The organism is Actinobacillus arthritidis (genome assembly GCF_029774155.1).
Lineage (GTDB): Bacteria > Pseudomonadota > Gammaproteobacteria > Enterobacterales > Pasteurellaceae > Actinobacillus > Actinobacillus arthritidis.
In genome coordinates, this window is record NZ_CP103833.1 from 2,018,501 (window position 1) to 2,076,171 (window position 57,671).

Here is a 57,671-nt window from a genome sequence, read left to right on the forward strand (position 1 = left end):
TTTGGATTTCTCTCGGTGCAGTGTTAGGCGCTATTTCTCGCTGGCAATTAGGCGTATGGTTTAACAGTTTTTTAAGTCAATTCGCTTTTGGTACATTGTTAGCCAATTTGCTTGGTTGCTTCTTAATTGGAATTGCTATCGGATTACATTTGAATGACGGGCAGAAGCTGTTGTTTATCACCGGTTTTCTAGGTAGTTTTACCACCTTTTCAAGTTTTTCATTAGAAGTGAGTGAAAAGCTACTGGCGGAGAAATATTATCAAGCCTTCTGTATTGTTGGTTTGCATTTAGTCGGGGGAATTTTGTGTACAGTAATAGGAATCTTGCTGGTACGCCTTTTTACAAGCGATCAAATTTACTAAATTTTTTGCAAAAAAATGCCCTCACGACTTAAAGTTGGAGGGCATTTTCGTTAGCTAATTAAAGTAAGATATTTGCAAATAGTAAACCGAATGCAATACTAAATGCCATACTTAATAAACCCGGTAACATAAAGCTATGGTTAAAAATGTATTTACCAATTCTTGTTGTACCTGTCGTATCGAAGTCAATAGAAGCAATAATTGGACCATAGTTTGGAATAAAGAAGTAACCGTTTACTGCAACGAATACCGCAATAAGTACCGCAGGATCAATTTGTAATGCAACCGCTAATGGGAAAAGTGTTGCTACGGTAGCACCTTGGCTATTTACTAGCACAGATAATACGAATAATGCGAATGCAAAAGCCCATGGAGCGGTTTCTACTAAGCCTGAAACCATACTTTTTACTTCAGTCATGTGACCTTGCATTAAGGTGTCACCTAACCATGCGATACCAAAGATAGCGATTACTGCACGCATACCAGCATGGAATACAGAACCTTTAGTAATTTCATTGCCATCCGGTTTGCAGAAGAAAATGATTAATGCACCGATAGTCAACATAACGATTTCAATTGTATGTGCCATACCCATTGGTTTGCCGTCAAATACCGGACGTAATGCTGGTACTGCACCCATTAATACCACTAATAATGCACCAAATAAGAAGAGGCTTACTGAAAGTTTTGCTGTCGGTTTGATTGCAACATCCGCAGGATTAGTATTAGCATTATTTGCTTTTACATACTCAGGATCTTGTAATAGTTTTTGGTAATGTGGGTCATCTTTTAGTTCTTTACCCATTTTATTCACGAATACACAAGCAAGCATTAAACCGAAAAGTGTAGCCGGAATAGTTACAGAAAGTACGTTACCTAATGTGATACCTTGAGGCTCTAAGAATGCAACAACTGCAACTACTGCTGCGCGATCGGGCTTGCGACAATTGCAAATTGAGATGCGATTACTGCCATTGAAAGCGGACGTTCAGGGCGGATACCGTTATGGCGACTTACTTCAGCGATAACCGGTAATACAGAATAAGCTACGTGACCTGTACCTGCTAACACGGTGAATGTCCAAGTAACAAGCGGAGCGATAAATGTAATATATTTAGGGTTACGACGTAAGATGTTCGTTGCGATTTTAATCATATAATCTAAACCGCCAGTCGCTTGCATTGCTGCTGCCGCCGAAACAACCGCCATGATCATAAACATAACGTCAATCGGTAAACCTGCCGGTTTTAAACCGAAGCCAAAAGAAAGAATTGCTAGACCTAAACCGCCAAAGACACCTAAACCGATACCACCCACACGGGCACCAATTAAAATACATAGTAGAACTATGGCAAACTGCAAAAAGAACATTGCGGACATAATTTAATTACTCCATTGTAATTCAGTAAAAAAGCCCTCATACTTGGGCAATAATGCTTAGAGATCAAAATCTTTTCAAATGAAGTGAACTCCCCTGAAAAGGGTATGTAATATAGCAATAAATAAAACTAATCTCTATAAGATTTACTAATTAAATTTTTTTATGATAGGAAATAATATGCAATTTTCAAAAATGCACGGGCTTGGCAATGACTTTATGGTGATTGATGGTGTAACGCAAAATGTCTATCTTACCGAGGATGTGATCCGAAAATTAGCTGATCGTCATACTGGCGTTGGCTTCGACCAATTATTGCTTGTAGAGCCGCCATACGACCCGGATTTAGATTTCCATTACCGTATTTTTAATGCGGACGGTAGTGAAGTGGCACAATGCGGTAATGGTGCACGCCGCTTTGCCCGTTTTGTCACGCTCAAAGGTTTAACCAATAAACAAGATATTCACGTGAGTACTGCCAAAGGCAAAATGGTATTAACTTTAAAAGGTGAAGAAAAAGTTCGTGTGAATATGGGTGAACCGATTTGGGAACCGGCACAGGTTCCGTTTACGGCAAATAAATTTGAAAAAAATTATATTCTAAGAACGGATTTGCAAACGGTGTTATGCGGTGTGGTTTCAATGGGCAATCCGCATTGTGTGTTACAAGTTGAAGATATTAAGACAGCACCGGTAAATGAATTAGGACCTTTGTTGGAGAATCATGAACGCTTTCCTGAACGCGCGAATATCGGCTTTATGCAAGTAGTGAATCGTAATCATATTAAATTACGAGTATTTGAACGTGGTGCCGGCGAAACGCAGGCTTGCGGTAGCGGTGCTTGCGGTGCGGTTGCAGTAGGGATTATGCAGGGCTTGTTGGATAGTAATGTACAAGTCGACTTACCCGGTGGCTCACTCCAAATCGAGTGGGAAGGTGTTGGACATCCGTTATATATGACCGGTGACGCAACCCATATTTATGACGGTTTTATTAAACTTTAAAAAAACTTAACCACGGAATTCACGGATTACTCGGAAATGTTATTCTATGTAATCTGTGAATTCCGTGGTTTTTAATTATCTAAGCACTTTCCACACCAAATGCCATCACTTCATCAATTTTTTCGGCATTCATCGCAATCATCATCAAACGATCCACGCCTAACGCGACACCGGAACAATTTGGAATCCCTGCTTTTAATGCGGCAAGAAAACGAGTGTCTAACTGCTGAGCCGGTAAGCCCATTTGTGCACGTTGTACGTTATCTTGTTCGAAGCGGCGCATTTGTTCTTTCGCATCACTTAGCTCATGGAAGCCGTTTGCCAATTCTAAGCCTTTGTAATAAACCTCAAAGCGTTCTGCAACACGGTGATCTTCCGAACTGATTTGAGCCAATGCCGCTTGTGATGATGGGAAATGATAGACCGCAGTCGGGCGCTCTTTACCGATATTCGCTTCCACAATTTCACTGAATAGGAATTGCGGCAAAGTATCTCGATTTTCGTCATCTTCACAAGGGAAGCCGTGTTTACGGGCTTTTTCCACTAATTGCGCGCGAGTTGCCGACAGCGGATCTAAACCGACGTAGGTTTGGAATACGAACTGATAGCTATAAGATTCCGCCGGTTCACAATCTAAAATTTGCTGGAGTAAATCGTCCACTTCATTGATTAAACGATACATATCAAAATGCGGACGATACCATTCCAACATGGTAAATTCCGGATTATGACGTTTACCCGCTTCTTCGTTACGAAACACGCGACACAATTGGAAAATTGAACCACTACCTGTCGCCAACAACCGTTTCATATGGTATTCAGGACTTGTCATCAGATGTAACGTTTTTGCTTCACTAGAAAAAGGCGAAAGGAATTGTGTATGGAACGTAGAAAGATGCACATCGGTAACGGAAAACTCACTTAGCGCGGGTGTTTCCACTTCTAATACACCACGATCTTTAAAAAACTGGCGAATTTCCGCCATAATTTTGTTACGTTTAATCAGATTTGGAATAGAAGCGGTCGGTTTCCATTCAATTTTTTCTAAATTTAATTCACTCATAAAAAGTATTTGAAGATATAAAAAGCAGATTTTAGCGAGATTTGCTTTATTTTGCGAAAGCTAATTTTAAAAGTATTTGTATTTTGTCATTATTCCCTTAAATTTCTTGTTACATAGTTTGTAAAATTTTCAGCAAAATTAACCGCTAAATGAGATATATTCCTATCTATAATTACGAGTAATTATCAATACACTTTTGAGTTGATTTACCTTTTTTGAGGTAGATCACAAAACAGATTTTTATCTGACTAAAAAAGTAAAATACGCTTATCTTGCACAAAAAATAGTGGCACAATAAAAACGAGTTATATTGATTAATTAATCTATTATTTTGGAGTGCATTATGCAAAGTGTTAATTTTGATGTCGCAATTATCGGTGCTGGCGGTGGCGGTTTACGTGCGGCGATCGCGCTAGCGGAGGCAAATCCAAATCTTAAAATTGCTTTAATTTCAAAAGTTTACCCAATGCGTAGCCATACGGTGGCAAGAGAAGGCGGTTCAGCGGCAGTAATCAAAGATACAGACTCTTTCGATAACCACTTTAATGATACAGTGGGCGGTGGTGACTGGTTATGCGAACAAGATATCGTAGAATATTTTGTTGAACATTCACCGATTGAAATGACGCAATTAGAACGCTGGGGTTGTCCTTGGTCACGTCGTGAAGATGGTGAAGTGAACGTACGTCGTTTCGGTGGTATGAAAATCGAACGTACTTGGTTTGCGGCGGACAAAACCGGTTTCCACTTATTACACACCCTTTTCCAAACTTCAATCAAATATCCTAACATTGTCCGTTTTGACGAACATTTCGTCTTAGATATTCTGACCGACAACGGTGAAGCTCGCGGTTGTGTAGCGATGAATATGATGGAAGGCACTCTCGTTCAAATCAACGCAAATGCGGTAGTTATCGCAACAGGTGGTGGTTGCCGTACTTATCGTTTCAATACTAACGGTGGTATCGTAACGGGTGACGGTTTATCAATGGCATATCGTCACGGTGTGGCATTACGTGATATGGAATTTGTTCAGTATCACCCGACCGGTTTACCGAATACCGGTATCTTAATGACTGAAGGTTGTCGTGGTGAAGGCGGTATCTTAGTCAATAAAGATGGTTACCGTTACTTACAAGATTATGGTCTAGGACCAGAAACACCAATCGGTAAACCTGAAAATAAATATATGGAATTAGGTCCGCGTGACAAAGTTTCACAAGCATTCTGGCAAGAATGGAAAAAAGGTAACACCTTAAAAACGGCAAAAGGTGTGGATGTAGTACATCTAGACTTACGTCATTTAGGTGAAAAACACTTAACCGAACGTTTACCGTTTATCTGTGAATTAGCGCGTGCTTATGAAGGTGTAGATCCAGTTACTTCGCCTATCCCAGTTCGTCCGGTTGTACACTATACAATGGGTGGTATTGAAGTGGATATGCACGCAGAAACTTCAATTAAAGGCTTATTTGCAGTGGGTGAATGTGCGTCTTCAGGCTTACACGGTGCAAACCGTTTAGGTTCTAACTCATTAGCAGAGTTAGTGGTATTCGGTAAAGTGGCTGGTGAAAATGTCGCCGTCAAGCGCACAAGAAGCCGGTCCTCGCAACCAAGCACAAATTGATGCACAAGCACAAGATGTAGTTGCACGTTTACACGCTTTAGCTCGTCAAGAAGGTAATGAATCTTGGTCTGATATTCGTAACCAAATGGGTGACGCAATGGAAGAAGGTTGTGGTATCTACCGTACACAAGAAAGTATGGAAGGTGCGGTAAACAAAATCCATGAGTTAAGAGAGCGTTACAAAAATATCAGCGTAAAAGATAAATCAAGCGTGTTTAACACCGATTTACTCTACAAAATCGAATTAGGCTTCATTTTAGATGTAGCGCAATCAATCGCTTGCTCGGCTGTTGAACGTAAAGAATCTCGTGGTGCACACCAACGTTTAGACTATACCGAACGTGACGATGTGAATTACTTAAAACACACCCAAGCATTCTATAACGCAGACGGCACACCGACCATTAAATATTCAGATGTGAAAATTACTAAATCACAACCTGCAAAACGTGTATATGGTGCGGAAGCAGAAGCGCAAGAAAAAGCGAAAAAAGCGACAGAACAGGCACAAAAATAGGAGAGCGATAATATGGCAAATTTAAACAAAATGACCATCGAAGTGCTTCGCTACAATCCGGAAACAGATAGCGAACCACATTTAGACAAATATGAAGTGCCGTTCGATAGCCAAACTTCATTATTAGATGCACTCGGTTATATTAAAGACGAACTTGAGCCTGAGCTTTCTTATCGTTGGTCTTGCCGTATGGCAATCTGCGGCTCGTGCGGTATGATGGTAAACGGTAAACCGAAATTAGCATGTAAAACATTCTTACGTGATTACAGCGGCTTTATGCGAATTGAACCGCTTGCAAACTTCCCGATTGAGCGTGACTTAGTAGTGGATTTAAGCCACTTTATCGACAGCATCGAAGCAATCAAACCTTATGTTATCGATAATAAAGCTCCGGAAGGTCAACGTACTAAACAAACCCCGGCACAATTAGAGAAATATCGTCAATTCTCAATGTGTATTAACTGTGGTCTATGCTATGCGACTTGTCCGCAATTTGGTTTAAACCCTGAGTTTATCGGTCCGGCGACGATTACCCTTGCTCACCGTTATAACTTGGATAACCGTGATAACGGTCGTGAACAACGTATGAAACTCTTAAGCTCTAAAAACGGGGTGTGGAGTTGTACTTTCGTCGGTTATTGTTCAGAAGTATGTCCGAAACATGTCGGCCCAGCTTCTGCGATTAACCAAGGTAAATTGGAAAGTGCGAAAGATTACGTAATTTCAATGCTTAAACCAAAAGGCTAGGGGGCAATATGACAACTAAACGTAAAGCGTATGTACGCGAAATGAACGCAAATTGGTGGACAAAATCCAGCTTCTATAAAATGTACATGGTACGTGAAGCAACTTGTCTTGCTATCGTATGGTTTTGCTTAGTATTACTGCATGGGGTCATTAGTTTAAGCGGAGAAAGTTTAGACGGCTTTATCAGTTTCTTACAAAACCCTATTGTATTTATTTTAAACGTTATCAGTATTGCCGCATTGTTATACCATGCCGCAACATTGTATGTGATGACTCCGCAAGTTTTAACTTTTATCGTTAAAAATGAGCGTGTAAATCCAAACATTTTAAAAAATGCACTTTGGGCAGTAACAGGTTTAGTGAGCCTAGTTGCATTAGTATGTACTTATATGTAGGGGAGAATAGCAATGAATAAACAAGATCCAAAACGTTCTAATGAACCACCTGTATGGTTAATGTTTAGTGCGGGCGGTACAATCAGTGCAATTTGTTTCCCGGTATTACTTCTTATTTTAGGTGTGTTATTACCGCTCGGTTTAGTACCGGTGGATAATATCGTGGCATTTGCACACACTTGGTTAGGTAAATTAGTGATTTTAGCGGTGACAATTTTCCCTATGTGGGCTGGTATGCACCGTGTACACCATGGTTTACACGACCTCAAAATTCACTTTCCTGCAGGCGGTTGGGTATTCTACGGATTATCTGCCCTCTACTCAGTGATTGTGTTCTTTGCAGTAATCGCACTGTAATCAATATAACGTGAATCAAGCCATCCGCAAGGGTGGCTTTTTTATACTATAAGCGGTCGAATTTGTGGAAAATTTTACAAAAGCTATTTCTCTAAAAATTTGAGAAACGGCTTTTTTACTTTTTCATTACTGCAATTTGTTTTAGAATCAACAAACAATTCACTCTCAAGGATTTACGATGAAAAAATTACTTTTAGTGGCTTTGGTTGCCTCATTTGGGATGGTTGCTTGCGGTGTAAAAGGCCCACTTTATTTTCCTGAGCAACAACCGGCTCAACAACAAACAAAATAACCTTTTACCACGGCAATACAAAAGCTCGGTATAACAAGCGGTCAAATTTATTCGATTGTTTGTAACTACGAGTATAGGATTTTGCCGTGGTTTTATTTTTCAAACACAACGGACAAATCAATGAATCATTTTGAATATAAAAACCAACAACTTTTTGCGGAAGAGGTTTCTGTTTCCGACATCATTAAGCAATATGGTACACCTGCGTATATCTATTCTCGTGCTACGCTTGAGCGTCATTGGCATGCATTTGATAAAGCATTCGGTACGCATCCGCATTTAGTTTGTTTTGCAGTGAAATCCAATTCCAATATCGCTTTATTAAATGTGATGGCACGCCTTGGTTCGGGTTTTGACATAGTATCGCAAGGAGAACTTGAACGTGTACTTGCCGCAGGTGGGGAACCGAGTAAGGTGGTATTTTCCGGTGTGGCGAAATCGCATAGTGAAATTCAGCGTGCGTTAGAAGTCGGTATTCGTTGCTTTAATATCGAATCAATCGCCGAGCTACACCGCATTAATGAAGTTGCCGGTCAATTAGGTAAAATCGCACCGATTTCATTGCGTGTAAATCCGGATGTGGATGCGCACACTCACCCTTATATTTCCACCGGTTTAAAAGAAAATAAATTTGGGGTAAGCGTGACGCAAGCACGTGAGGTGTACCGTTTAGCGAAAAGTTTACCAAACGTGAAAATTACCGGTATGGATTGCCATATCGGGTCACAATTAACCGAATTACAACCGTTTTTAGATGCCACTGATCGCCTGATTGTGTTAATGGAACAATTAAAAGAAGACGGTATTGAGTTACATCACTTAGATTTAGGCGGTGGTTTAGGTGTGCCGTATAACGGTGAAGAGCCGCGCATCCGACCGAATATGCCAAAGCATTACTCGAAAAATTAAAAGGTTATGCAGATCTTGAGATCATCTTAGAGCCGGGTCGTGCGATTACAGCCAATGCGGGGATTTTAGTCACTAAAGTAGAATACCTTAAAGCGAATGAAGATCGTAATTTTGCGATTGTCGATACCGGTATGAACGATATGATTCGCCCAGCGCTTTATGAAGCTTATATGCAGATTACCGAGGTAGATCAATCACTTGTGCGTGAAAAAGCGGTCTATGATGTGGTCGGCCCGATTTGTGAAACCTCAGACTTTTTAGGTAAAGGTAGAGAATTGGCGATTGAACAAGGTGATCTGATTGCAATGCGTTCGGCAGGTGCTTACGGAGCGACGATGTCTTCAACCTACAATTCACGTCCGCAAGCGGTCGAAATTATGGTTGACGGTGACCAAGCACACTTAATTAAAGCTCGTGCAAGTTTTGCGGATTTATGGCGTTTAGAGAAATTATTACCATAAGAGTTCTACTTCCTCGGCGAGTAATGGCCGAGGATATTTGATTTGGAGAAAGATATGAAACTTTATTGTTTAAAAGGTGCTTGCTCATTTGTGCCACACGTTGCGTTAGAATGGACAGGTGCGGAATATCAAGCGGAACTAGTGAGCCGTGATTTTATTAAATCAGCGGAATTTTTAGCCTTGAATCCACGTGGCGCAGTACCGTTATTAGTGGACGGCGATTTAGCCCTTTCACAAAACCAAGCGATTTTGCACTATTTAGATGAGAAATATCCGGAAGCAAAATTATTCGGTAGCAAAACCTTACGTGATAAAGCGAAAGCAAGACGTTGGTTAGCCTTTTTTAATAGTGATGTACATAAATCATTTGTGCCGTTATTCCGTTTACCGAGCTATGCGGAGGGTAATGAAGAATTAACTCGCATTATTCGTCAGCAAGCAACAGAACAGATTTTAAATCAGTTAGCGACTGCCAATGAACATTTAGAAAGCCATATTTTCTTTGGCGAAAATATCTCAGTCGCAGATGTGTATCTTTACATTATGTTAAATTGGTGTCGTCTACTAGGCTTAGATTTTTCACACCTTGAGCGACTCTCTCCGTTTATGCAACGTGTAGAAGCAAATGCTGGCGTAGATGCGGTACGTATTGCTGAAGGTCTAAAAGGTTAATCCGTTTCAACAATGTAGCAACTGCTACGTAATATCGTTATTTTAAGGCATTAAGTGAAAAGGCAGAGCGAAAGCTCTGCTTTTTTTGTAAGTGTTATAATTAACTTGACAGATCTTGATAAAAATCAATATCATTTACAATTAGATTCTGTATAACTCCTTTCTCGTTTTACAGACGGAGGAAGCGATTATGATTACAACAAAAAATTGGCAAGCAACCCTAGCCGTTCCACAAGCATTTCCTGAACGCCAAGCGTTAATGCCGATCTGGGGTGGTGAGGCTGTGCCACAACAAGAATGGCAGAATTTATGGAGGCAAGTCGCTATTCACGCCCTCAAACAAGACGGTTTGGCGTATTTCCATATTCCTTTTTGTGCCGGTCATTGTATTTTCTGTGGTTTTTATCGCAATGCGTGGAAACAAGACTATAGCAAAATCTATACTGATAAACTGATTGAAGAATTGGCGTATGAAGCCGGTATCCGCCAAGGGAACGGTAAAATCAAAGCGGTTTATTTCGGTGGCGGAACGCCAACTGCACTGGATACCGAAGATCTAGTGCGTTTAATCAAAGCCTGTTACCAATATTTGCCGCTGGCGGAAGATTGCGAATTTACGATTGAAGGCCGTATGAGTCATTTTGATATTGAAAAGGCTCGTGCTTGCGTAGCCGCCGGCGTGAATCGTATTTCAATCGGTATTCAAACCTTTAACTCAAAAATTCGTAAACGTTTAGGACGTAAACATAGCGGCGAGGAAGCTTACGAATACCTCAAAGCCTTGTGTGAATTGGATGCGGTTGTTGTTGCTGATTTGATTTTTGGTTTACCAAATCAAACGGACGAAGTTTGGGCAAATGATATTCAAGTGGCAAGTAGCCTACCGTTATCGGGTTTGGATATTTATGCGTTTAATAATTATCCGTTTTTACCGATTAATAAAATGATTGAACACGGTTCTCTGCCTGCCGCAAGTTTTGAGGTACAAGCGCAACATTACGCCTATGCGGTAGAGAATTTACAAAAAGCCGGTTGGCAACAAGTAAGTAATAACCACTTTGCTTTCCCGAATCGAGGGGAACGAAACCGTTATAACACGTTAGTTAAATCCAATATGCCGTGTCTGGCTTTCGGCTCCGGTGCAGGCGGTAATTTCGGCGGTTATAGCTTCCAAGTGCATTCCACATTACAAACTTATTTAGACACACCGGCAGATAAAAAAGCGCTGTCGTTTTTAAGTAAACACGGTGCAAATAAGCCGTTACTTGGTGTCGTGCAACACGATTTAGAACTGGGTTATCTGGATATTAAGTTATTTAAACATAATCCGAAAGCAATGAAATTGCTGATGCAATGGCGACAATTATCTTTATTAAACATTGATCAAGAAGGCATCGCTCGCTTGAATATTAGCGGCCGATACTGGTCACCTACCTTGATCCGCAAATTAATGCTCACGCTACCCACAGAAGATAAAAAGGAGAACAGCATGGTTAAATTAAGTGAACAACAATTAGGTGAATTACGTCAATCACTTGCTGAAAACCCGGGGCAAATTTTAGAAATGGTTGCCGGTATGAAACAATGCGACTTAGAAGAAGTGATTAGTCGCTTACCGGCGGAAATGGTCACCAAAACGGACGGCGCACGTTTTGTGGAAATCATGCAAGCGCTAGCAACGCTAGAAGAGGCAGTGACCTTTATTGCACACACGCCGGATACGGTCGTTGAAGTCACCGGCAAGCTACCAAGCGGTCAAATCGGCAGAGGATTTTACAATTTTGATCACGCTCAGGAAGGTGGCGTACACGGTCACTTACGTTATGAAAACTGTGCGGCTGATTTATTTACTTGAACGTCCGTTTATGGGCAAACATACCGTATCGCTTAACTTTATTAACCATCAAGGCGGTGCAATGTTTAAAATCTTTGTCGGACGTGATGAAGCTCGCAATTTACGTCAAAACCAAATCGACTTTATGCGTCAATTAATCAAGGGTGAATAATGATTTTATTATTTGGAGCCAACGGCTTAGCCGGACGCGCATTACTGACGGCGGCTGATCAGCCAATCGTCTCGGTGTTTGCGCCAACCTTCGGCAGATCCGTTTTTTGCGGATCGCCAAACAGCGGTTGCCGATGTAATGTCACCAGAAGCCTGTGAAGCGGTGATGCGACAATATTCGCCAAAAGTGGTGATTAGCTATATCGGTGGCAAAAAAGACGGTGTGCGTAGCGATGCTGTCGGCAATATCAATATTATTCGTGCCATGCTGAAATATGCACCTGCCGCTCGTTTTATTTTTATTACCAGTATGGGTTGCGGTGAACAGTGGTTATTCTTGCCTGAGCCGGTAAAACAAGTGCTGGGTGAAGCGCTACAAGAAAAAACACAGGCGGAAAACTTACTGCGTGAAAGCTCGCTAAATTGGATAATTTTACGTCCGTGTGGATTGAATCTTGACGAAGACGAAACCTTCCGGTTGATTGAAAATGCAACGGCAATGCCCGGCAGTTATATGAGTCGTAAAGCGTTGGCAAAAGCGGTTTTATTTGTACTTGAACAGCAAAACTTAAATCACAAACTCTTATCTGTTTGCCAGTAAGAACAACGTAACAAGCGGTCGTTTTTAGCAAATTTTTACCAAAAATGACCGCTTGCAGTAGGGATTAACGCTCGATTTTAGAACGGATTAATTCGATTAAATCGGTCATTTCTTGCGTTGGGGCAGGGGCTTGGTGCATAAACCAACGGAATAATTCCGGATCGGTATATTTGAGCATTGCTACAAAAGTTTGTCTTCTTGCGCTTCGCTTAACTCATCAAAATATTCCTTATAAAAAGGCATAATCATTTTGTCTAGCTCTCGCATTCCACGGCGACATTCCCACTCAATTCTAAAACGATTTAATTCAGCCATTATTTCACCTCATGAATACGTAGTTCTTTCGGTACTTCAAACACCATATTTTCTTCACAACCTTCTAAGTTGCTCACACCGGTTACACCTAAGGTTTTTAAGTGTTCCACTACCGATTGTACTAAAACTTCCGGTGCTGATGCACCGGCGGTAATACCGATGGTTTCCACACCATTTAACCAGCTTGGATCAATATCTTGTGGACCGTCAATCAATTTAGATGGCACACCCATACGTGAAGCCAGTTCGGCTAAACGATTTGAGTTTGAAGAATTTTTAGAGCCGACCACTAATACCAGTTGTGATTGTTTTGCCAACTCTCTAACTGCTTGTTGGCGATTGGTGGTTGCATAACAAATATCGTTTTTACGCGGACCTTGAATTGCCGGGTATTTCGCTTTTAACGCTTCAATCACATCGCTGGTATCGTCAATCGAAAGCGTGGTTTGCGTCATAAAAGTCAAATCGTCTTGGTTGCTAACCGGCAGTCTAGCAATATCTTCGACCGATTCCACTAAGAAAATACCGGCGTCTTGGTTGTCATATTGTCCCATTGTGCCGATCACTTCCGGATGACCTTCATGTCCGATTAAAATCGCTTTAGTGCCTTTTTTGCTAGCACGTGCCACTTGCATATGTACTTTGGTGACTAATGGGCAAGTGGCATCAAATACTTTTAAACCGCGTTGCTTTGCTTCTTGGCGAACCGCTTGCGATACGCCGTGTGCCGAGAAAATCACAATCGTATCGTCCGGCACTTCGTCCAACTCTTCGACAAACACCGCACCTTTGGCTTTTAAGCCGTCCACCACAAAACGGTTATGTACTACTTCGTGACGTACATAAATCGGTGCGCCGTGAATTTCGAGAGCGAGTTCTACAATAGAAATTGCTCGATCTACACCGGCACAGAAACCTCTTGGGTTTGCTAATAAAATATTCATTTAATTACTCTTTTTCTTTTTGTCGAGGAATGCTTCCAAGATGAGCAATCCCGCACCCACTACAATGGCAATGTCCGCCACATTAAACACGGGATAATGATAGATATCCCAATAAAAATCAAAGAAATCAACCACATAACCATTATAAGCACGGTCAATTGCATTACCGATTGCGCCGCCGATAATCAGGGCATACGCAGAATTTTCCAATTTTTTGACCGCTTGATTACGCCATAACATCACGATTAAACCGAGTGAAATAACAATGGCTAAGCCTAAGAAGAAATATTTCTGCCAACCGCTGTGATCAGCCAAAAAGCTGAATGCCGCACCGTAGTTGCGTACGTAGGTTAAATTGAAAATCGGTAGTACGTTTACGCTTTCATATAGCTCAAAGCGTTGTACCACAATGTATTTGGTCCATAAATCAATAATAATTGTCGCTAAACTGAGCCACAACCATTTGATGCCGGTTTGTTTCATAGTGTTCCTATTTGAATGTTACTCGTATTTGGTTTGAATGTTATCCTTCTCATTATCTGATAACATCAATACAAATGGTTAAATAGCGTCTTCGTTTTCTTCTCCGGTACGGATACGAATCACTCGCTCTACATCATAGATAAAGATTTTGCCATCGCCGATCTTACCTGTCTGTGCGGTATCGATAATCGCTTCGATACAAGCATCCACTTGATCATCTGCTACTACGATTTCCAGTTTAATTTTTGGTAGAAAATCAATCGCATATTCCGCACCACGATAAAGTTCGGTGTGACCTTTTTGACGACCAAAGCCTTTCGCTTCGGTAACAGTCATACCGGTAATACCCGCATCGGTTAATGCTTCTCGTACATCATCCAGTTTGAATGGTTTAATAATTGCTTCAATTTTTTTCATAAGAAATTCCTATTTTAAATCACCACGGAAAACATAGATTACTCGGAATGTAAAATTCTCAGTAAATTTAACCGCTTGTTTAGTTCTCCGAGTTATCAGTGTGTTCTGTGGTTTTAAAGATTATCTTCTCGCTGATTTCGGGCGGAAACTTTCGCAGATTTCAGGGCGAGTGTCGATATAAATTTCACTCAATAATTGTAAGCAATACGGCACGGCACTAAAAATGCCTCGTACCAGCGTGTTGCCTTGTGCATCTTTGACCCCTTCCAAAGTTTCTTTAATCGCTTTTGGTTGTCCCGGTAAATTTAAAATGAGTGAGTCGTGACGAATAACCCCGACTTGGCGAGAAAGAATGGCAGTCGGGACAAAATGTAGACTGACCTGACGCATTTGTTCGCCAAAGCCCGGCATTTCACGGTGTGCTACTGCAAGCGTTGCATCCGGTGTGACGTCTCGTTTTGCCGGCCCAGTACCGCCGGTGGTTAAGACTAAATGGCGGCAGTGTCTGTCCACTAATTCAATTAGAGTTTGCTCAATAACAGCTTGCTCATCCGGAATTAAACGTGTTTCAACTTCAAATGGTACAGTTAGTGCGGATTCCAACCACGCTTGTAATTCAGGAATACCTTGATCTTGATAAACACCGCTAGAAGCTCGGTCTGAAACAGAAACTAAACCGATTTTTAATGTTTCTTTACTTAACATGATTTGTCCTTTTGCAATTTTAGGGCGGGTATAAACCCGCCCGAATCAGTTATAAGTTCACTAAAACGTGATTATTTTTTCTCTTCCGTTTTTACCGGTTGTTTACTTTCTTGCTCTTTTAGCATAGACATTGCCATATTGATACTTTTTTCAACCGTCGCACGGCGTGGCTCACCTTCAGGAATCAGCTTTAACATCATACCCCAAGTCATTGCCGCCATTTTGTAGTCTTGTTCTTCAAAAGAGCTGAAAGCGAGTAGGCTCAGTGCATCTAAATTGGTGTGGTCTTGGCGTAAAATTTCTTTTAACACCTCTTTACCTTTGGCTTTATCCGCCTGATCTTGCGAGAACATCAGTATCTGTGCATAACTGCCTTTATATTGCAGATTTTTCGGGTCTAATTTGCTTGCCTTTTCATAGCTTTCTAAAGCTAATTGACCGTCATCTTTCGCCATCCCGATTTGACCTAACATAAACCAACCTTTAGCATCATTCGGTTTATCCTGTAATTCCACACGTAATGCCATCGCAAATTGATTTAACTCTTGTTCAGACAATGGATTGGTGTCTTCATCTTTGATACGTTCATAAAAATATTCTAATTTTTTATGGGTCATATCAATCATCGTACCGGCTTGCCATGCCCCCACGCTGACATAAGCTGTCGTGCCGATAATACCAACGGCTAACAGTAATACAACAAACCAAATTTTACCGATATGGCTTGGTTTTGTCGGAATTACCTCTTTTTGTTCAGGAATATCGTCCAATAAACTTTGTTGAAGTTCTAATTTGGTTTTTTCGGGGTCATCAATTACCCCTTCATTTGCTTCACGTTCTACTTCTTTTAAACGATCTAAATAAAATGCTTTATTTAGGCTATCACGTTTAGTTGAATCGCTTTTTACCGCTTTTTTTAAGAGTGGATAGAACGCAATAAAACAGGTAACAAGCGTTACGAGCGTAATAATAATCCAAAAATTCATTAGTCATCCTTATGGTTTAAAATTTGGTTTAAACGGGCCTGATCAATGGTTGATGCAGAATTTTGCTCAGATTTAACCGCTTGTTTCACTTTAGATTTACGTCCAAAAATTAAACCGAAGCCAAGTAGTAATAATGCGACCGGTAATGCCCAAAGTAATACTGTTGCAGGTGTTAACGGTGGATCATAGGTAACAAAATTACCGTATCGTTCAATCATATAATTGACCACTTCATCTTTGCTTTTACCTTGTTTGAGTAACTCTAAGGTTTTTACACGCATATCGGTTGCGATAGTTGCGTTAGAATCAGCAATATTATTGTTCTGACATTGTGGACAACGTAATTCTTGAATGAGGCTGTGATAATCAGCTTCTTGTTGCTCCGAATCAAATTGGTTAAATTCAACCGGAGCGGCAGTAACAACCGCACTTGCCATTAAGAAAATCGAAAATAATTTTTTCATATTATTATTGTTGCTTAAGTTTTTCATAAATCGGTTTTAATACTTGGTTCCATACTTGATCATTTACATCGCCTGCATGGCGGTAGTGAATAACACCCTTACCGTCAATAATAAAAGTTTCAGGCGCACCGTAAACACCGAGATCTAAACCTAAAGAGCCTTTCGGATCATAAATATTCGATTTGTAAGGATTACCGTAACTGGCAAGGAATTTCATTGCTTTAGAACGCTCATCTTTATAGTCCACGCCGACAATTTCTACGCCTTGTTTAGCGAGTAATGTAAGATATTCATGTTCGGCATAGCAAGTTGGACACCAAGTTGCCCAAACAGTTAACAAACGCGGTTTACCTGTTTTTAATACATTTTGATCAAGCATTTGTTTTTCATCAAGTAAAGATTCTAAACGGAAATCAGGAATCGTTTTACCGACTAATGCAGATTCTAATTTTTTCGGGTCATCACCTTGAGCATTACGAGAAAGTTGCACCATAAATGTTACAGTTAACGCTAAAAAAATGATGAAAGGAAGCAAAAGTTTTTTATTCATAAGCGGTCTTTTTTGTTTAAAAATTTGCAAAAATAGGCGATTAGCTTAACAAAAAATTGCAGATTAATCGCTCTAATTTAGTGGGTTTTTATTAAATATTACTACTTGTGGTTAGCTATTTCCGTAGTTTAACCGTCTGGATTGCGTGGTCTTCGCCCTTAACCAAAATTAAATTCGCACGGTCACGACTAGGCAGAATATTTTTCTTCAAATTTAAGCCATTAATTTCATCCCAAATGGTTGAAGCGGTTTGGATCGCCTCTTGTTCCGATAGTTTGGAATAATGATGGAAATAAGAATCCGGATCAGAAAACGCACTACGGCGGAACTTTAGAAAACGGTGGATATACCATTGTTTAAGCAAATCTTCATCTGCATCAACATAAATAGAAAAATCGACAAAATCTGATACAAAGACATTATGTGGACTGGATGGATAATTCATCCCACTTTGTAAAACATTTAAGCCTTCTAAAATAACAATATCTGGTTGATCAACTACATTATATTGATCGGGAATAATGTCATAGGTTAAATGTGAATAAATAGGTGATTTAATATGACGTTTGCCTGATTTAATATCAGATACGAATTGAATTAACCGATGAATGTCATAAGATTCTGGAAAACCTTTACGCTTAAGCAAATCTTTCTCTTGTAATTTCGCTAGAGGATACAAGAAACCGTCTGTTGTGATTAAATCGACTTTACGTTCATTTGGCCATTGTGAAAGTAGAGCTTGCAAAATACGTGCAGACGTACTTTTGCCGACTGAAACACTACCGGCAATGCTGATAATATAAGGGACTTTGGGCGATTCTACGCCAAGGAAACGATGTAACACCGCCTGACGTTTAAGATTTTCTTCAATATAGTAGTTGATTAAACGTGCGAGTGGTAAATAAATGGTGCTGACTTCATCTAAAGAAAGATCTTCATTAAAACCGAGAAGCGGTTTTAAATCTTGTTCGGTTAATTTTAACGGCACTGATTTGCGTAATTCAGCCCATTTTTGACGATCAAAAGTTAAAAAAGGTGTGATTTTATTTGATTTTGTGAGGCTCATTGCCAAATTCTCTAATTTTCCGATGCAATAGTATGCTTTTCCTAGGGAAAGCGTATATGTAAATATACAATAGAAATCTAAAAATAGGGCGTTTTATCTGCTTAAAACCGGTAAAAACATATAAAAAACAATCGTTTTGTTTATTAAGCAAGCGAAAAAACGGATTTTTTAATTTTTTTGAAAAAAAACACTTGCACGCTTTTAAAATTTCCCTATAATGCACCTCACTTGCTTACGACAACGCAACGCCGACTTAGCTCAGTAGGTAGAGCAACTGACTTGTAATCAGTAGGTCACCAGTTCGATTCCGGTAGTCGGCACCATAACTGCAAATCGTGATTAAGTATTCAATTATCGTGGAGGGATTCCCGAGCTACCAAAGGGGGCAGACTGTAAATCTGTTGGCTCAGCCTTCGAAGGTTCGAATCCTTCTCCCTCCACCATTTCTCTTAATTGAATCGCACATCGGACAGACGAATTTAGAACAGCGGGCATCGTATAATGGCTATTACCTTAGCCTTCCAAGCTAATGATGCGGGTTCGATTCCCGCCGCCCGCTCCAAGCGCTGATATAGCTCAGTTGGTAGAGCGCACCCTTGGTAAGGGTGAGGTCGGCGGTTCAAATCCGCCTATCAGCACCACTTACTTTTCTAAATTTCATCTTTTCAATGTTTTAAATTTATTAACAATTTCTACATTTGGTTAATGTGGTTATGTACCATTTGTAACCGTGTTTGTTTAAGAGGCTTTTAAAATGTCTAAAGAAAAATTTGAACGTACAAAACCGCACGTTAACGTGGGTACAATCGGCCACGTTGACCATGGTAAAACAACTTTAACAGCGGCGATCACAACTGTATTAGCGAAACACTTCGGTGGTGCGGCACGTGCATTCGACCAAATCGATAACGCGCCAGAAGAAAAAGCGCGTGGTATCACCATCAACACTTCACACGTTGAGTACGATACAGAAACTCGTCACTACGCACACGTTGACTGCCCGGGACACGCGGACTATGTTAAAAACATGATCACAGGTGCGGCGCAAATGGACGGTGCAATCTTAGTAGTAGCGCGACAGACGGTCCAATGCCACAAACTCGTGAGCACATCTTATTAGGTCGCCAAGTAGGTGTACCATACATCATCGTATTCTTAAATAAATGCGACATGGTAGATGACGAAGAGTTATTAGAATTAGTAGAAATGGAAGTACGTGAACTTCTTTCTCAATACGATTTCCCAGGTGATGATACACCAATCGTACGTGGTTCAGCGTTACAAGCGTTAAACGGCGTGCCAGAGTGGGAAGAAAAAATTCTTGAGTTAGCGAACCACTTAGATACATACATTCCAGAGCCAGAGCGTGCGATTGATAAACCATTCTTATTACCAATCGAAGACGTATTCTCAATCTCAGGTCGTGGTACAGTAGTAACAGGTCGTGTAGAACGTGGTATCATCAAATCAGGTGAAGAAGTTGAAATCGTAGGTATCAAAGAAACTACGAAAACAACCGTAACTGGTGTTGAGATGTTCCGTAAATTATTAGACGAAGGTCGTGCGGGTGAAAACGTTGGTGCATTATTACGTGGTACAAAACGTGAAGAAATCGAACGTGGTCAAGTATTAGCGAAACCAGGTACAATCACACCACACACAGACTTCGAATCAGAAGTTTACGTATTATCAAAAGAAGAAGGTGGTCGTCATACTCCATTCTTCAAAGGTTACCGTCCACAGTTCTACTTCCGTACAACGGACGTAACAGGTACAATCGAGTTACCGGAAGGTGTTGAGATGGTAATGCCAGGCGACAACATCAAAATGACAGTAAGCTTAATTCACCCAATCGCGATGGACGAAGGTTTACGTTTTGCGATTCGTGAAGGTGGCCGTACAGTAGGTGCGGGCGTTGTAGCGAAAATTGTTAAATAATTAGGTTTTGACTTAATATTTAATCAAGCGAAAAGCTAGAGAAGGCGTGTCGGAAGACACGCCTTTTTGTTTTTGTTATTTTAGGAAGTATGAGTTCTTTTCCATAAGATACGACAAATAAAATCTCGCTTTTCTGGAAGAAAAAGAAATAAAAAGACTGCTTATTTTTAAGTAAGCGATCTTGTTTTAGGTGATTTGGATTAGGCGATTTTTACCGCTTTATATTGACTACGAGGTGTCAGAATAAGCTCTCTTGCGGCGATAATTTGTAGTTCATAAACACCTGAATTTGCAGTAATTTCCATTACATCATTGACTGCATTTGCAGTATGTTCAAAGGCTTCGATATCCGACTTACCATTCAGTAAATTCGCTAAGAATAAGCCGGCAGTTAAATCACCTACACCTACCGGTTCTTTAGCAAATGGATATAGTGGTCGACTGATGTGCCACATCCCTTCACTACTTGCAAAAAGCATCTCAAATTTATCCGCTTGTTTCCCGACTTTACTAAGGTGTTTAACTAGCACTTTTTTAGGACCTTTGGTCAGAATAGCTTTGACGGCTTCAATCGCCTGCTCAAAATTTTCTACGGTTAAACCGGTTAATTCGCGTAATTCAACTAAATTTGGGGTAATAATATCGGCATGAGCCATAGCTTGTTTGATTAAGCCTTCCTTTACACCGTCAGCCACAATACAGCCTTTATCCGGATGTCCCATTACTGGATCGCATAAATAAATTGCATTTGGATTACGACTTTTTACCGTATGAAAAGCATTAACAATTTCTGTTACTTGTTCAGCAGAGCCGATATAACCAGAAAGGACCGCATCACATTTTGCTAATTCGCCAATCTCATCAATCCCTTGAACAATTTCACCGATTTGCTCTTTTGGCATAATCAGACCTTTCCATTTGCCGTATTGGGTATGATTTGAAAATTGGACCGTATTCAATGCCCACACATCGACACCTAACAGTTGCATTGGAAAGGTGGCGGATTTATTGCCTGCATAACCATAAACCACGTGAGATTGAATAGATAGAATGTTTTTCATTCAATTAACTCCTTTTCTATTTTGAATGTCTAAAAATTTAACAGAATGGGCTTGTAACTTTAGTTAAAAAAACTATAATGACGCCTCTTTTCAAGATATGCCGACTTAGCTCAGTAGGTAGAGCAACTGACTTGTAATCAGTAGGTCACCAGTTCGATTCCGGTAGTCGGCACCATTCTTCTTTACTTCCGAATATTTCCTAAAATAGTCAATTTCAGATTTTTGTGTATAAAAAAGCGATCAAATATTCGCAAAAACTTGCAAAAATTTGACCGCTTGTTTTTTGTTATTTACTAAACGTAGCCGTAGCTCATTAAACGTTGATAACGGCGATCTAATAACGCTTCTGTGCTTAATGGTGCTAAATCTTGTAAATCAGCAAGAATTTGTTGCTTAAGATTTTCTGCCATTTGTGCAACATCACGATGTGCGCCACCTAATGGTTCAGCCACAATACCATCAATTAAATTTAACTCTTTTAAACGCTGTGCGGTTAAGCCCATAACTTCTGCCGCAGTTGAGGCTTTTTCAGCACTTTTCCACAGAATTGAAGCACAACCTTCTGGAGAAATAACTGAATAAGTTGAGTATTGGAGCATATTCACTTTATCGCCTACGCCGATAGCTAAAGCACCACCGGAACCGCCTTCACCAATCACGGTACAGATAACCGGCACTTTTAATTGTGCCATTTCACGCAAGTTACGTGCAATTGCTTCTGCCTGACCACGTTCTTCCGCCCCAATTCCCGGATAAGCTCCCGGTGTGTCGATAAAGGTAATAATCGGCATATTAAAGCGATCAGCCATTTCCATTAAGCGTAATGCTTTACGATAACCTTCCGGTGCCGGCATGCCGAAGTTACGTTTAACTTTTTCTTTAGTAGTGCGACCCTTTTGGTGACCGATGACCATCACCGGACGACCATCAAGGCGTGCAATGCCGCCTACAATGGCTTTATCATCTGCAAATGCACGATCACCGGCAAGTTCGTCAAACTCGGTGAAAATATGTTCGATATAATCTAAAGTGTATGGACGATTCGGGTGGCGTGCCATACGAGAAACTTGCCACGCATCTAAGTTAGCAAAAGTTTTTTTAGTGAGTTCTTCGCTTTTTTTCTGTAAGCGTTTGATTTCGTCATCAAGGTCGATTTTACCGTCTTGCGCACTTACAGCTCGTAGCGATTCGATTTTCGCTTCTAATTCGGCAATCGGTAATTCAAAATCTAAATATTCTTGGCTCATTGTCTAAGTCCTATTTTCAGAAAATTCTATCTATTCTACCAGTGATAACCGCTAAATAGGTGTTTAAGCGGTTATTTTTTTCAATTTTTTGCAAATTTTGCGACAGATCGGACCGCTTATTCGCTAACAATAAATTGTCCCATTGCACCACGGTCACGTAACATAAAATCAGATACGCCGAAGGTAAAAGGTAATTGTGGGCTTGATAAGTGTTCAAAGCGTACTAAAAGAGTCACTTCTTGGTTTTTTTCCAACCAAACCGTATCGTGCCATGCAAGCTGTTTATGCGGAAGGCGTTGACGATTACGAGTTTCAATCAGGAATTTTGCACCTTGTAGGGTAAATCCGACCGCTTCATCACTAGTAATATACCAACGCTCAACGTCGCCTTGTTTTATATTAAAATCAATACGTTTAGGATCAAAACGTTGTTGATTGACTAAACGATCGAGCGGACGAATAAGAAGACGGCGTTCTTGTGCAATTTTTAATTGAAAGTCTTCCGTATTAAATGGCGGTAAACTCGGTTTGTTCGTGAATACTGTCGCCATGCCTTCCGGACGAAGTTCTAAAATAACATTATCAGTTAACTCATTATCATCACTAAATAGACTTTTCGCTTGGTAAAAAATATCTCGTTTTTGACCGCTTATTAGCGAAACGGTTTTGCCCTCATTGAGATCAACTAAGACTTCCACACGTTCAGAAGGGGCTAAATTTATACTTTCTAACGGTACGGGTTCGGCTAACATTCCGATACCGGTAGCAATCAGATGTAATGGCTGATCGTTGTCTAAACGCAATTGGTAAGAGCGAGAGAGCGATGCATTGACGATGCGTAAACGAACCCAACCGCGGGCTACTTGATGATAAGCCGATTCTTGTCCATTAACGAACAGGCGTTTTCCAAAGAACTGCTTTTGGTTGGTATCCAAAACCTGCACGCCCTGTTTGTTGAGTTGTTGGTCTTGTAAAATAAGTGGAATGTCATTTACGCCGTATTTATTCGGTAAATCCGCTTGTTTGCTTTGATTATCTTCAATAATCCAAAGTCCTGCCAGACCACGATAAAGTTGGTATGCTGAATTAAGCATTGTGTCGGCGTGATACCAACAGGTGCATGCCGGTTGATGGATGGAAATAATCGGTGACCAACTGCTTTTGGCTTCTAATTTTCGATGAACGGAGCCAATCATTTCGGTCGGTGCTAATAAACCTTGGATATTTATTGAAACGGCTTGTGGTAGATTATTCACATAGGTCAATTTAACAAAGTCATCGGATTTCACTCGCACGGTTGGGGCGAGGTATTGACCGTTTACCCCCCATACATCCACCAATTTACCTTTCTCAAATTGTGTTTGTGCCGGACGTAAATCCAAACGCACGGGACGACCTCGACCGACATCAATAATCGGTGGGATTTTTAATGGTTGACGCTCCATAGACCATACGGTTTTAGGCACAGAAAGCATTGCCGCCGTAATCGCCGAGCGAGAAAGTAATTGTCTTCTAGTCAGATTCATCATCTTTAATTAGTTTGTTTTCGTATTTGCTTCTAATGTAGCAACCTCAGCATCTAACGCTTCGATTTTTGCCGCCATAATTGCATAACTTTTTTCGATTAATTCTTTAATATTGTCACGGTTATAACCACTAGTATCAATCGGTTCTAAAGTTTCACAAATAACAACACCGTTGTTCCAGCGGTTTAGATCAACTTTGTTATGTAGTGAAGAACAAACAATCGGCACAATCGGTACACCGGCAACAATTGCAGTATGGAAAGCACCGGTTTTAAATGGTAATAAACCTCTGCCACGGCTACGTGTACCTTCCGGGAACATCCAAATTGAAATGTGGCGTTCACGAATAATTTCGCCAACTTTATTCATCGTGCTGATTGCACTACTGCGTTTTTCACGGTTAATAAAAATATTACCGGTCGCCCAGTAGACTAACCCAAAAAACGGAATCCAAATCAGGCTTTTTTTGCCGATAGTCACCGTGCGAGGCGGAACCATACCGGCAATAGTCAGCATATCGTAATTATTTTGGTGGTTAGCGATATAAATTGCAGATTGGTTAAATTCCGGGCGAGGACGATAAATGACTTTTAGTCCGACTAAGTGGTGCATCATTGAGTACATTTTAGCGACGATACTCACAGAACTTGGATGACGTAAACGCACGAAAGCATAAAGAGTCCCAAAGAGGGAAATAAGAATCGCCAGTGTTGCGATCAGAATAATACGAAGGAGTTTTAACATAGGTAACCTTGACTGTGAATAAAGATTGTACTTCTTAAAAATTTACTGAAGTATAGCAAATTTTACTTATTTTATTAAAAGGTTTAAACGAGGAATAAAAGTCGTTATATTAATCAAAGTTCCAACAAGAGGATGTTTAAGATGAGTAATGTAACTTTAATGGGTAATCCGATCACGGTTGCCGGTAATTTTCCCCAAGTCGGTGATACAGTCGCTGATTTCAGCTTAGTTAATAGCGGCTTAGAAAATGTTGCCTTAGCGAGTTTTGCCGGTCAACGTAAAGTATTAAATATTTTCCCAAGTATTGATACCGGTGTATGTGCGACTTCAGTACGTGTGTTTAACCAGAAAGCGGCTGACTTAGCGAATACTGTGGTACTTTGTATTTCTGCGGATTTACCTTTTGCACAAGCTCGTTTCTGCGGTGCGGAAGGTATTGAAAATGTTCAAACTCTTTCAACATTCCGTAACAAAGATGTACATAGTGCATTAGGTGTAGATATTCAAAGCGGTCCGCTTGCCGGTTTAACGTCACGTTCTGTTATTGTATTAGATGAAAACAATCGTGTGTTACACAGCGAATTGGTTTCTGAAATCAAACAAGAACCGAATTACGAAGCGGCATTGGCAGTTTTAGCTTAATCACTGCTCAATCATAAAATGGAGTCCCTCTCATTTTATGGTATGATAAGACAATGACAAGCGGTCTGATTTGCAAATTTTTTTGCAAAAAAGACCGCTTCTTTAATAAGAAGGGATACCCAATGAAAGATACGATTGTTGCTCAAGCCACCCCGATTGGTCGTGGGGGCGTGGGCATTTTACGCATTTCAGGACCATTAGCTCAGACTGTCGCAAAAGAAGTATTAGGTAAAGAGCTAAAACCTCGTCTAGCTAATTATTTGCCGTTTAAAGATCAAGACGGCACGGTGTTAGACCAAGGTATTGCATTGTTCTTTAAAGCACCAAATTCGTTTACCGGCGAAGACGTGTTAGAGCTACAAGGGCATGGCGGTCAAGTTATCTTAGATATTTTACTGAAACGTATTTTAGAGATTAAAGGGATACGCATTGCCCGTGCCGGTGAGTTTTCCGAGCAAGCGTTTTTAAACGATAAACTCGACCTTGCCCAAGCGGAAGCGATCGCCGATTTAATTGATGCGACCAGCGAACAGGCGAGACGTTCGGCGTTAAAATCACTACAAGGTGAATTTTCCAATAAAATTAATCAGTTAGTTGATTCGGTCATTTATCTGCGTACCTATGTGGAAGCGGCGATTGATTTCCCCGATGAAGAAATCGACTTTTTAGCGGACGGTAAAATCGAAGGGCATTTAAACGATATTATTCGCCAACTTAACGGCGTACGCAAAGAAGCGAAACAAGGTGCGATTTTACGTGAAGGGATGAAAGTGGTGATTGCCGGTCGTCCGAATGCCGGTAAATCGAGCCTGTTAAACGCGTTAGCGGGCAGAGAGGCGGCGATTGTAACCAATATCGCCGGCACTACCCGTGACGTATTGCGTGAGCATATTCATATTGACGGGATGCCGTTGCATATTATTGATACTGCCGGTTTGCGTGAAGCGAGCGATGAAGTGGAACGTATTGGGATCCAACGTGCGTGGGATGAGATCGAGCAGGCGGATCACGTTTTATTGATGATCGACAGCACCGAACAAACAGCCGAAGCATTTAAGACCGAATGGGCGGACTTTTTAGCTAAATTACCGCAAAACATTCCGGTCACCGTGATTCGTAACAAAGTGGATTTATCCGGCGAGGCTGAAGGCTTACAAGAGTTGGACGGCTTTACTTTGATTCGTTTATCGGCACAAACCAAAGTGGGAGTGGATTTACTGCGTGAACATCTTAAAAAATCAATGGGTTATCAAAGCTCGACCGAAGGTGGCTTTTTAGCTCGCCGTCGCCACTTACAAGCATTGGAAACTGCCGCAGAGCATTTAGAACGTGGTCATATCCAATTAACCCAATTCTTCGCTGGTGAATTACTCGCAGAAGAATTGCGTATGGTACAAAATGCGTTAAGCGAAATTACTGGTCAATTTACCTCAGATGATCTGTTAGGTAATATTTTCAGCTCATTCTGTATCGGTAAATAACCTAAGATAGCCAGATAGAAAGTAAAGGCATAGATAAACAAGCGGTCCAATTTCTCAGGAGTTTTTGCAAAATTCCTACTGAAATTGACCGCTTGGTTATAAGTGCTAAGGCTAAATAGCCATTAGTTTTTCATTGATTGAACCGGTGCCGGAATACGTCCACCACGATTCACGAATACTTCGCATGAACCTTCTTTGACCGGCATAATCGGTGCATAGCCGAGTAGGCCACCAAATTCTACGCTTTCGCCGACATCTTTACCGGTTACCGGAATAATACGAACTGCTGTAGTTTTGCTGTTGATCATACCAATTGCCGCTTCATCGGCAATAATACCGGAAATGGTGTGTGCCGGTGTTTTACCCGGTACGGCGATCATATCTAAACCAACCGAACAAACTGCCGTCATCGCTTCTAGTTTATCTAAAGTTAAGATTCCGCTCTCTGCGTACGCGATCATCCCTTCGTCCTCCGAAACCGGAATAAATGCACCGCTTAAACCGCCTACTGAGCTTGATGCCATCATACCGCCTTTTTTCACCGCATCATTTAATAATGCTAACGCGGCTGTCGTGCCGTGTGTGCCACACACGCTTAAACCCATCGCTTCTAAAATACGAGCAACGGAATCACCGATTGCCGGTGTCGGTGCTAGTGATAAGTCTAAAATACCAAACGGAATATTCAGCATCTTTGACGCTTCTTGACCGATTAATTCGCCAACACGGGTGATTTTAAATGCGGTTTTCTTCACTACTTCCGCCACTTCGGTCAGTGTTGTCGCATTTGAATTTTCTAACGCTTCTTTCACCACACCCGGGCCGGAAACGCCCACGTTAATAATCGCATCCGCTTCGCCCGAACCATGGAATGCACCCGCCATAAACGGATTATCTTCCACCGCATTACAGAACACCACAATTTTGGCACAACCGAAACCTTCCGGGGTAATCTCGGCAGTACGTTTAATCGTTTCGCCGGCAAGTTTTACCGCATCCATATTAATTCCGGCACGGGTTGAACCGATATTGATAGAGCTACATACGATATCGGTGGTTTTCATTGCTTCCGGAATTGAGCGAATTAAAACTTCATCGGAAGGCGACATGCCTTTTTGTACTAATGCAGAAAAACCGCCGATAAAAGATACGCCGATTGCTTTTGCCGCACGGTCGAGAGTCTGTGCGATAGAAACATAAGAATCCGCTTTGGTTGCCGCCGCAATTTGTGCGATAGGCGTGACGGAAATACGTTGGTTAACGATAGGTACGCCGTATTTGGCGGAAAGGATTTTGGCAGTTTCGACTAAGTCTTTGCCGATGGTAGTAATTTTTTGATAAATATTTTGGTTTAATTGGTCGATATCAGCACTGATACAATCGTGTAAATCGATACCGATGGTAATGGTTCGCACGTCAAAATTTTGATCGGCGACCATTTTTATCGTTTCAATAATTTCGCTGGATTGAATACTCATTTCGCCACTCCCTTAAATACGGTGCATCGCTTTGAAAATTTCTTCGTTTTGGATACGAATATCTAACGCCAATTTTTTGCTTTCTTGCGTGAAAAACTCGGCTAATTGTGGGAATGATTTAGCACATTTGCTGGTATCTACTAAAATTACCATCGTGAAAAAATCGTCCATTAATTGTTGGCTAATATTTACGATATTAATTTGATTTTCCGCTAAGATTTTTGATACATCGTACACGATGCCGACACGATCTTTACCGATTACGGTAATTACTGAATTGCTCATTGTTGCTTCCTCGAGTTTGCATATTATTAAATGGGAACAAAGAGTATAGCGTTGTTTTGCTTATTTGACTAGCCGAGCTACGCAAACGTTTGCGTATTTATACAAAAAAACCACGGAATAAATCCGTGGCTCTCTTTTAGACTAAATCAAATAATAAAAACTCAACATCGCTATCGGTTTGAATCGTAAGTAATTGCTCAGCACGAATGCCTAACGCATCACTCGTTTCAACCTTTGTACCGTTTACACTTAATTGACCTTTTACCACTTGCGACCAATATGAACGGTTACTATCCAATTCAATTTGTGCATTTTTATTTGCAGTATATTGATAACGCCATAATTTCATATCTTGATAAATTTTAAATGAACCTTGTTCGGCTGTCGGCGATAAAATGAGTGTACCACCTTCACGATCGGCAAATTTATCTTGGCTATAACGAGGTGTTACGTCTTTTTGATTCGGCATAATCCAAATTTGATAAAGATGTAAAGTTTCCTCTAAATCCGGGTTCATTTCCGAATGGAAGATACCTGTCCCTGCCGACATAATTTGAAACTCGCCCGCTTTAACCTCGGTTTGATTTCCCATACTATCTTTGTGTGCGACACGTCCGTTAAGTACATAAGTGAGGATTTCCATATTATCGTGTGGGTGCATACCGAAACCGCGAGCCGGTGCGATAAAATCTTCGTTAATCACACGTAAATGTGAAAAATGGATATGCTTTGGATCATAATAATTCGCAAAAGAGAATGTGTGATAACTTTCTAACCAATCGAATGAGCCGTCGCCTCGTTCACTTGCTTTTCTAACTTGTAACATTTTAAATTCCTTATATGTTGCTGGTTTTTGCGGAAATTGGACCGCTTGTTGATGGTGAGTATTTTAAGCAGGCTCTATTGGTAGATAAATAGATAATTTATTGAATAACTATTTACTATGAGTAAATAATAATCTTGTTGCAAATGAATTTCAGAATCATTAATAGAAAATAGCTATCATATAACTAATCTTGATTAGTTTTAACTATTAAAACCAATCGCACTTATCTGCGATAACAATTAGACAAATTAATCATTTTTACTCATAATTTGCCCAGTTAAATGATGAAAAATAAAACAATAGGAGTATATGTTATGACAACTAAAACAATCACATTTCCTGTATTAAAACTTGATACCGAAACAAAAGAATTAAGTGCCGATATCCATAAAAACGCAACACATACCGTTCCCGGTTTAACGGTTTCTACTGGTCATTTAATTGCGGATGCGTTACAAACACGTTTACAAGGTTTAAATGAATTATCGATGATCTTAAAACACGCACACTGGAATGTTGTAGGTCCTAACTTCGTTGCGGTACACGAAATGTTAGATAGCCAAGTTGATGAAGTCCGTGATTTTGTGGATGAAATCGCAGAGCGTATGGCAACACTAGGTGTTGCACCGAATGGTTTATCAGGTAATTTAGTGGCAACACGTCAAACACCAGAGTATCCGTTAGGTCGTGCAACAGTACAAGATCACTTAAAAGTGATTGATTCATATTATTCACACAATATTGAAGCACACCGTGTGGTACTTGAGCATAATGGTCATTTAGATCCGATTAGTGAAGATTTATTAGTGGCTCAAACTCGTGCATTAGAAAAATTACAATGGTTTATCCGTGCTCATTTAGATAATGGTTGTGGTAATATTTAATAAGCAGAGTGCATAATACTTAATAAGCGGTCGATTTTCTTGTAACTTTTGCAAGTGAATTGACCGCTTAAATTTTGGCAAAAAACAAGTTCTTTTTCTCATTTTTGCGATCTAGATCGCAAAAATAGTGATTTTGGCGTGCATTAGACATTATTATCCGATATGGTTGGCAACCGATTTTTAATTGATTGCAATTTATGTTGCAGTGTTCATATGAGGTCAAAATAATGAAAGAAAAAAAGCTAGGAGACATCCTCAAACAAAATAAACTTCACCACCTTCAATCCTTTGCGGATGAAACAACGATGTGCTTAGATTTGAAGTTAAGTCATTTACGTGAAGAGCTTCGAATTACCCAGCAAGAAATTGCGAGCAAGTTACAAATTAGTCAGCCATCAGTCGTTGCGTTGGAAAAACGTGGTACGGATATAAAACTATCTTCCATACAACGCTATATTGATGCGATTGGCGGTAAATTACAAATTTCGGTTGCATTACCTTCTGGGAAATCGGTTATTTATCAGCTCTAAATATAAAAGAAGCGATCTATTGTTTAGCATAGTTCGCTTCTTTTTTATCGGTAAATCGTTAACCTCTTTCTGTATAGCGTCGTTCTTTACCGACTAATTCTTGTAGTTGTGGTAATAACTGGATAATCATTCGTAGTTGCTGAACTAAAACAAGCGCACGTTTATCATTACTGTCTTGATAAGTCTGCTCAAACTGACTTAGTGTGGTATCAATTTCGGTTAGTTGTAAAGGTAATTCTCTATTTTTTAGCCCCGCGATTGCTTCTAAAATATCAACAACCTGTTTTCCTTTACTGAAGAATACCGCTGAAAAATCAATATTATGGCTCAATTCCGAACTTTCCACCCGATAAGCACCCAATGCAGAAATATAACCGAGTAAAGTATAAGTGATTCCTAATAATTTAGGGGCGAATGCCAAGGCTTCCTGATATTTTTTGGGCTCACTGTGCATATTTGCAATGACCGCACTAAGTGCAGAAATATGGTTATGCACGTCACGGCGAGCAACACGGTAGGCTAATTGGTCGTTATAACCGAATTGTAATTGTGCCAAAATATGCCGTAAATATTGTCCGCTGGCGACAAGTGTATTTTGTAAATTACGATGGAGATTAAAATATTTCCAGTCCGGATAAATAAATGAAACTGCAAACCATGCCAATGCTGTACCAATGAGCGTATCAAATAAGCGAGGCAACAGTGCATTTTCAGCTCCTAATCCTGATACATCTAAACTCACGAATACTAATAATGTGATAAAAAAGGTCGAAAAACCGTAATTACTGACTCGGAAGAAGTAATATAAGCTACCGGTAATGCTGATTAATCCGAGTTGTGCTTCTAGGCTTGGCGAGAAATATTGGAATAGGAAGCCGATAAATACACCTAATACTGTACCGATAATCCGTTGAATTAAACGTTTTTTGGTGGCGGAATAATTCGGTTGGCAGACAAATACCGCGGTCAGTAAAATCCAGTAACCTTTACCGTCTAGATTTAATAATTGTACGACTAAACTGCAAGCAAAGACCACGACGGATAAGCGGATTGCGTGGCGAAATAACTGCGAAGATAAGGTACATTGGCTACGAATCGCTTTAAACATATTGCGTATGCCGGACACATTTTCGGCAATTAAGCGAGTCGATTTGATGACCTCTTTACGTAGATTATCTACGCTGTTTTGTTGTTCGATTTGAGTTAATTGTCCTTCAATATTCCGTAAATTTTCTGCAATAGATTGCCAACGATGTGCAGATTTTAGCCCTCTTTCACAATGAAAATTAAGCGAATTGAGTAATCCCTGTAATGCTTTCTCGCCTCTTATACTATGCTGATAGCTTTCGCCATGACGTAAGGCGGAAGCAACACGCTGACAGGTAATCGCCTGTAATTCCATTACACGTTGGAAACGAAACATCAGATCACTATTTTTTAATTGTTGGAATAATTCGTGATATTGGTAATGACTTGAACTTGCCCGTTCCCAAATATCTTGAGCGGTAAAATAGTAACGTAACAAACGGTGCGTACGTGTGTGGCGATTATGTCCTTGTAAACGGTAGAACAGAGAAACACGAGTTTGGTCGAAAGTTTGGATAATGTGTTGATTGGCTTTTGCTAAGGCGAGTTGTTTGGCGGCAAGATCATCATCATCAGGATCGAAATATTCCGATTTTGCTTGTAGATAAGCACCCAACGCATCATAAGCTTTCGCCAAATTTTCCTGTACGATACGGTTTGGGAAACATAAGTGGACAATCAATGCGACGACACCGTAAAGTAATGCACCGGATAAAATCATTAACATATTGCCGTACCAAATATGTTCCGGGGTATAGACTAAACTGGTATAAACCGCTACCACTAATGAACCGAATGCAATGGTACTGTAACGTTGCCCAATCGCACCGAGCATCACTAAAATAAAGGTACTTAACATCGCGACCGGTAAAAACAGCCAGCCAAAACTCAATGAAAATTGAGCACCTAATGATGAAATGGCAAAGGCGATAAGACTTAAGATCAGATTTTTAATTCTACCTGACGGGCTATTATCCAAATCGACCAAACCACCGGCAATGACCCCTAATATTAGCGACATTGCCAAATGTGACATTTGTAACTGCCATACGACAATCGAAACAAGATTAATCGAAATAAAGATTGGTAGTGTTTTAATTATATTTTCTGATAACCAATCGAATCGAAGTTTTTTGAGGAAGTTTTTCATGATAAGAAGCGGTCGAATTTGGGATAAATTTTGCAAATTTTAAAGCAAATCGGACCGCTTGAACAAGCGAAAAGCGAGAAACTAGCCTAAACGTTCGGCAAGATAGCCGTCATAATCCGGTACGTTAATTTCGATGTCTTGATGGAATAATGATGCGTTAAGTAAGAAATTAGCACTGGTTTCATTAATGGCAACCGGAATATTCCAAACCGTGGCAATACGCATTAATGCTTTGACATCCGGATCGTGCGGTGCGGCGTTCATCGGATCCCAAAAGAAAATCAGCATATCAATTTTTTTCTCTGCGATTAATCCGCCTAATTGCTGATCACCGCCCATCGGTCCGCTTAATAATGCGTGTATATTTAAACCGCTTTCACGTGCTAATAAATGTCCGGTTGTGCCGGTAGCATATAGCGTATGCGGAGCTAAAACCGTTTTATGTTGTAACGTCCATTGAATCAGGCTTTGTTTACAACTGTCATGAGCAACTAAAGCGATATGCTTTTGTGCCGAGATTTTTCGAATTTTGGTTTTCATAGCGAGTTCCTTCTTGTAAGAATTTGTGCAAATAATACCGCTTATTTACGCCTTTTGCATTGACTAACGAACGATAATAGCTAGAATCAGAAAAATCACTCTCAACAATAAAGGACTTTTCCTAATGAATTTATACAACATCAAATACCCCGAAGAACAAGTTAATTTTGCACAAGGCGTTCGCCAAGGTTTAGGTAAAGATCAAGGGTTATTTTTCCCTGAAGTGTTACCAAAATTTGACGATATTGATGCTTTACTGGATCTACCTTTAGTTGAGCGTAGCCAAAAAATTCTTGCAAAGACTAATTGGTGACGAACTTCCGCAAGAAACGGTAAATGCGATGGTAAAAAATGCGTTTACTTTCCCAGCTCCATTAGCAAAAGTGAATGACGATATTTACGCACTTGAACTGTTCCACGGACCAACATTAGCGTTTAAAGACTTTGGTGGTCGTTTTATGGCACAAGCACTGGCAAGCGTGCGTGGTGACGGCAAAATCACCATTTTAACCGCAACCTCAGGCGATACAGGTGCGGCGGTTGCTCACGCATTCTATGGTTTAGAAAATATCAATGTAGTAATTCTTTATCCGAAAGGCAAAATCAGCCCGTTACAAGAAAAATTATTCTGTACCTTAGGTGGCAACATTCGTACCGTTGCGATCGAATCGGACTTTGACGCTTGCCAAGCATTAGTAAAACAAGCGTTTGACGATGCAGAATTACGCCAAGCGATCGGCTTAAATTCAGCAAACTCAATCAATATCAGCCGTTTATTAGCACAAGTTTGTTATTACTTTGAAGCAGTAGCACAATTACCAAAAGCAAAACGTTCTGACGTCGTGGTTTCAGTACCAAGTGGTAACTTTGGTAACTTAACCGCAGGTTTAATCGCAAAAACGCTAGGTTTACCAATCAAACGTTTTATCGCTTCAACCAATGCGAATGACACCGTGCCACGTTATTTAAAATCAGGTAAATGGGAGCCAAATGCAACGGTTGCAACGCTTTCAAACGCAATGGATGTAAGCCGTCCGAACAACTGGCCACGTGTGGAAGAATTATTTAAACGCAACGGTTGGGCGTTAACCGATTTAGGTTCAGCGACCTTAAATGATGCGGAAACCGAAGCGGCATTAAAAGCACAATATGCGGAAGGCTACTTATGCGAACCGCACGGTGCAATTGCTTACCAAGTGTTAAAAGATCAGCTTCAAGCGGGCGAAACCGGTATTTTCCTCTGCACCGCTCACCCAGCGAAATTCAAAGAATCGGTAGAACGTATTCTTAACATCGAATTACCGTTACCGGAAGCATTGGATAAACATAATAAAATGGAACTTTTATCTGACACCATGCCGGCAGATTTCGCAAAATTACGTGAGTATTTGTTAACAGGTAACTAATCTATTTAGCTTAAACAAGCGGTAAGTTTCTGAATGAATTTTGTAATTCAGACTTACCGCTTTTTTATGGAGAAAATATGAATAAGAAAAGTTGGTTAAAACCTATACTATCTAGAATAGATATAGAGAAAAATGCTATCAAAGAGTGGTTCAAAAATTTAATCTCAGATAGTGAGTTTCATTGTAATAAGATGCCAAACTGGTTAAAGGTTATTTTTGTCGCAATGTTCTCAGGCATAATTCTATTAAATCTAAAATTCATTGCAGAATTATTAGATCTAGATTTTGGGGACATTACAAAAACTAATGGCTTTTGGACAATATTTACTTTAATTGCTTCTGCACCAGTTGCTTTTATTATTTGGCATTTTAGAGATCAAAATATCTCTCAGCAAATTGAAAATGCTCGTAAAGATACTAACTTAAAAGAATTTCAGAAATTAGCCGAATGGGTTAGTGGAGTGCATTTAGTAGAAGATAAAGTTACTATGAAGACCCAATGGAAAGAAGAAAATGGTGAAGAGAAGAAAGTAATAGAAGAAATACGAGAATATCATTCTCCTTCACCTGATTTATCCATACAAACTTATAGTAAACGAGATGGTGCGGTTGGATTGCAAATTGCGCGGTATATAACTTATTACCTTTCTTTCGTGGCGAACACGGTGAAGGTTTTAGGAAACCTTCATTAAATTTATTATTATCTGCTTGGAAAGCGATACATAATAAAGAACTTAATAAATTGAAATCTGTGGGTATATTACACAATATTGACCAGACACGTTCTTTGATCGATAAAATTACTGAGAACGGAAAATCTGAACTTGCTAAAGCTATAACTCACGTCTTATTAGATTCTGGCGGTAAATATTTTATAGAAAATACAAAAGGCTTATCTAATATTTGTTTAGCTGGTATGGATTTTAGCGATCCAAGCTTAGATAGTGATGTATTTAAAATGTTTTCTCAAAGAGTATATCTCCAGTCATATGATTTTACTGGCGCAAATTTAAGAAAAATGTCTTTTGCTTCTACAAAATTATATCAATGTAATTTTAGTGGCTGTTTCTTAAGAGATTCTACATTCTTATCTTCTGATTTAAGCGATTGTGATTTTAATTTTATTAATGTAAGTGAAACAAGTTTCATAAATAGTCGAATATCAAATTGTAATTTTATCTCATCAAACATATTATCTTGTGATTTCCACAATAGTACTATTAATTATACTCAATTTGAGTATTCTTACATATTTAATTCTGATTTCTCAGAAAATATTTGGGGAGCTAATCATATAGGTAATACTGAGTTTGGGAATTGTTCTTTCAAATCAGCTAATATGCAAAATCAAGTATTTAACGATTCTACAAAAATCGATCATTCTAGCTTTGAGTTAGCAAATTTAAGAGGTGTTTATTTACTCAATAAAGATTTATCTAATGTGAATCTAAAAAGTGCATTTTTAGGTGAAGCAACATTTACTACAAATATATTGTCCGCACGAAGTTTATTTGCTACAAGATTGTATCTTTCAGATCTGAATGATTGTATTTCTTTTAAGGAAATTTCTGAGATTAAAGATAAAGGAGCAATTATTCTTGTTGTTAGCGAAGAGAGTGATTATCCAAAGTATATAAAATGTACATATAAAAAGAATGGCTCAGAATTTGTATTCTCTGATAGAGAGTGGAAAACAATCGATATAGACAGAACAAAATCAGAGAATCCTGACTGGTTAATTACATTTGAGTAAAAAGAAATTTAGTGATTAATAGTCTTGGCATAAAGCATAAAAAAGCGGTTGGTTTTGAGAAACAATTTACAAATTTTCTATCAAAATCAACCGCTTTTATTTATCCCAATATTTCTCTGCAATTTTGCTCAACTTTCCGTAAGATGTCAGCATAATCTGTGCTTTTTAGTCCAATATCGCCAAAGTAATGGATTCTGATGTCTTCAATACCGCAAAATTGAAAGATGCCTTTTCCTAACGTATCATCAAGTGATTTTAAAAAGCCCTTATGTGCATATTTTACATTGCTATTACCAAGCGTCACAAATTGCTGGATCTTTTTACCTTTGAGTAAGCCGATACTTTCAATTTCACCATTTTGATAAGCAAATCCATAACTTAGCACGCGGTCTAAGTAACCTTTTAATATTGCCGGAAAGCCCATCCACCACAGTGGGTAAATCAAGGTAATGACATCGGCTTGTTGCCAATATCGGTGTTCGATTTGGATTTCTGTCGGGTACTGGCTGGTGAGACTGGACTGAAATTCTTGCCAAGCTAAGTTCGGATCAAACTTTAGTTGATATAAATCCCGTACGATAACTTGATGATCTTGGCTTGCTTGAACGACTTGCGAAAGAATCGCATGGTTAAAACTTTGCGGATTTGGATGTGCATAAATAATCAGATGGTTCATCTTATTTCTCAGCTAAATAATAACGGTTCCTAATTATCGCTAAAATCTTGCTTTACATACAAAACTTCCTTTAATTATTCTTTGATAATAATCAATTTTTCCTGCCGTTCCTCTGTAAATACCTCCTTTGAGTAATAAAAGCAGACCAGTAAAAATCGGATAATGCCGACCATTTAATTAGACTTGTAGTGGGGATGTTTTGTCCGATTTTAGCCAACAATCTTTACCTCGGCGCAGTTTTTTACGTGGTCATTTTTTAAATGTGTTACAAACGGAACAGGTAAAGCAACAAGGACATCATGCGATTCGCCCACCTTGGACAAATCTTGCAGATTTTTATCAAAAATGCACCGCTTGTAATAACTGCATATCTGCTTGCGAAACTCAAATTATCATCAAAGGTGCCGGCGGTTATCCGGAAATAGATTTCAGCCGCGGCGAATGTACCTTTTGCCAAGCCTGTGTGCAAAGCTGTGAAGCAGATGTATTTTTGCCGATCACAGCAGAGCCTTGGACGCATAAAGTGGAAGTGCAAGACAGTTGTTTATTAAAACAACGTGTTGAGTGTCGTTCTTGCGGTGATAGTTGTGAAAGCCGAGCCATTCGTTTTCGTCCAGCATTGGGCGGAATTGCAAATTTAGTGCTAGATTTGACCGTTTGTAACGGTTGTGGTGCTTGCTTGAGTGTCTGTCCAACCAAAGCGATAAAAATTTTTAGCCCCCCTCTTTGAAAAAGAGGGGCTGGGGGAGATTTTAAGGATCTTCAATATCGTACAAATCTCCCCTAACTCCTCTTTACTAAATGGGGGAATAATGTAGAGATAATATAATGAGTAATTTTGATTTAGATAAAAACTGGTATGTTTGTAGCCTTGTTGTGCAAGCAAAACCAGCGAAACTAGAGCAAGTGAAAGCGGACATTTTAACGATTCCTTATGCGGAAATTCACGGTGAAAAAGCTGAAGAAGGCAAATTAGTGGTCACGCTAGAAAGTGACAGACAGCTTGCACTTGCCGATTTAATCGATCAGGTAAAAGACATTAGTGGCGTGATTGTCGTATCACTGATTTCAAATTACCTTGATGAAAAGTAAATAGACTCCCCCTCTTCGATAAAGAGGGGGCTGGGGGAGGTGTTACAAGCGGTAATTTTACTCCGATTTTTTACAAATCTCCCCCTAACCCCTCTTTACTAAAGAGGGGAATAGATTTTTTAATTTAATCATAAATGTGGGACATTAAATTATGGAACTCAATCGTAGAGATTTTATGAAAGCAAACGCAGCAATCGTCGCGATGCATCGCAGCAGGAATGACAATTCCTGTCAAAAATGTTTATGCTCGCTGATGACGGTATTAAATGGGACAAAGCGCCATGCCGTTTCTGCGGTACGGGTTGTAGTGTACTTGTCGGTACTAAAGACGGTCGTGTTGTTGCAACGCAAGGTGACCCGGATGCAGAAGTAAACCGTGGTTTAAACTGTATCAAAGGTTACTTCTTATCCAAAATTATGTACGGTGCAGACCGTGTACAAACGCCTTTGTTACGTATGAAAGACGGTAAATTCCATAAAGAAGGTGATTTCACACCGGTTTCTTGGGATCAAGCTTTCAGCATTATGGCGGAAAAAGTTAAAGCGACTTTAAAAGCGAAAGGCGGTAATGCGGTAGGTATGTTCTCATCAGGCCAAACCACCATTTTTGAAGGTGTCGCGAAAGTAAAACTTTGGAAAGCCGGCTTACGTTCTAACACAATCGACCCGAATGCACGTCACTGTATGGCGTCTGCGGCAGTTGCGTTTATGCGTACCTTTGGTATGGATGAACCGATGGGTTGTTATAACGACATTGAGAAAACCGATGCATTCGTGCTTTGGGGTTCAAATATGGCGGAAATGCACCCGATTTTATGGAGCCGTATTTCTGATCGCCGTTTATCTGACGATAAAGTAAAAGTCGTAGTAATGTCCACTTTTGAACATCGTTCGTTTGAACTTGCGGATACACCGATTATCTTCAAACCACATTCGGATTTAGCGATTCTTAACTATATTGCAAACTATATTATCCAAAACGATAAAGTTAACTGGGATTTCGTGAATAAACACACCAAGTTCAAACGTGGTGAAACCGACATCGGTTACGGTTTACGTCCGGAACATCCGCTCCAACAAGCGGCTAAAAATGCAAAAACCGCAGGTAAAATGCACGATTCCGATTTTGAAGAGTTTAAGAAAATCGTTGCACCTTATACATTAGAAAAAGCACACGAAATTTCAGGCGTGCCGAAAGATCAGCTAGAAACTTTAGCGAAAATGTATGCGGATCCAGAACAAAAACTGGTTTCTTACTGGACGATGGGCTTTAACCAACATACACGTGGTGTGTGGGTTAACCATATGATTTATAACGTACATTTATTGACGGGTAAAATCTCAACACCGGGTTGTGGTCCGTTCTCATTAACCGGTCAGCCGTCAGCTTGTGGTACAGCACGTGAAGTGGGTACTTTCGTACATCGTTTACCGGCAGATATGGTGGTAACTAACCCGAAACACGTTGAGATCGTAGAAAAAGCGTGGAAATTGCCAAAAGGCACAATTCCAACTGTACCGGGCTTCCCGGCAGTACAGCAAAGCCGTGCATTAAAAGACGGTAAACTGAATTTCTTATGGCAACTTTGTACCAACAATATGCAAGGTGGCCCGAATATTAATGAAGAAATTTTCCCGGGTTGGCGTAACCCTGAAAACTTTATCGTGGTTTCAGATCCGTATCCATCTGTAAGTGCGGTTGCGGCGGACTTAATTCTTCCAACTTGTATGTGGGTAGAAAAAGAAGGTGCTTACGGTAATGCGGAACGCCGTACCCAATTCTGGCGTCAGCAAGTGAAAGGCCCGGGCGAATCTCGTTCAGATTTATGGCAAATTGTTGAGTTCTCAAAATACTTCAAAACGGATGAAGTATGGGGCGAAGAACTGTTAGCGCAAATGCCGGAATACCGTGGTAAAACTCTTTATGAAGTGCTTTACCTCAACGGTGAAGTAAACAAATATAAAGTGCCGACTAACGTGCCGGGTTATATCAATGATGAAGCGGAGCACTTCGGTTTCTACTTACAAAAAGGTTTATTTGAAGAGTATGCACAATTCGGTCGTGGTCACGGTCACGATTTAGCGGATTTCGATACTTACCACCAAGTACGTGGTTTACGTTGGCCGGTAGTTGACGGTAAAGAAACCTTATGGCGTTACCGTGAAGGCTTTGACCCGTATGTGAAAGCTGGCGAAGGTGTATCGTTCTACGGTTATCCGGATAAGAAAGCGATCATCTTAGGCGTACCTTACGAAGCACCTGCAGAAAGTCCGGATGAAGAATACGATTTATGGCTATGTACCGGTCGTGTACTTGAACATTGGCATACCGGTACGATGACACGTCGTGTGCCGGAATTACACCGTTCGTTCCCGAACAACTTATGTTGGATGCACCCGACAGATGCGAAAAAACGTGGTTTACGTCACGGTGACAAAGTGAAATTAATTACCCGCCGTGGTGAGATGATTACCCACTTAGATACACGTGGTCGTAACAAGTGTCCGGAAGGCTTAATTTACACGACCTTCTTCGATGCCGGTCAGTTGGCCAATAAATTAGTGTTAGATGCGACAGACCCGATTTCAGGTGAGACAGACTTCAAGAAATGTGCGGTTAAAGTGGTTAAGGCGTAATTATAGCCCCCCTCTTTGAAAAAGAGGGGCTGGGGGAGATTTTAAAGAATTTAAATATCGTACAAATCTCCCCTAACCCCTCTTTACTAAAGAGGGGGATAAGATAAGTGGAAAGTTGTTTGAATTTCAACCACTTATAAAAAGGATACTACTATGAAACTTGACCCAAATCGCCGTCAATTTTTGAAAAATGCGACCAGAACGGCGACCGGTATTTGCGGTGTTGGTGTGATTCTCGGATTACAGCAACAACAAGCAAATGCAAAAGAAGGTGTAGCGCTTCGTCCACCGGGTGCATTACCTGAAAAAGACTTTTTAGCGGCTTGTACCCGCTGTGGACAATGCGTACAGGCTTGTCCGTACGATATGTTGCATTTGGCTAGCCTAATTTCGCCAATGGAAGCCGGTACGCCTTATTTCGTGGCACGTGATAAGCCTTGTGAAATGTGCGTTGATATTCCTTGTATGAACGCTTGCCCAAGCGGTGCATTGAGTGAGGAACTCACCGATATCAATGATGCTCGCATGGGATTAGCCGTATTGCTTGACCACGAAACTTGCTTGAACTGGCAAGGTTTACGCTGTGATGTTTGTTATCGCGTTTGTCCATTAGTCGATAAAGCGATTACGTTAGAGCGTATCCACAACGACAGAACCAATATTCACGCTAAATTAATTCCGACAGTCCATTCCGATGCTTGCACCGGTTGTGGGAAGTGTGAACAGGCTTGTGTACTAGAAGAAGCGACAATCAAAGTGTTACCGATGGATCTCGCCAAAGGGTTACTAGGCAGACATTACCGCTTAGGTTGGAAAGAAAAACAAAATGCCGGTAAGGCGTTATTGGAAGATCAACATCCGGACGGTTTACGTCCTGCGTTAGATGCGCGTATGCCGGAAGGAATGAGCGAACCGACTTACCAATTTATGCAGGTTCAGCCGAATCAGAAAGTCGCAACGCCAAATCGTGCCACTTACGATTACGTACCGAAATCAACCACGGTGCCGGAAGCGGAGCATTTCCCTAACTTAGATTTAAACATTAAGGGGGTGAAATAATGGCTGAAGTGAAATACGTATCGAATAAACCTAAGGATGCAGGGCTTGAGGCTCGACAAAAATTAGGCTGGTGGCGAGCTTATCGCTTTCTCATTCTGCGTCGTTTGAGCCAATTAAGCATTATCTTAATGTTTTTAAGCGGACCGCTTTGGAATGTTTGGATCTTAAAAGGTAACTATAGCGGCAGTATGCTGTTTGATAGCGTGCCAATGAGCGATCCGCTAATGACGGCAGAAAGCCTAGCGACCGGTTACCTACCGGAATGGACAACGGTTTTAGGCGCCCTGATTATCGTGGCATTTTATGCGATTGTGGCAAGTAAAGCCTTTTGCAGTTGGGTTTGCCCAATGAATATTGTGACGGATACTGCCGCATGGTTAAGACGTAAATTAGGGATTCGCCAAAGTGCGAAAATCTCGCGTAATTTACGTTATGCGATTTTAGCGATGATTTTAGTCGGCAGTGCTATCTCGGGAACGTTATTGTGGGAGTGGATTAACCCGGTTGTCGCATTAGGACGAGTATTTGTTTACGGTTTAGGTGCAACAATATGGTTAGTCGCGGTTATTTTCCTATTTGACTTATTAGTAGTCGAACACGGTTGGTGCGGACATTTATGCCCAATCGGTGCAACTTATGCCTTGATTGGTGCGAAAAGTGTCGTAAAAGTAAATGTCGTAGATCGTAACCGTTGTGACCGCTGTATGGATTGTTACAACGTATGTCCGGAACCTCAAGTATTAAGAGTTCCATTACACGGTAAACCGGAAGACAGCACAGTCGTCCTATCGAAAGACTGTATTAGTCGCGGACGTTGTATCGATGTGTGTGCAGAGAAAGTCTTTGCATTCGGTACACGCTTTCAAGGCAGTATTGAAGTGAAAAATGTTTAACAAAACTCCCCTCTTTGAAAAAGAGGGGCAGGGGGAGATTTAAGAATCTCAAATTTACAAAAATTTGGCGGATATCCACCGCTTGTAAAATCTCCCTTAACCCCTCTTTACTAAAGAGGGAGATTTATAACCCTTTTTAATTTTTAAAACGGAGTGATTTAACATGAGAAAATATCTCACCCTCTTATTGACCGCTTTGGCGGGTTTTGCCGTGGCGGAAACGCAGGTGGCAAAAAGTATTGATAGCACAGTGGAAAGTGTTGCCCCTGCTTATACCAATGCACAGAAAGATGCAGGCAACATTCCTGTAACTTTCCCTTACCAACCACCGCTTGTGCCGCACAGTATTCGTGGTTTACAAGTAACGAAAAATACCAACCAATGTTTAGGTTGTCACAGCCCTGAAGTTGCGCCGACAACCGGTGCGACACGTGTGCCGGCAAGCCACTTTATGGATCGTGACGGTAAACCGACGGAAGGAACTTCACCACGTCGTTACTTCTGCCTACAGTGCCACGTACAACAAACGGACGTAAATCCGATTATTCAAAACAAATTTGACACGATTCGTCAAACACAAGCTAAATAAGGAGAAAGGTGATGATTAAGAAATTTTGGAACTGGTTCCGTACGCCGAGCAAAATGGTCGCCGGTACACTCATTATCATTTCTGCGATTGGCGGTATTTTAGCGTGGGGCGGTTTTAACCAAGGCTTAGAGCATACCAATACCGAACAATTCTGTTCAGACTGTCATATGAATGACGTTGTGCCTGAATATCGTGCTTCGGCTCACTATTCAAACCGTAGTGGTGTAAAAGCAATTTGTTCAGACTGTCACGTACCACACGAATTCCTTGATAAGTGGAAACGTAAAATCATCGCTTCAAAAGAAGTGTATGCACACTTTACCGGTAAAGTGGATACTAAAGAAAAATTTGAAGCACATCGTTTAGAAATGGCGGAACGTGAATGGGCGCGTATGAAAGCTAACGATTCTCAAGAGTGCCGTAACTGTCATAACTTTGAAGATATGGACTTTACTCAACAGAAAACCGTGGCACAACAAATGCACGCAATGGCACAAGAGCAAGGCAAAACCTGTATCGACTGTCATAAAGGTATTGCACACAACCTTCCGCATATGGAAAAAGTTCAAAAAAGTTTTATTCCTGAAGATATGTTGAAAAAAGAACAAAAAACCGAAGGTAAATAAATCTAAAACAAAGAGCTGAAGTAAATACTTCAGCTCTTTGTTCATCTAAAGATCGAATTACCTAACAGCCATTTGGAATAAAGCCACTTCCGCCTGACAACTAAATTCAATCTGCATTTGCATTAAAAAACCGTCTTCAATCGGGCTAATACTGTGCTGAATTGTACAGGCTTCAGTTTCCACTGATTTTGCTTTTTCTGTGAAAAATTTGACCGCTTGTTGTGCTTGATCTTCGTTATCGTAGACTGCCTCAAAAGCAATTTGGCGATCGCTATTATCTAGCATTGAATCGCCTTTCAGTTTACACATATTATGGGCTTCTGCCGCTTTTTGTTGCATCGTTTTGTGCATAAATATCTCTCTATTGTTATCTATCTAACGGTTGCCAATCTTGACCTTTTATTGGCGGTAACCAAGCGCCACCTTGTACACATAAATCCCATAAAATCCCGAAGATACCATATTGATCTGCTTTATTTGGATCTAATTCTGTTACGATTTCCGTTTCACGTCCTTGTTTGATTAAGGTTGCAATCGTCGGGTTAATCATTACGGTTTTACCTAATGCGATAAATTCCGCCCAACCGGTATTAAACGCTTGTGCAATTTGTTCTGCAGTGAATAAATTACCGACACCGATAAGTGGTAATTTACCGGCGATACGTTCGTGAATTAATTGCATACGTGTCATGCTTGTATCTGCACCACGGCGTACTTTTTTATCAAATTCATGCAGAGAAATGTGTAAATATTGCAACGGTTTTGTTGTAAGTGCATCAATTAATGCAAAAGTGTCTTGCATAGTTAAGCCTAACTCTTCCGGTTCTTCTGGAGAGAAGCGATAACCGATAATAAAATCCGATTTTGCCGCTTTTTGCTTTTCAGCAATCACCGCATCAACAACCGCTAATGGGAAACGCATACGTTTTTCACGTGAGCCACCCCATTCATCTTCACGACGGTTGGAGTGACCGGAATAGAACTGCTGAATTAAATAGTTATTCGCACCGTGGATTTCCACTCCATCAAAACCTGCTTCAATCGCTAATGCGGTGGCATTGGCAAACGCAGCAATTAATGATTCGATTTCAGCCACGGTTGCCGCACGTGTACCGGTTTCTTCATCGGTACTTGCTGAGATTTTATCTTTACCGTTCAGTAGCTCGGTTAATGCCAATTTACCGCCGTGATGAATTTGTAGAATTGCCTTCGCACCTTGTGCTTTAATCAGATCCGCTGTTTTTTTCAAACTTGGTAATTGAGCGGTATGAATTGCTTCCGGCTGACCGTGGAACGCTTTACCGCCATCTTGTACCAAGGTAGCGGCTAAAATAAACATCCCGATATCGCCGGCACGGCTTTCGATAAATTTCTGTTCATTTTGACCTAAAGTGCCGTCTGGATTTGAACCGAAGTGTGTCATCGGTGCAACGACTAAACGGTTTTTAATCTCAACACCGTTATTTAATTGATAGCTTTCAAATAATGGGGAAAATTTAGGATTCATTTTGCTTTCCTTCTAGTTAATAAAACGGAATTAATAAAGTTTGTGTAAAAAATAGATCATAGTCCAAATAGGAGTAAAATCCAAATAACGAATGAAACTTACCCATAAGGAGTGAATATGCAACACGTTACTCTCAGTCCGACACTGACCTTTAGTCGTCTTATCCAAGGATTTTGGCGTTTGGATAAATGGCAAAGAGACACCACAACAAACTTTAGCCTTTATTGAACAATTATTGGAACTTGGTATTGATACCTTTGATCATGCGGCTTGTTACGGTGGTTTTACAACCGAAGAGTCTTTCGGTAAAGCCTTAGCGTTAAACAAATCATTACGTGATAAAATGACCTTAGTGACCAAATGCGGTATTTTGTACCCTAATAAAGTCTTACCGGAAATGAAAAGCCATCATTATGATAACAGCTATCGGCATATTATTTGGTCGGCGGAACGTTCTCTGCAAAAATTACATACGGAACAACTTGATTTATTATTGATTCACCGCCTGTCGCCTTGTGCTGATCCGGAGCAAATTGCGAAAGCGTTTGAACAACTTTATCAGGAAGGTAAAGTGAAGAATTTCGGGGTATCCAATTATACACCGGCTAAATTCTCAATGTTGCAATCTTATGTCAATCAACCGTTAGTGACCAACCAAATCGAAATTTCGCCGTTACATTTAAAACCATTTGATGACGGCAGTTTAGATTTCTTGCTGGAAAAACGGATTAAACCGATGGCATGGTCACCGTTTGCCGGTGGACGTTTGTTTGATCCGTTAGACGAAAGAGGCGTAAGAGTGTCGCAAGCCTTACTGGAAATCGGCGACCAAAAAGGCGAGAGCCGTTTAGAAGTATTGGCATTGGCTTGGTTATTGGCACATCCGGCGAAAATTATACCGATTTTAGGTTCGGGTAAAATTGAGCGAGTACGTAGTGCAAGCGATGCGTTACAGCTTTCATTTAGCGAAGAAGAATGGATTAAAGTTTATGTTGCCGCCCAAGGCTTTGATATTCCGTAGAGAAGCAAGCGGTCGGATTTTGTTATTTTTTACAAAATCCGACCGCTTGAAATTATTTATACATTGACTCAATTTGCTTACGGTAACGTTCTAAAATTACTTTTCGGCGTAATTTTAACGTCGGTGTAATCTCTTCCATTTTTATGCTGAACGCTTGCGGCAATAGAGTAAATTTCTTGATTTGTTCAAAGTGTGCCAACTCTTTTTGTAATTCATTGATACGCTTTTCAAATAACTGCACAATTTCCGAATGTTTAACCAATTCCATCCGGTCTTGATATTTAATATTTAGCTGTTTAGCGTGTTCTTCGAGGCTTTCAAAACACGGTACGATTAAAGCGGACACGTATTTCTTCGCATCGGCAATAATCGCAATTTGCTCAATAAATTTATCTTTACCGATTTTGCCTTCGATATATTGCGGCGCAATATATTTACCGTTTGACGTTTTCATTAGCTCTTTGATTCGGTCGGTAATATATAAATTACCTTGTGCATCAAATTCACCGGCATCACCGGTTTTTAAGAAACCATCTTCGGTAAAGGCAAGTGCAGTTTCTTCTGGGCGTTTGTAGTAGCCTCGCATCACCATTCCGCCACGCACTAAGATCTCATTATTTTCACCGATTTTTACTTCCGCATTCGGCATTAAACGCCCGATTGAATTGGGTTCAAATTGGTCGTCCGCCCAACAAGAAACCGTAGCGGTCGTCTCAGTCATACCATAACCCAATTTAATATTCACACCGATAGCTTGGAAAAATTTACCGATGGTCGGTTCTAATTTTGCACCACCACACGGCATCATACGGATTCGTCCGCCTAATAAGGCACGTAATTTATTTAACACCAATTTATCTGCTAATTTATAAGATAACGTATTTTTCTGTTTTTTCTCGCCGACGGAAATCGCCCATTTAAATAATGCTCTGCGATGAATCGGAGCTTTATTCACTTTATCCCAAATCGCACTATACATTTTTTCATATAAACGAGGCACGGCACACATTAAAGTTGGTTTTACTTCATTTAACGCATTACGTACTTCATTGGTATCTTCCAAATAACACACCGTTGCACCACGATAAAGGACATAAGCCACCCAAGCTCGTTCAAAAATATGTGAAAACGGTAAGAAAGATAACGATACATCATTTTCATCAATTTTCGGCAAGGCTAAATCGTGGGCGTGTAGCTGATGTGCAATATTAGCATAATCCAACATTACCCCTTTAGGCTCGCCGGTCGTTCCGGATGTATAAATGAGAGTAAATAAATCTGACAGATTTTTATCTGCAAGACGTTGGTTTAATGCTTTGCTTGCTTATCTTGAGAAGCATAGGCAAGAAAATCCTGCCAGTTTTCGACTTTGGTATGTGCAAGCGGTCTGATTTGATCCATTTCTTGCGATTTCATACAGACAATTTTTTCAAGCAATGGACAGTTATCCGCTACTTCTAACGCGCTTCCAGCTGTTCGTGATCCCCCACAAACAGAATACGGATATCCGCATGATTAAGGATAAATTCCGCTTGTTTAGCCGTATTGGTTGCATAAATCGGCACGGTTACCGCTCGGATTTGCAATGTACCAAAATCGGCAATGGTCCATTGCGGCATATTATGTGCAAAAATGGCTATTTTTTGTTGTACATCAATACCGTGTGCTAATAAAGCCAATGAGAATTGATCGACAGATTGTTGAAAAGATTGCCATGAAATATCTTGCCAAATGTTTTGTGATTTATAACGTAAAGCGGTATTAGGAGCTAACTGTTCAGCACGTTGGCGTACTTGGTCAATAAGGTGGTAGTTTGGTTGATGAGTCATATTAAGTTATTCATTATTATTTCAGCTTACAACTGTTCGCTAATATAAAATGGAATACTTAAAAATGCCAGTAATTTGTGTACGCTTGTACGCTGAAATAGAGCGTTTGCTCAAAAATAAAGCGGTCAAAATTGAATGGAAATTTGCAATTTTTCCAACTATTTTGACCGCTATTTGATTAGTAGGAGAGAGCCAATGTGTTATCTACTGTTTGTTTTATCTCAGCATATAATTCCGGCTCGTTACGTAACGATTTTCCGTAAGACGGAAGCATTTGGCTGAGCTTTGTTTGCCATTGAGGAAGCTCGTCCGCAAAACAAGATAGCAAGACATCCAACATTGCTTTTACGGAAGTTGAAGCACCGGGAGAAGCACCGAGTAATGCGGCAAGTGAACCGTCTTCCGCACGAATAATTTCTGTTCCGAAACGCATTTCACCGCCTTTAATCACTTGTACCCGTTGCCCTGCAACTAATAAATCCCAATCTTCATCTTTTGCATTCGGTACAAATTCTCGCAAATCTGCCATACGCTGTGATTTGGTCAGCATGGCTTGCTTCATTAGATAGTGAGCAAGCGGTAAGTTTTTAATGCCGGCTTTTGTCACGGAATAAAAATTACTCGGTTTAACCGAACTCGGGAGATCTAAAATACTGCCTTGTTTGAGGAATTTTAATGTAAAACCGGCAAAAGGTCCGAATAACAGCGTTTTTTTGCCCTCGATAAAACGAGTATCCAAATGGGGAACAGACATAGGCGGTGCGCCTAATTTCGCTTTACCATAAACTTTCGCATTATGCTTGTTTATCACATCAGGATTCTTACAGACCATAAATAAACCGCTGACCGGAAAACCGCCAACATTTTTGCCGTCGGTAATACCGGATTTTTGTAAAAGAGGCAAAGCACCACCGCCACAGCCGATAAAAATAAATTTACTGCGATGAATACGCTGTTGACCGTTTGGATCAATGATGGTTAATTGCCATTCATGGTTATGCAAACGCTGAATGTTTTTAACCGTATGATTTAAGTTTAGCTCTGCTTGATGATCAACAAGATAATTAAATAATTTACGCGTAAGTTCACCAAAGTTCACATCCGTACCGTATGGGATATAACTTGCCGCCAATTTTTCATTGGCAGAGCGATTTTGCATCATCAATGGCATCCAGCGTGCAAGTTGCTGATGATCTTGACTGAATTGCATATCGGCAAATAAATGATTTTGAGATAAGTTTTGATAGCGTTTTTGTAAAAACGAAATATTTTGTTCACCTTGTACAAAACTGATATGCGGAATACGATGAATAAATGCTTGCGGATTCTCGATTTTGCCCGTATTGACTAAATAGCTCCATAATTGTAATGAAAGCTGAAAATCTTCACAGATCTTAATCGCACGCTCAACCGAAACTTCGCCGTTGGCTTTTTGTTCGGTATAGTTTAATTCACATAATGCAGAATGACCCGTGCCGGCATTGTTCCATTCATTTGAACTTTCTAAGCCGACTGCAGAGAGTTTTTCAAAAATTGTAAGACTTTTTTGCGGGGCTAATTCGGTTAAAAATGCCCCTAAAGTGCCGCTCATAATCCCTGCACCAATTAGTGTTACATCTGAATAACTTTCTAAAGCAGAGCCTGATTTTTGCATATCGTTACCTTTTATTGATTTGTTAATTTTTTGTGAAATTATACCGTGAATAAGGTAATCGTAATGTGAACTAGATCACATTTCTGTAATGAGTAAGCAAATTTAAGCCTATTGGTAACGCCCTTTAAAAGCATTGATGGCAACTATCAGGAAGAATAGGCCGAATAAGAAATCGCCGAAACCGTAGCTGGCGAAGAAACTAAACATAATCATGGATTGCCCGGCTAAAATATCTAATTTCTCTGGGGTAGTAGCAAGCCAATAGAGCCATGCGCGGCATAAAGCATTTTTTCGATAAAAAAGACAATGACTAAATAAGGCACTTTCCAAAATGATCTGGAAACAGATAAATAGGCAAGTCCCCATAAAATAATGGCAATTTGTCCTAACCACGAAAATACGACAGGGTCATTTTCCATTAACGTTGGATTGGTAAAAAATTGGGTAAAGCCTAAAATACCGACTAGGTTATATATACCGGCTAAAATAAATCCTCGTGTCGCAGATCGTTGGTTTAACATTAAAATTTCTCCATAAAACAGTTTATTTTATTCAGTATAATCTATTTTTTATTAAACAGTTGTACACTTATGCTTAAGTGAGTATTAATTAATGTAGGACAACACTTATGCCAATGAGTCGTTTAGAGCGTATTTTCCACGCATTATTATTTGAGAGTTTTGCAATTCTTTTTACTGTGATCGGGATGAGCTTGTTTACGAACCATCAAACAGCGTTGCTTACTGGTACAATCGTTTCAATTTCTGTCGTAGCAGTGTTTTGGAATATGCTTTTTAACACGATCTTTGATCGGTTTTTTACTGGACCAAGAGAAACGAGAAGTGTGCCACTACGTATTTTTCATACTTTAGTTTTTGAGGGCGGATTGCTTATTTTTACTGTGCCTTTGGTTGCATATATGTTAAGTATAGATTGGTGGACGGCGTTTATGATGGATATTGGTATGACATTGTTTGTGGTGGTTTATACTTTTTTCTTTAATTTGATTTATGATCGGATTCGGGCTTGGATAATCACTCGTAAAGCGATTTAAACCGTAAGAAAAAAGCGGTACGATTTGCAAAAAATCTTGCAAAAAGTACCGCTTGGACAAGGACAATCTTTATTTTTTCTTCGCGTATTTGAGTGAGTCAATCGCAACAGCAAGCACGATAATGCCGCCTTTAATAATATATTGCCAGTATGGGTTTACACCGATATAGGTTAAACCATAGTTGATAACGGTAAAGATAATTACCCCCGTCACCACACCGATAATCGTACCAACCCCACCGGCAAATGAAACGCCGCCCACGACGCAAGCCGCAATTGCATCCATTTCATACATAAAGCCGAGGTTATTGGTTGCCGAACCGATACGACCTGCTTCTAACATACCGCCAAACGCATAGAATACACCGGATAACATATAAATACCCATTAAGTTAAGCGGTACGTTTACCCCTGAAACACGAGCCGCTTCCGGATTACCGCCGATTGCAAAAATGTTTTTACCGAAACGGGTTTTATTCCAAAGCGTCCACATAATTAACGTAGCGATTACAGCATAAATTGTAATATAAGAGAGTTTAAAATCACCGAAGCGGAAGAAGCCTTGAGCAAAAGTAGAGAAGCTGTCGCTAAAGCCGGCAATCGGTGAACCACCTACCGCATCATAATAGAGTGAGTTGATACCATAGACGATAATCATTGTACCCATGGTGGCGATAAATGGTGTAACGTTTAAATAAGCAATGACAAAACCGTTTAATAAGCCGATAACCGCACCGATAGCACATACGGCAAGAATCACCACAGGAATCGGAATTTCAGCTAAATCGGGGAATACTCGGTTCATATTTTCCATGGATTGCATTAAGGTTGCGGTAATCACCGCGACCAGGCCCACCTGACGACCGGCAGATAAGTCGGTACCTTGCGTTACAATTAAACCAGCAACCCCTAATGCGATAATTAAACGCACGGAAGATTGCGATAAAATATTACTGAAGTTACGTAAACTTAAGAAACTTGGATCTTGTGCAATAATGACAATTAAAAGAATTAATAATACAAAGTAAATCGCATTTTGCTTAAAAAAATCCATCGTGCGATTTTGTTTTAAAGCGGACATACATCACTCCTTGCTTTTATAAATATTTTGCGCCGAGTCGCAAGATTTCTTCTTGAGAAGTTTCAGCGGTTTCAACAATGCCCGCCACTTTCCCGTTACTCATCACTAAAATTCGGTCGGTCACCCCTAATAATTCCGGCATTTCTGACGAAATCATTATGATGCCTTTATCTTTATTGGCTAAATCGAGAATTAATTGGTAGATTTCAAATTTTGCACCAATATCAATGCCTCGGGTTGGTTCGTCCAACATCAAGATTTCCGGCTGGGTTAATAGCCAACGGCCGATAATTACTTTTTGTTGGTTACCACCGGAAAGTGAGCCGATACTGGTTTGATGAGATGGCGTTTTTACATTCATCGCATCAATTACCCATTGGGTATCACTTTTCATTTTTTTATTACTGAGTAAGCCAAATTTACCTAAGTAAGATTTCATATTTGAAATCAATGAGTTAAATTCGATACTTAAGTTTGCATAGATACCGGTTGAGCGGCGTTCTTCAGTCACTAATGCAAAACCATTATTGATTGCTTCAAATGCATTACGGTTGTTTACCGCTTTACCGTTTAAGGTAATAGTGCCGCTGGATTTTTCACGCACGCCAAAAATGGTTTCGACAATATCGGTACGTTTGGCACCAACTAATCCAGCAATCCCTAACACTTCACCCTTCCGTAGTTCAAAACTCACATCTTGAATAGACGGCTGATTTTTAGCGGTTAAATGTTCTACCACGAGTACGGTTTCTTTCGGTGTATTAGTTTTTTCCGGGAAACGTTGGGTCAATTCACGACCTACCATCATTGAAACGATTTGTTCCATTGAGGTATCTTTAATTGCAACGGTGTTTACCCATTTACCGTCACGCAAGATAGTAATTTCGTCACAAATTTTGAAAATTTCGTCCATTTTGTGCGAAATATAAATAATACCGCATCCACGATCTTTTAATTTTTGGATGATTTTAAATAAATGTTCAACTTCTTTTTCAGAAAGCGAAGAAGTTGGTTCATCCATAATCACAATTTTGGCGTTGTACGAGAAGGCTTTAGCAATTTCAATCATCTGCATTTGTGATACGGATAATTTCGCCACTTTATCACGCGGATCAACATCAATATCCAATTCATCAAAAATCGCTTTAGTATCACGATACATTTTATCATGATCGACAAACGGTCCTTTTAATGGATAACGACCAAGCCAAAGATTATCCATTACACTCACTTGTTTTACGAGGTTTAACTCTTGGTGAACCATTGAAATCCCGTTTTCAAGTGCTTCTTTTGAGGTTTTAAAGTTAACCGGTTTGCCTAAAAATAAAATTTCGCCTTCATCCTTGGCATAAATCCCGAATAAACATTTGAGCAAGGTAGATTTACCCGCACCATTTTCGCCCATTAAGGCGTGTACGCTATGGGATTTTACGGTTAAGTTAGCTTTATCCAATGCTTTTACGCCGGGAAAGGATTTACTAACATTTGTCATTGTGAGCAGTACTTCACTTGTCATATCTCACTCCATAATACCGATAAAAAAGGCACGAGTAGCCTGCTCGTGCCTGATCGAGTTACTTATTTTAAGAATTTATCTAAATTATCTTTATCTACGCCAACATAAGGAATACGTACGACACGTTCCTCAATTTTCCAGTTTGTACCTTCGTTAGCGACCTTACCGTCTGCAAGGTTTGCGACTAATTGCACCACAGCTTGACCTTGACCAGCAAGATCATTAAGTACCGTACCAGCTAATTCACCTTTTTTAATTAACTGTAATGCTTCAGGTAATGCGTCCACACCAAAGATTGGTAATTTACGACCATGTGCTTTAGTTGCTTCTAATGCACCTAATGCCATACCGTCGTTATTTGAGATAATCATTTCAATATCTTTAGCTTTACCGCTTGATAACCAAGCATCCACTTTATCTTTTGCTTGTCTTGCATCCCACAATGCCGCATCCATAAAGATTTGTTCGCTTTGGATACCTTGTGCCGCTAAACCTTCTACTACGTATTTAGTACGAGCTTCCGCATCAGGGTGACCCGGTTCGCCTTTTAATAACGCATATTGTACTTTACCGTCTTTATTTAAATCTAATGCCGGATTTGCTTTCCATTGTTTTGCAATTAAGTCGCCTTGGATTAAACCGGATTCTTTCGGATCAGTACCTACGTAATAGGCCTTGTCATAGCTTGCAATCGCTTTTGCACCCGGGTCTTTATTAAAGAATACGATTGGTAAATCTTCGCTTTTTGCTTTATCAATAATAGTTTTTGATGCTGAAGGGTCAACTAAGTTAATTGCTAATGCTTTTACGCCTTTAGAGAGTAATACGTCAACTTGGTCATTTTGAATAGATTGGGTATTTTGTGAGTCATTCATTAATAACTTCACATCTTTTAATTGATTCGCTTCTTTATCAATTTCTTTACGCATTAACGCCATAAAGTTATCGTCATATTTATAGATAGTTACACCGATACGTGTTTCAGCTTGTGCTGTGCTGATACCTGCACCTAACGCAATCGCTAATGCTAATGTGCTTAAGACGGTTTTTTTCATAGAATTGCCCTCGTTATCGAAATGATTAGAGATTCACTTAAAATAAGTGATTTCATAATAAGGATACAAAATTTATGAATAAAATACTGTGATCGTTTTCACAAATCTGAAAAAATGAAGTGAATAAATCAAAAGACATAAAGTAATTATGGAATTTTACTTCTTATGAAGGGAATGATATAAAAGATATAAAAAAACCGGATTCTACTTAAATAGAATCCGGCTTCTTTATAATAGGTATAAGTTCCTAAAACTCACTATATTACATAGTTACGTTTTTAGCACCTTGTACTTGAACTTCAACACGACGATCCGGTGCTAAACAAGCGATTAACGCTTTACGGCCTTTAACTGCGTCACATGTTGCACCAGTTACAGGGTTTGCTTCACCGTAACCTACTGCAGTTACGTTTGCAGGGTTTTGACCTTTAGAAACTAAGTAGTTAGCTACTGTTTCAGCACGACGTTGTGAAAGTTTTAAGTTTGAAGCTTCTTTACCGATACGGTCTGTGTAACCGTTAACTTGGATAGCTGGAGTTGCTAAACCTAAGTTAGCGATTTCAGTGTTAGTCGCATCTAAAGCTGCTGCTGCCGCTGGTTTTAAGTTTGATTTACCGAATGCGAATAATACATCAGAGCTGAATGCGAAGTTTTTAGTTACAACTTCTGGAGCCGCTTCAACTGGAGCAAGACCTTGACCGAAACGGTAACTTAAACCTGCAGATACAGAATGGATATCTGGAGCATATTGGTCAACTGGATTTTTTGCACCGTTACCTGTACGCTCGATAGCTTTGTTTAAGTTACCAGCTTTGTTTAAGTATTGATATTCAACACGAGCCGCTAATTCTGGAGTAATTGCGTATTCAACACCAGCACCTAAAATTGTAGATGCTTTTAATTTGTGGTATTTTTCAGCTTCGTCTTTACCTGTATTTACTTCTGAGAATTTGTAGTCGTTACGAACAACAGCAACACCAACTTTACCGTAAACGTCTAAGTTAGGTAATACTTCGTAGCTTGGTTTTAATGCTAAGTTTAAACCGTGAGCAGAGTGACGGTATGTAGTGTGTTTACCTTCATCTTGGTTACCACGAGCACGACCGTAGAAATCGTAACCTAATTCAGTCGCTAAACCAAAGTTGTTTTGGTTTAAGATTTGGTAACCACCGAATACACCGTAAGTTACAGAGTTGCGGTTGATACCAGCATCTCTTTTACCATTTTGGTAACGAGCATCATTTTCATATTTGTGGTTGAATTGACGAACACCTTCGTGAAGTGTTGCCCAACCTGCTTTAGCACCAGCGTAGAAAGTGTTTTGTTGTGGAGTCGCTTGAGCTACTGAAGCTAATGCTAAGCCAGATACTGCTAATGCAATTACTGTTTTTTTCATTTTGATGATCCTCTAAATTGTCATCTATTAAAATATAAAATCACTTTAGTGCCATATAAAACGGATAACGCTAAAGTTTAACTTATTGCTCTCGTCTCAATTAGAGATAAAAGAGAGTTAATTTTGTAGATTATAGAAGAAAAATAAAAAAATACGACACATAAATATATCGCAATTTTAGAAAAATTATCTTCCTCTTATACAATATTCTTGTTCTCTAATTTAAACGAGCAAGAACGTTGCTTATTATCCGAGTTCGAATCTATAAAATCAAGAACCATATTTAGACAAAAGTGTAAGAAAGTGTATAGAAAAGTTTATTTATTAATCAAAACTGTAATTATTTTAATCTTTAATGTTGTTTTTTAGCTTCTGTTTTCAACTCAGGATAAATATTGCTAATATCGTGAAATACTGATTTACTTACTTCACAGAACAATTAAATATGCTACCACAACTCTCAAAAATTCCTGATTTGAATCCGACGGTTATTCTTTTTCTAGAGGAACTCAAACAACAACATTTTAACGGCGATATCGCATCCAGTTATGCAGATCGCCTTTCTTTAGCCACTGATAATAGCGTTTACCAACAGTTACCGCAGGCGATTTTATTTCCTAAATCGGTTTCAGATGTGGTGATTTTAACGAAATTGGCACAACGTCCGCATTTTCAACATCTGACTTTTACCCCTCGTGGTGGCGGTACTGGCACGAACGGGCAATCTCTGAATAACAATATTATTGTCGATCTCTCTCGCCACCTGAATCAAATCCTCGAATTAAATGTAGAAGAACGTTGGGTGCGAGTACAAGCCGGTGTGGTCAAAGATCAACTTAACCAATTCTTAAAACCGCACGGATTATTTTTCTCACCGGAGCTGTCCACCAGCAACCGTGCGACCTTAGGCGGTATGATCAATACGGACGCTTCCGGGCAAGGCTCGCTCCAATACGGCAAAACCTCTGATCATGTTTTAGCGATCAAATCGGTATTGATGAACGGCGAAGTGTTAGAAACACAAGCAGTTAAATCTTGCGATTTTTTGGCAGAAATCGACCGTTTGAATCTAACCGCTACAGGTAAACA

The 57,671-nt window shown here is 40.0% G+C and carries 47 protein-coding genes, 5 tRNA genes and 12 pseudogenes (2 of these 64 running past the window's edge); 34 read left to right on the forward strand and 30 right to left on the reverse strand.

Annotated elements, in window-relative coordinates; all coding sequences use genetic code 11:
- Positions 1 to 362, forward strand: the 3' portion of a protein-coding gene (locus tag NYR89_RS09650) for a fluoride efflux transporter FluC (RefSeq protein ID WP_279445634.1). The gene continues 10 nt to the left of window position 1, outside the view; 362 of the gene's 372 nt are visible here — the last part of the coding sequence; its start codon lies beyond the left edge, outside the window; its stop codon occupies positions 360 to 362.
- A 58-nt stretch (positions 363 to 420) separates the two neighbouring features.
- On the opposite strand, the pseudogene NYR89_RS09655 reads toward NYR89_RS09650, so the two are convergent.
- Positions 421 to 1,742: pseudogene (locus tag NYR89_RS09655) on the reverse strand (anaerobic C4-dicarboxylate transporter).
- 178 nt (positions 1,743 to 1,920) lie between these two features.
- Here NYR89_RS09655 and dapF point away from each other — a divergent pair.
- Positions 1,921 to 2,745: a diaminopimelate epimerase gene (dapF, locus tag NYR89_RS09660; RefSeq protein ID WP_279445635.1), complete on the forward strand. Its 825-nt coding sequence runs from the start codon at positions 1,921 to 1,923 to the stop codon at positions 2,743 to 2,745.
- Between the two features lie 79 nt (positions 2,746 to 2,824).
- Here the strand turns inward: dapF and epmA are convergent, their stop codons facing one another.
- Positions 2,825 to 3,808, reverse strand: a complete 984-nt coding sequence (gene epmA / locus NYR89_RS09665; protein WP_279445636.1) for an elongation factor P--(R)-beta-lysine ligase — start codon at positions 3,806 to 3,808, stop codon at positions 2,825 to 2,827.
- Positions 3,809 to 4,151: 343 nt separating this feature from the next.
- Between epmA and frdA the strand changes: the two are divergent.
- From frdA to NYR89_RS09710, 9 genes and pseudogenes are all read left to right on the forward strand, one after another.
- Positions 4,152 to 5,952, forward strand: a pseudogene (gene frdA, locus NYR89_RS09670) (fumarate reductase (quinol) flavoprotein subunit).
- A 12-nt stretch (positions 5,953 to 5,964) separates the two neighbouring features.
- Positions 5,965 to 6,699 (forward strand): succinate dehydrogenase/fumarate reductase iron-sulfur subunit, encoded by a 735-nt coding sequence (locus tag NYR89_RS09675; protein ID WP_279445637.1) that lies wholly within the window; start codon positions 5,965 to 5,967, stop codon positions 6,697 to 6,699.
- 8 nt (positions 6,700 to 6,707) lie between these two features.
- Entirely contained in the window at positions 6,708 to 7,094 is a 387-nt protein-coding gene (gene frdC / locus NYR89_RS09680) for a fumarate reductase subunit FrdC (RefSeq protein ID WP_279445638.1), read from the forward strand.
- A 12-nt stretch (positions 7,095 to 7,106) separates the two neighbouring features.
- Complete coding sequence (frdD, locus tag NYR89_RS09685) at positions 7,107 to 7,451, forward strand: fumarate reductase subunit FrdD (protein WP_115587985.1); 345 nt, start codon at positions 7,107 to 7,109, stop codon at positions 7,449 to 7,451.
- 178 nt (positions 7,452 to 7,629) lie between these two features.
- Complete coding sequence (gene lptM / locus NYR89_RS09690; protein WP_279445639.1) at positions 7,630 to 7,743, forward strand: LPS translocon maturation chaperone LptM; 114 nt, start codon at positions 7,630 to 7,632, stop codon at positions 7,741 to 7,743.
- 120 nt (positions 7,744 to 7,863) lie between these two features.
- Positions 7,864 to 9,113, forward strand: a pseudogene (gene lysA, locus NYR89_RS09695) (diaminopimelate decarboxylase).
- Between the two features lie 54 nt (positions 9,114 to 9,167).
- A complete protein-coding gene (locus NYR89_RS09700) occupies positions 9,168 to 9,785 on the forward strand; it encodes a glutathione S-transferase family protein (RefSeq protein ID WP_279445640.1) in 618 nt (205 codons plus the stop codon).
- Between the two features lie 190 nt (positions 9,786 to 9,975).
- Positions 9,976 to 11,791, forward strand: a pseudogene (gene hutW, locus NYR89_RS09705) (heme anaerobic degradation radical SAM methyltransferase ChuW/HutW).
- Positions 11,791 to 12,391, forward strand: a pseudogene (locus NYR89_RS09710) (NAD(P)-dependent oxidoreductase). Before hutW ends, NYR89_RS09710 begins: the two co-directional pseudogenes overlap by 1 nt.
- 64 nt (positions 12,392 to 12,455) lie before the next feature.
- On the opposite strand, the pseudogene NYR89_RS09715 reads toward NYR89_RS09710, so the two are convergent.
- From NYR89_RS09715 to coaA, 9 genes and pseudogenes are all read right to left on the reverse strand, one after another.
- A pseudogene (locus NYR89_RS09715) lies at positions 12,456 to 12,706 on the reverse strand (FAD assembly factor SdhE).
- Positions 12,706 to 13,650, reverse strand: coding sequence for a 4-hydroxy-3-methylbut-2-enyl diphosphate reductase (ispH, locus tag NYR89_RS09720; protein ID WP_279445642.1), 945 nt, complete (start codon positions 13,648 to 13,650; stop codon positions 12,706 to 12,708). Before ispH ends, NYR89_RS09715 begins: the two are co-directional and overlap by 1 nt.
- Positions 13,651 to 14,133, reverse strand: coding sequence for a signal peptidase II (lspA, locus tag NYR89_RS09725; RefSeq protein ID WP_279445643.1), 483 nt, complete (start codon positions 14,131 to 14,133; stop codon positions 13,651 to 13,653).
- Between the two features lie 78 nt (positions 14,134 to 14,211).
- Complete coding sequence (gene glnB, locus NYR89_RS09730) at positions 14,212 to 14,550, reverse strand: nitrogen regulatory protein P-II (RefSeq protein ID WP_039198472.1); 339 nt, start codon at positions 14,548 to 14,550, stop codon at positions 14,212 to 14,214.
- A gap of 120 nt (positions 14,551 to 14,670) precedes the next feature.
- Positions 14,671 to 15,255 (reverse strand): molybdopterin adenylyltransferase, encoded by a 585-nt coding sequence (mog, locus tag NYR89_RS09735; protein WP_279445644.1) that lies wholly within the window; start codon positions 15,253 to 15,255, stop codon positions 14,671 to 14,673.
- 71 nt (positions 15,256 to 15,326) lie between these two features.
- Positions 15,327 to 16,241, reverse strand: a complete 915-nt coding sequence (gene ccmI / locus NYR89_RS09740) for a c-type cytochrome biogenesis protein CcmI (protein WP_279445645.1) — start codon at positions 16,239 to 16,241, stop codon at positions 15,327 to 15,329.
- Positions 16,241 to 16,732, reverse strand: a complete 492-nt coding sequence (locus NYR89_RS09745) for a cytochrome c-type biogenesis protein (protein ID WP_279445646.1) — start codon at positions 16,730 to 16,732, stop codon at positions 16,241 to 16,243. Before NYR89_RS09745 ends, ccmI begins: the two co-directional genes overlap by 1 nt.
- Positions 16,710 to 17,255, reverse strand: coding sequence for a DsbE family thiol:disulfide interchange protein (locus NYR89_RS09750; RefSeq protein ID WP_279445647.1), 546 nt, complete (start codon positions 17,253 to 17,255; stop codon positions 16,710 to 16,712). The genes NYR89_RS09745 and NYR89_RS09750 overlap by 23 nt, the downstream gene beginning before the upstream one ends.
- A gap of 115 nt (positions 17,256 to 17,370) precedes the next feature.
- On the reverse strand, positions 17,371 to 18,321 hold the full coding sequence (gene coaA, locus NYR89_RS09755; RefSeq protein WP_279445648.1) for a type I pantothenate kinase: 951 nt from the start codon (positions 18,319 to 18,321) through the stop codon (positions 17,371 to 17,373).
- A gap of 247 nt (positions 18,322 to 18,568) precedes the next feature.
- Between coaA and NYR89_RS09760 the strand changes: the two genes are divergently transcribed.
- The 5 genes and pseudogenes from NYR89_RS09760 (at position 18,569) to tuf (ending at position 20,259) form a co-directional block, all read left to right on the forward strand.
- Positions 18,569 to 18,644, forward strand: a tRNA-Thr gene (locus tag NYR89_RS09760).
- Between the two features lie 35 nt (positions 18,645 to 18,679).
- Positions 18,680 to 18,764 (forward strand) — tRNA-Tyr (locus NYR89_RS09765).
- A 44-nt stretch (positions 18,765 to 18,808) separates the two neighbouring features.
- Positions 18,809 to 18,883, forward strand: a tRNA-Gly gene (locus NYR89_RS09770).
- A gap of 3 nt (positions 18,884 to 18,886) precedes the next feature.
- A tRNA-Thr gene (locus NYR89_RS09775) sits at positions 18,887 to 18,962 on the forward strand.
- A 113-nt stretch (positions 18,963 to 19,075) separates the two neighbouring features.
- Positions 19,076 to 20,259, forward strand: a pseudogene (gene tuf / locus NYR89_RS09780) (elongation factor Tu).
- 200 nt (positions 20,260 to 20,459) lie between these two features.
- On the opposite strand, the gene pdxY reads toward tuf, so the two are convergent.
- On the reverse strand, positions 20,460 to 21,320 hold the full coding sequence (pdxY, locus tag NYR89_RS09785; RefSeq protein ID WP_279445649.1) for a pyridoxal kinase PdxY: 861 nt from the start codon (positions 21,318 to 21,320) through the stop codon (positions 20,460 to 20,462).
- A gap of 99 nt (positions 21,321 to 21,419) precedes the next feature.
- Between pdxY and NYR89_RS09790 the strand changes: the two genes are divergently transcribed.
- A tRNA-Thr gene (locus NYR89_RS09790) sits at positions 21,420 to 21,495 on the forward strand.
- Between the two features lie 118 nt (positions 21,496 to 21,613).
- Here the strand turns inward: NYR89_RS09790 and accA are convergent.
- The 3 genes from accA to NYR89_RS09805 form a co-directional block, all read right to left on the reverse strand.
- The gene (gene accA / locus NYR89_RS09795) at positions 21,614 to 22,567 is read right to left on the reverse strand and encodes an acetyl-CoA carboxylase carboxyl transferase subunit alpha (RefSeq protein ID WP_279445650.1); all 954 of its coding nucleotides are present in this window, start codon (positions 22,565 to 22,567) and stop codon (positions 21,614 to 21,616) included.
- Positions 22,568 to 22,683: 116 nt separating this feature from the next.
- On the reverse strand, positions 22,684 to 24,096 hold the full coding sequence (locus tag NYR89_RS09800; RefSeq protein WP_279445651.1) for a multicopper oxidase domain-containing protein: 1,413 nt from the start codon (positions 24,094 to 24,096) through the stop codon (positions 22,684 to 22,686).
- Positions 24,097 to 24,102: 6 nt separating this feature from the next.
- Complete coding sequence (locus NYR89_RS09805; RefSeq protein WP_279445652.1) at positions 24,103 to 24,837, reverse strand: 1-acylglycerol-3-phosphate O-acyltransferase; 735 nt, start codon at positions 24,835 to 24,837, stop codon at positions 24,103 to 24,105.
- A 141-nt stretch (positions 24,838 to 24,978) separates the two neighbouring features.
- Between NYR89_RS09805 and tpx the strand changes: the two genes are divergently transcribed.
- The gene (gene tpx / locus NYR89_RS09810) at positions 24,979 to 25,479 is read left to right on the forward strand and encodes a thiol peroxidase (protein WP_279445653.1); all 501 of its coding nucleotides are present in this window, start codon (positions 24,979 to 24,981) and stop codon (positions 25,477 to 25,479) included.
- A gap of 122 nt (positions 25,480 to 25,601) precedes the next feature.
- Positions 25,602 to 26,960 carry a tRNA uridine-5-carboxymethylaminomethyl(34) synthesis GTPase MnmE gene (gene mnmE / locus NYR89_RS09815; RefSeq protein WP_279445654.1) on the forward strand — a complete coding sequence of 453 codons (1,359 nt, stop codon included), beginning with the start codon at positions 25,602 to 25,604 and terminating at the stop codon, positions 26,958 to 26,960.
- 122 nt (positions 26,961 to 27,082) lie between these two features.
- On the opposite strand, the gene NYR89_RS09820 is transcribed toward mnmE, so the two are convergent.
- From NYR89_RS09820 to NYR89_RS09830, 3 genes are all read right to left on the reverse strand, one after another.
- Positions 27,083 to 28,438 carry a PFL family protein gene (locus NYR89_RS09820; RefSeq protein WP_279445655.1) on the reverse strand — a complete coding sequence of 452 codons (1,356 nt, stop codon included), beginning with the start codon at positions 28,436 to 28,438 and terminating at the stop codon, positions 27,083 to 27,085.
- 12 nt (positions 28,439 to 28,450) lie between these two features.
- A complete protein-coding gene (locus NYR89_RS09825) occupies positions 28,451 to 28,723 on the reverse strand; it encodes an ACT domain-containing protein (RefSeq protein ID WP_279445656.1) in 273 nt (90 codons plus the stop codon).
- Positions 28,724 to 28,859: 136 nt separating this feature from the next.
- Complete coding sequence (locus tag NYR89_RS09830) at positions 28,860 to 29,549, reverse strand: pirin family protein (protein ID WP_279445657.1); 690 nt, start codon at positions 29,547 to 29,549, stop codon at positions 28,860 to 28,862.
- Between the two features lie 314 nt (positions 29,550 to 29,863).
- Here NYR89_RS09830 and NYR89_RS09835 point away from each other — a divergent pair, with 314 nt between their 5' ends.
- Together NYR89_RS09835 and NYR89_RS09840 are read left to right on the forward strand one after the other, a co-directional pair.
- Positions 29,864 to 30,433 carry a Dps family protein gene (locus NYR89_RS09835; protein ID WP_279445658.1) on the forward strand — a complete coding sequence of 190 codons (570 nt, stop codon included), beginning with the start codon at positions 29,864 to 29,866 and terminating at the stop codon, positions 30,431 to 30,433.
- Positions 30,434 to 30,660: 227 nt separating this feature from the next.
- Positions 30,661 to 30,963 carry a helix-turn-helix domain-containing protein gene (locus tag NYR89_RS09840; protein WP_279445659.1) on the forward strand — a complete coding sequence of 101 codons (303 nt, stop codon included), beginning with the start codon at positions 30,661 to 30,663 and terminating at the stop codon, positions 30,961 to 30,963.
- A gap of 58 nt (positions 30,964 to 31,021) precedes the next feature.
- Here the strand turns inward: NYR89_RS09840 and yccS are convergent, their stop codons facing one another.
- Entirely contained in the window at positions 31,022 to 33,199 is a 2,178-nt protein-coding gene (gene yccS / locus NYR89_RS09845; protein ID WP_279445660.1) for a YccS family putative transporter, read from the reverse strand.
- 81 nt (positions 33,200 to 33,280) lie between these two features.
- The gene (gene mgsA / locus NYR89_RS09850; protein ID WP_279445661.1) at positions 33,281 to 33,739 is read right to left on the reverse strand and encodes a methylglyoxal synthase; all 459 of its coding nucleotides are present in this window, start codon (positions 33,737 to 33,739) and stop codon (positions 33,281 to 33,283) included.
- Between the two features lie 124 nt (positions 33,740 to 33,863).
- Between mgsA and thrC the strand changes: the two are divergent.
- The 3 genes and pseudogenes from thrC to NYR89_RS09865 all read left to right on the forward strand — a co-directional run bounded on the left by thrC (position 33,864) and on the right by NYR89_RS09865 (position 36,898).
- Positions 33,864 to 35,145 (forward strand): annotated as a pseudogene (gene thrC, locus NYR89_RS09855) (threonine synthase).
- A gap of 77 nt (positions 35,146 to 35,222) precedes the next feature.
- Positions 35,223 to 35,837, forward strand: a complete 615-nt coding sequence (locus NYR89_RS09860; protein WP_279445662.1) for a hypothetical protein — start codon at positions 35,223 to 35,225, stop codon at positions 35,835 to 35,837.
- 59 nt (positions 35,838 to 35,896) lie between these two features.
- Positions 35,897 to 36,898 (forward strand): pentapeptide repeat-containing protein, encoded by a 1,002-nt coding sequence (locus tag NYR89_RS09865; protein ID WP_279446675.1) that lies wholly within the window; start codon positions 35,897 to 35,899, stop codon positions 36,896 to 36,898.
- Positions 36,899 to 36,998: 100 nt separating this feature from the next.
- On the opposite strand, the gene NYR89_RS09870 is transcribed toward NYR89_RS09865, so the two are convergent.
- On the reverse strand, positions 36,999 to 37,574 hold the full coding sequence (locus tag NYR89_RS09870; RefSeq protein WP_279445663.1) for an NAD(P)H-dependent oxidoreductase: 576 nt from the start codon (positions 37,572 to 37,574) through the stop codon (positions 36,999 to 37,001).
- A gap of 199 nt (positions 37,575 to 37,773) precedes the next feature.
- Between NYR89_RS09870 and napF the strand changes: the two genes are divergently transcribed.
- The 7 genes and pseudogenes from napF to NYR89_RS09905 all read left to right on the forward strand — a co-directional run bounded on the left by napF (position 37,774) and on the right by NYR89_RS09905 (position 44,470).
- Positions 37,774 to 38,304, forward strand: coding sequence for a ferredoxin-type protein NapF (gene napF / locus NYR89_RS09875; protein WP_279445664.1), 531 nt, complete (start codon positions 37,774 to 37,776; stop codon positions 38,302 to 38,304).
- A gap of 98 nt (positions 38,305 to 38,402) precedes the next feature.
- On the forward strand, positions 38,403 to 38,666 hold the full coding sequence (locus NYR89_RS09880) for a chaperone NapD (protein ID WP_279445665.1): 264 nt from the start codon (positions 38,403 to 38,405) through the stop codon (positions 38,664 to 38,666).
- Between the two features lie 151 nt (positions 38,667 to 38,817).
- Positions 38,818 to 41,303 (forward strand): annotated as a pseudogene (napA, locus tag NYR89_RS09885) (nitrate reductase catalytic subunit NapA).
- A 153-nt stretch (positions 41,304 to 41,456) separates the two neighbouring features.
- Entirely contained in the window at positions 41,457 to 42,362 is a 906-nt protein-coding gene (gene napG / locus NYR89_RS09890; RefSeq protein ID WP_279445666.1) for a ferredoxin-type protein NapG, read from the forward strand.
- Complete coding sequence (napH, locus tag NYR89_RS09895; RefSeq protein ID WP_279445667.1) at positions 42,362 to 43,255, forward strand: quinol dehydrogenase ferredoxin subunit NapH; 894 nt, start codon at positions 42,362 to 42,364, stop codon at positions 43,253 to 43,255. The genes napG and napH overlap by 1 nt, the downstream gene beginning before the upstream one ends.
- A 163-nt stretch (positions 43,256 to 43,418) precedes the next feature.
- Positions 43,419 to 43,844, forward strand: a complete 426-nt coding sequence (locus NYR89_RS09900) for a nitrate reductase cytochrome c-type subunit (RefSeq protein WP_279445668.1) — start codon at positions 43,419 to 43,421, stop codon at positions 43,842 to 43,844.
- Between the two features lie 11 nt (positions 43,845 to 43,855).
- Positions 43,856 to 44,470: a cytochrome c3 family protein gene (locus NYR89_RS09905; protein WP_279445669.1), complete on the forward strand. Its 615-nt coding sequence runs from the start codon at positions 43,856 to 43,858 to the stop codon at positions 44,468 to 44,470.
- A gap of 57 nt (positions 44,471 to 44,527) precedes the next feature.
- On the opposite strand, the gene NYR89_RS09910 is transcribed toward NYR89_RS09905, so the two are convergent.
- Together NYR89_RS09910 and NYR89_RS09915 are read right to left on the reverse strand one after the other, a co-directional pair.
- Entirely contained in the window at positions 44,528 to 44,821 is a 294-nt protein-coding gene (locus tag NYR89_RS09910) for a YfcZ/YiiS family protein (protein ID WP_279445670.1), read from the reverse strand.
- A gap of 16 nt (positions 44,822 to 44,837) precedes the next feature.
- Positions 44,838 to 45,977 (reverse strand): NADH-dependent flavin oxidoreductase, encoded by a 1,140-nt coding sequence (locus NYR89_RS09915; protein ID WP_279445671.1) that lies wholly within the window; start codon positions 45,975 to 45,977, stop codon positions 44,838 to 44,840.
- Positions 45,978 to 46,094: 117 nt separating this feature from the next.
- Between NYR89_RS09915 and NYR89_RS09920 the strand changes: the two are divergent.
- Positions 46,095 to 46,998, forward strand: a pseudogene (locus NYR89_RS09920) (aldo/keto reductase).
- 52 nt (positions 46,999 to 47,050) lie between these two features.
- Here NYR89_RS09920 and NYR89_RS09925 read toward each other — a convergent pair.
- From NYR89_RS09925 to NYR89_RS09935, 3 genes and pseudogenes are all read right to left on the reverse strand, one after another.
- Positions 47,051 to 48,827: pseudogene (locus NYR89_RS09925) on the reverse strand (AMP-dependent synthetase/ligase).
- 178 nt (positions 48,828 to 49,005) lie between these two features.
- Complete coding sequence (gene mqo, locus NYR89_RS09930) at positions 49,006 to 50,481, reverse strand: malate dehydrogenase (quinone) (protein ID WP_279445672.1); 1,476 nt, start codon at positions 50,479 to 50,481, stop codon at positions 49,006 to 49,008.
- Between the two features lie 108 nt (positions 50,482 to 50,589).
- Positions 50,590 to 51,002: pseudogene (locus NYR89_RS09935) on the reverse strand (hypothetical protein).
- Between the two features lie 107 nt (positions 51,003 to 51,109).
- Between NYR89_RS09935 and NYR89_RS09940 the strand changes: the two are divergent.
- Positions 51,110 to 51,535, forward strand: coding sequence for a PACE efflux transporter (locus NYR89_RS09940; protein ID WP_279445674.1), 426 nt, complete (start codon positions 51,110 to 51,112; stop codon positions 51,533 to 51,535).
- Between the two features lie 69 nt (positions 51,536 to 51,604).
- Here NYR89_RS09940 and mglC read toward each other — a convergent pair whose 3' ends face one another.
- The 4 genes from mglC to ompA form a co-directional block, all read right to left on the reverse strand.
- Positions 51,605 to 52,615, reverse strand: a complete 1,011-nt coding sequence (gene mglC, locus NYR89_RS09945; RefSeq protein WP_279445676.1) for a galactose/methyl galactoside ABC transporter permease MglC — start codon at positions 52,613 to 52,615, stop codon at positions 51,605 to 51,607.
- A 16-nt stretch (positions 52,616 to 52,631) separates the two neighbouring features.
- A complete protein-coding gene (gene mglA, locus NYR89_RS09950) occupies positions 52,632 to 54,131 on the reverse strand; it encodes a galactose/methyl galactoside ABC transporter ATP-binding protein MglA (protein ID WP_279445677.1) in 1,500 nt (499 codons plus the stop codon).
- Between the two features lie 62 nt (positions 54,132 to 54,193).
- A complete protein-coding gene (gene mglB, locus NYR89_RS09955) occupies positions 54,194 to 55,186 on the reverse strand; it encodes a galactose/glucose ABC transporter substrate-binding protein MglB (protein ID WP_279445678.1) in 993 nt (330 codons plus the stop codon).
- A 262-nt stretch (positions 55,187 to 55,448) separates the two neighbouring features.
- Positions 55,449 to 56,582 carry a porin OmpA gene (ompA, locus tag NYR89_RS09960; protein WP_279445679.1) on the reverse strand — a complete coding sequence of 378 codons (1,134 nt, stop codon included), beginning with the start codon at positions 56,580 to 56,582 and terminating at the stop codon, positions 55,449 to 55,451.
- Positions 56,583 to 57,027: 445 nt separating this feature from the next.
- Here ompA and ydiJ point away from each other — a divergent pair, with 445 nt between their 5' ends.
- Positions 57,028 to 57,671, forward strand: partial view of a D-2-hydroxyglutarate dehydrogenase YdiJ gene (ydiJ, locus tag NYR89_RS09965; protein WP_279445680.1) — the 5' end (the start) only. Its footprint extends 2,443 nt past the window's final position; 644 of the gene's 3,087 nt are visible here — the first part of the coding sequence; its start codon is at positions 57,028 to 57,030; its stop codon lies beyond the right edge, outside the window.

What these genes read in the sequence shown, in the direction of transcription:
- mglC (WP_279445676.1), bottom strand. Translation starts at nt 52,615, where the DNA reads ATGTCCGCTTTAAAACAAAATCGCACGATGGATTTTTTTAAGCAAAAT.
- mglB (WP_279445678.1), bottom strand. Translation starts at nt 55,186, where the DNA reads ATGAAAAAAACCGTCTTAAGCACATTAGCATTAGCGATTGCGTTAGGT.
- frdD (WP_115587985.1), top strand. Translation starts at nt 7,107, where the DNA reads ATGAATAAACAAGATCCAAAACGTTCTAATGAACCACCTGTATGGTTA.
- mqo (WP_279445672.1), bottom strand. Translation starts at nt 50,481, where the DNA reads ATGCAAAAATCAGGCTCTGCTTTAGAAAGTTATTCAGATGTAACACTA.
- NYR89_RS09750 (WP_279445647.1), bottom strand. Translation starts at nt 17,255, where the DNA reads ATGAATAAAAAACTTTTGCTTCCTTTCATCATTTTTTTAGCGTTAACT.
- NYR89_RS09870 (WP_279445663.1), bottom strand. Translation starts at nt 37,574, where the DNA reads ATGAACCATCTGATTATTTATGCACATCCAAATCCGCAAAGTTTTAAC.
- ccmI (WP_279445645.1), bottom strand. Translation starts at nt 16,241, where the DNA reads ATGAATTTTTGGATTATTATTACGCTCGTAACGCTTGTTACCTGTTTT.
- pdxY (WP_279445649.1), bottom strand. Translation starts at nt 21,320, where the DNA reads ATGAAAAACATTCTATCTATTCAATCTCACGTGGTTTATGGTTATGCA.
- NYR89_RS09835 (WP_279445658.1), top strand. Translation starts at nt 29,864, where the DNA reads ATGACAACTAAAACAATCACATTTCCTGTATTAAAACTTGATACCGAA.
- NYR89_RS09880 (WP_279445665.1), top strand. Translation starts at nt 38,403, where the DNA reads ATGAGTAATTTTGATTTAGATAAAAACTGGTATGTTTGTAGCCTTGTT.
- mglA (WP_279445677.1), bottom strand. Translation starts at nt 54,131, where the DNA reads ATGACAAGTGAAGTACTGCTCACAATGACAAATGTTAGTAAATCCTTT.
- coaA (WP_279445648.1), bottom strand. Translation starts at nt 18,321, where the DNA reads ATGAGCCTCACAAAATCAAATAAAATCACACCTTTTTTAACTTTTGAT.
- napH (WP_279445667.1), top strand. Translation starts at nt 42,362, where the DNA reads ATGGCTGAAGTGAAATACGTATCGAATAAACCTAAGGATGCAGGGCTT.
- NYR89_RS09910 (WP_279445670.1), bottom strand. Translation starts at nt 44,821, where the DNA reads ATGCACAAAACGATGCAACAAAAAGCGGCAGAAGCCCATAATATGTGT.
- ispH (WP_279445642.1), bottom strand. Translation starts at nt 13,650, where the DNA reads ATGAATATTTTATTAGCAAACCCAAGAGGTTTCTGTGCCGGTGTAGAT.
- NYR89_RS09820 (WP_279445655.1), bottom strand. Translation starts at nt 28,438, where the DNA reads ATGAGTATTCAATCCAGCGAAATTATTGAAACGATAAAAATGGTCGCC.
- glnB (WP_039198472.1), bottom strand. Translation starts at nt 14,550, where the DNA reads ATGAAAAAAATTGAAGCAATTATTAAACCATTCAAACTGGATGATGTA.
- accA (WP_279445650.1), bottom strand. Translation starts at nt 22,567, where the DNA reads ATGAGCCAAGAATATTTAGATTTTGAATTACCGATTGCCGAATTAGAA.
- NYR89_RS09840 (WP_279445659.1), top strand. Translation starts at nt 30,661, where the DNA reads ATGAAAGAAAAAAAGCTAGGAGACATCCTCAAACAAAATAAACTTCAC.
- lptM (WP_279445639.1), top strand. Translation starts at nt 7,630, where the DNA reads ATGAAAAAATTACTTTTAGTGGCTTTGGTTGCCTCATTTGGGATGGTT.
- napG (WP_279445666.1), top strand. Translation starts at nt 41,457, where the DNA reads ATGAAACTTGACCCAAATCGCCGTCAATTTTTGAAAAATGCGACCAGA.
- NYR89_RS09940 (WP_279445674.1), top strand. Translation starts at nt 51,110, where the DNA reads ATGCCAATGAGTCGTTTAGAGCGTATTTTCCACGCATTATTATTTGAG.
- dapF (WP_279445635.1), top strand. Translation starts at nt 1,921, where the DNA reads ATGCAATTTTCAAAAATGCACGGGCTTGGCAATGACTTTATGGTGATT.
- NYR89_RS09905 (WP_279445669.1), top strand. Translation starts at nt 43,856, where the DNA reads ATGATTAAGAAATTTTGGAACTGGTTCCGTACGCCGAGCAAAATGGTC.
- NYR89_RS09745 (WP_279445646.1), bottom strand. Translation starts at nt 16,732, where the DNA reads ATGAAAAACTTAAGCAACAATAATAATATGAAAAAATTATTTTCGATT.
- NYR89_RS09825 (WP_279445656.1), bottom strand. Translation starts at nt 28,723, where the DNA reads ATGAGCAATTCAGTAATTACCGTAATCGGTAAAGATCGTGTCGGCATC.
- yccS (WP_279445660.1), bottom strand. Translation starts at nt 33,199, where the DNA reads ATGAAAAACTTCCTCAAAAAACTTCGATTCGATTGGTTATCAGAAAAT.
- NYR89_RS09900 (WP_279445668.1), top strand. Translation starts at nt 43,419, where the DNA reads ATGAGAAAATATCTCACCCTCTTATTGACCGCTTTGGCGGGTTTTGCC.
- NYR89_RS09675 (WP_279445637.1), top strand. Translation starts at nt 5,965, where the DNA reads ATGGCAAATTTAAACAAAATGACCATCGAAGTGCTTCGCTACAATCCG.
- mnmE (WP_279445654.1), top strand. Translation starts at nt 25,602, where the DNA reads ATGAAAGATACGATTGTTGCTCAAGCCACCCCGATTGGTCGTGGGGGC.
- tpx (WP_279445653.1), top strand. Translation starts at nt 24,979, where the DNA reads ATGAGTAATGTAACTTTAATGGGTAATCCGATCACGGTTGCCGGTAAT.
- mog (WP_279445644.1), bottom strand. Translation starts at nt 15,255, where the DNA reads ATGTTAAGTAAAGAAACATTAAAAATCGGTTTAGTTTCTGTTTCAGAC.
- mgsA (WP_279445661.1), bottom strand. Translation starts at nt 33,739, where the DNA reads ATGAAAACCAAAATTCGAAAAATCTCGGCACAAAAGCATATCGCTTTA.
- lspA (WP_279445643.1), bottom strand. Translation starts at nt 14,133, where the DNA reads ATGAAACAAACCGGCATCAAATGGTTGTGGCTCAGTTTAGCGACAATT.
- frdC (WP_279445638.1), top strand. Translation starts at nt 6,708, where the DNA reads ATGACAACTAAACGTAAAGCGTATGTACGCGAAATGAACGCAAATTGG.
- NYR89_RS09860 (WP_279445662.1), top strand. Translation starts at nt 35,223, where the DNA reads ATGAATAAGAAAAGTTGGTTAAAACCTATACTATCTAGAATAGATATA.
- epmA (WP_279445636.1), bottom strand. Translation starts at nt 3,808, where the DNA reads ATGAGTGAATTAAATTTAGAAAAAATTGAATGGAAACCGACCGCTTCT.
- ompA (WP_279445679.1), bottom strand. Translation starts at nt 56,582, where the DNA reads ATGAAAAAAACAGTAATTGCATTAGCAGTATCTGGCTTAGCATTAGCT.
- NYR89_RS09805 (WP_279445652.1), bottom strand. Translation starts at nt 24,837, where the DNA reads ATGTTAAAACTCCTTCGTATTATTCTGATCGCAACACTGGCGATTCTT.
- NYR89_RS09830 (WP_279445657.1), bottom strand. Translation starts at nt 29,549, where the DNA reads ATGTTACAAGTTAGAAAAGCAAGTGAACGAGGCGACGGCTCATTCGAT.
- NYR89_RS09800 (WP_279445651.1), bottom strand. Translation starts at nt 24,096, where the DNA reads ATGATGAATCTGACTAGAAGACAATTACTTTCTCGCTCGGCGATTACG.
- NYR89_RS09915 (WP_279445671.1), bottom strand. Translation starts at nt 45,977, where the DNA reads ATGAATCCTAAATTTTCCCCATTATTTGAAAGCTATCAATTAAATAAC.
- NYR89_RS09700 (WP_279445640.1), top strand. Translation starts at nt 9,168, where the DNA reads ATGAAACTTTATTGTTTAAAAGGTGCTTGCTCATTTGTGCCACACGTT.